Source organism: Streptomyces sp. NPDC055013, from assembly GCF_053608645.1.
Genome location: NZ_JBSGVW010000005.1, coordinates 165,726 through 221,585, shown reverse-complemented (window position 1 = coordinate 221,585; position 55,860 = coordinate 165,726). Strand labels below are relative to the sequence as shown.

Sequence of the window (55,860 nt, the reverse complement as noted above, 5' to 3'; positions counted from 1 at the left end):
AGACCACGAGTCGCACGTGCTCCGGGCCATGCAGCTCGGAAAGCGTCCTCATCACGTGCCAGACCGGGGCCCAGTGGGTTCCCTCCCCGGCGACGGCGCTTCGACTGAGCTTGCCGGAACGGTCGGTCTCGTCCCAGTCGGCGGCCGCCAACTCGGCCCAGCTGATCCACGTCGTTCCCTGCGCGTCCTGTGGTCCACCCCAGGAGTCGTACGCGGCCCGCAGTCCGTCCGAGGCGTCCTCCGGCAGGCCACGGTCCTCGGTCAGCGGCTGGAACCCGAAGGAGTTGCGGACGCCGAACAGGCACGCAAAGGCGTCATAGGCATTGCCGGTGTTGAGGAGGAAGAGGTCAATGGCGGCGTGCCAGACCGCGTCCTCGTCGTCCTCGTCGAAAATCCGGGCCAGAGGTCTGCACTCAATCGTTCCGCTCACGTCGGTGGACATGCCGGCAGTCTGCAGAGCGCGGAGCCCGCTCGTCGCCCGGATTTCGATGCATCAGGGCGTCGCCGAGGCCTCCAGGTCGGCGACCACCGCCGCATGGTCGGATGGCCAGATGCCGTCGACCGGACCGTCGCACGCGCGGTGTACGGAGCGGACGTGGCCGAGTCCGCCGGTGCCCGGCGGCCCGACGTGGATGTAGTCGATCCGCACGCTCGGCTCCCGGCTGTCGGCGACGTACGGGTTCGAGCGGTCCCAGGTGGCGGAGGGGGCGTCCGGGGCGGCGTACTGCCAGGCGTCGAAGAAGACCTGGCGGGGGACGACCGGCGTGGTCCGGTAGCCGCCGAAGAGGCGGATCTCGTCGGAGTCCGGCCAGGCGTTGAAGTCGCCGGTGACCACGGTCGGAAAGGGCGTGTCACCCCGGTTCTCGGCGACGAACTCGGCGAGCGCGGCGACCTGCCGGCAACGGACGGCCGAGGCGTGCAGGGCCGAGGTGAGGTGGGTGGTGCAGAAAGGGATGTCGTACGAGGGGGTGGCGAGGCGGGTGAAGAGGGCGAGGCGCCCGTCGTCGACGTCCGGGGGCGCCGGCAGCCGCAGACTCCGCCGGTCGACGACCGGCCAGCGGCTCAGCACGGCGTTCCCGATGTCGACCGTGGGATCGCCTATCCGCCGGCGCCAGCGCTCGGGGGCGGGGGACGGGGCCCAGGCCCAGTGCATGCCGAGTTCGGCGGCCAGCCACTCGGCCTGGTTCTCGCGGCCGTCCGCCCACACCTCCTGGAGGCCGACCACGTCGGGGCGCAGATCGCGCAGTTCGGCGAGAATCGCCTTCTGCCGGGCCTCCCAGGGCCCGAAGCGCCACCACAGGTTCCAGGTCACGACCCGCATCCGCAGCCACCCGCTCTCGTCACGCCGCGTCGGGGGACCATTGAAGCAACAGTTCGAGGATCGTGCCGTGACAACCGGCACGGCACCAGTACGAGACAGGAGACCCCAGGCATGTCCCGCCTCGCCGACCTCAGGTTCCGCGCCGCCACCACCTTCCAGCGCCGTGTCGGCAATCCGGTGCTGCGCCGCCTCCCCCTCCAGACGGTCCTGGAGACCACGGGCCGCGTCTCCGGTCTGCCCCGGCAGACGCCGGTGGGCGGACGGCGGGTGGGTGACTCCTTCTGGCTGGTCTCGGAGTTCGGGGAGAAGTCCCAGTACGTCCGTAACATCAAGGCCGATCCGCGGGTCCGGGTACGGATCAGGGGGCGCTGGCACACCGGCACCGCCCACCTGCTGCCGGACGACGACCCGGTGGCCCGCCTGCGCAGCCTGCCCCGCGTCAACAGCGTGGGCGTCAGGGCGCTGGGCACGAATCTGCTGACGGTCCGGGTGGACCTGGGGGACGGCGAGGCCCACCCCTGACGGCCGTTCGGGCGAGGCGGGCGCGTGGCATGCCCGGACCCCGGCGGCCGGAGTCGTACTTTCACGTCGTATGAAGGACGTTTCCGGAAACTGCGTACCCAAGCCCACCCGTCGCACCGCACTCGCCGGACTGGTCGGCGGAGCCGGCGCCGCCCTGACCGCCGGGTGCACCCGGACCGGCGCGAGCGCGCCCGTGGGCCGAGCGACCACCGCCTCGGCCTCCGCCTCCGCGGGCGGCCCCACTCCGGGCGTGATGACCCTGTTCAGCAACCCGGCGTTCAACTTCAACGGGCTGATGGCGCTCGGCGGGTCCGGGTTTGGCGCCGGTGAGGTCGGTGAGGTGCTCACCGCCGTCAACGCCATCAACAAGGCGGGCCTTTCCTCGCAGTCCTTCGTCGACACCTTCAAGAAGCTCGGCGACCAGCTGATGGCGGCGCCCACGGGCAGCAAACCCGACGACCAGACCACCCGGTGGCGTGCGCTGCGGGCCGCGCAGTACTACGGCCAGGCGCTGTTCTTCGTCCTCGGCTCGGACGAGCCGGGCAACGAGGAGCAGCTGTACAAGGCCGGACGCGGGGCCTGGGACAAGTTCTGCGGCCTGTGCGACCCGGCGCCGGTCACCGCGAACGTCCCCTACGGCAAGACCCCGCTGCCCGTGTGGTTCTTCCGGCCGGACACATCGACGCAGCGCCGCCCCACGGTGATCCTGACGAACGGCAGCGACGGGCAGAACGTCGACATGTGGACGTACGGCGTCCAGGCCGCCCTGGACCGCGGCTGGAACGCCCTCGTCTACGACGGACCCGGCCAGGGACAGCTGCTCTTCGTGGACCAGGTGGTCTTCACGCCGACCTGGGAGAAGGTCGTCAGCCCGCTCGTCGACTGGCTGACCGCCCGTTCCGACGTGGACCCGGACCGGATCGCCCTGACCGGGCTGAGCATGGCGGGCGACCTGGCGCCCAGGGCCGCGGCCTTCGAGAACCGGCTCGCCGCCGTGGTGGCGATGCCCGGCTGTCTGACGCCCTGGCTGGGCTTCCCCCCGGAGATCCGGGAGATCCTCACCCCTGACAAGACCGAGACCAACAACATCTGGAACAAGGAAGTCGTCCCCGAATTGCCCGCGGCCGACGCCGCGACGCTGAAGAAGCGCTTCGAGCCGTTCTCCGTGCAGGCGATGCTCGACGCCCGCCAGGGCAAGATGTTCACCGACTTCTACACGCCCGCCAAGGGCATCCAGGCGCTGGACATCACCAACGTCGTGGGCCGGATCAAGATGCCCACGCTGGTCCTGGACTACGAGGACGAGCAGTTCTACCCCGGCCAGGCCCGCCAGATGTACGACAAGCTGACCTCACCGAAGGACTACGTGAAGCTGACCGCGGCCACCGGAGCGCAGCTGCACTGCTCCCCGATGGCACCGCAGCAGCACTGCGAGGTCGTCTTCGACTGGCTGGACGAGACACTGCCGGGCAGCTGACCTCCCGGCGCCTCACCCCGGCCACACGATCGCCTGCACCTCGCTGTAGGCGTGGAGGGCGTACGAGCCGACGTCCCGCCCGACCCCGCTCCTCTTGAACCCGCCGAACGGCGCCTCCATGTTGCGCCCGACGGTGTTCACGCCCACTCCCCCGGCCCGCAGCCGCCGAGCGACCCGGAAGGCGCGGGCGATGTCACCGGACCAGACGTAGTCGATCAGGCCGTAGTCCGTGTCGTTGGCGAGGGCGATGCCCTCTTCCTCGTCGTCGAAGGGGATCACGCAGACGACCGGCCCGAAGATCTCCTCCCGGGCGACCCGCATGTCGTTGGTGCAGTCCGCGAGCAGGGTCGGCGCCACGTAGAAACCCCGCTCGTACGGCGGCCGTTCGCCTCCCGCCACCACAACGGCGCCTTCCTTCCGGCCCGTCTCGACGTACGACTCCACCCGGTCCCGGTGCTCCCCCGAGATCACCGGGCCGACGATCGTGGCAGCCTCGCGCGGGTCGCCGACCGTCAACCGGCGCGCGTATGCCGCCAGTTGCTCGACCAGCCGGTCGTACACGCCCCGCTGGGCCAGCACCCGCGTCGGCGCCGTGCAGATCTGCCCGCTGTAGAAGGAGAACGTCGTCCCGATCCCGGCCACGGCGGACCCCAGGTCGGCGTCGTCGAGGACGACCGCCGCGCCCTTCCCTCCCAGCTCCATCAACTGGCGTTTCATGTCCCGCCCGCACACCTCGGCGATGCGCTGCCCGACCGCCGTGGAGCCGGTGAAGCTCACCATGTCGACGTCCGGGGAGGAGACGGCCGCCTCGCCGACCTCCACGGACCGCCCGCAGACCACGTTCACCACACCCGCCGGCACCCCCGCCGCCTCCAGCGCCTCCGCCATCCGGTAGACGGACAGCGGATCCTGCGGGGCGGGCTTCACGACCACCGTGTTGCCCATGGCCAGCGCGGGCGCGATCTTGCCCGCCGGGTTGGCCCACGGGTTGTTGTACGAGGTGATGCAGGTGACGACTCCGACGGGCTGGCGGACGGCCAGCGCACCCATCACACCGGCCTTCCCCGCCCCCACTGCCTTAAGGGCGTGGGAGGTGCCCCCACCGGCCTCGTTGATCTGCGGCGGAATGGCCCACTCGCTCGGCTCCACGCGCGCGTAGCGCCGGAACCGGGCCGCCCCGACGCCCACCTGCATGCCCCGGGCCGTCCCGGTCGTCGCCCCGGTCTCGGCCTGGGCCAGTTCGGCGTACGGCACCAGGTGGCCGCGGATGATGTCCGCGGCCCGCCCCAGCACGGCCGCCCGCTCCTCCGGCGAGGTACGCGACCACGGCCCGAAGGCCTCGCGGGCCGCGGCACAGGCCGCCTGCACCTGGTCCCGCGAGGCCTCCGGAGCCCACCCGACGGTCTCCTCGCTCGCCGGATCGACGACGGCGTAGTACCCGCCGTCCGGCTCCACCCACGAACCCCCGACGAACAACCGCTGCCGGTCGACGGCCTTGAAGCTCACCGGGTGGCCACCGTCCTGGTGTCCCGTCCCGAGCGCAGCACGCGCCCCGGCACGGCCCCGGTCACCACGTCGTCGCGGATCGCCTCGACGCCATTGACCCAGACCGCCCGTACGCCGATCGCCTTGGAGTCCAGCCGCGGGCTGTCACCCGGCAGGTCGTGCACCAGGGTGGCCTTGCCGGCGTCGATCCGCTCCGGGTCGAAGAGGACCAGGTCCGCATGGAAGCCCTCCTGGACACGCCCCCGGTGACGGAGGCCGAACAGCCGGGCGGGGTCGTCGGTGAGCATCTTCACCGCCTGCTCGAGGCCGACCAGCTTCCGCCCGCGCAGACAGTCCCCGAGGAACCGGGTCGTGTACGGCGCCCCGCACATCCGGTCCAGATGCGCCCCGGCGTCCGAGCCGCCCAGCATGACGTCCTCGTGCCGCCAGGTCTCGGCGCGCAGCGCCCAGGAGTCGGGGTCGTTGTCGGTGGGCATCGGCCACAGGACCGTACGCAGATCGTCCGCCGCGCAGATCTCGACCAGGCACTCGAAGGGTTCCTGCCCGCGCTCGGCCGCGATGTCCTGCACGACCCGCCCGGTCAGCCCGCGGTTCGCCGCGCTGTAGGTGTCCCCGATGACGTACCGCCCGAAGTGGGTGAGCCGCCGGAAGACTCCCGCCTCCTTGGACCGGGCCCGCAGCAGCATCTCGGCCCGCACGTCCGGGTCACGGAGCCTGGCGATCCTCTCCTTGACGGGCAGCCCCAGGACCGGCCCCCACCCGGGGATCAGGTTCAGGGCGCAGAAGGTGCCCAGCGACATGTTCATCGGCGTGAGGATCGGCATGGTCAGCGCCACGATCCGGCCACCGGCCTTGCGCGCGCGTTCACTCGCCTCCAGCTGCCTGGGCACCCGCTCGGGAACCGCCGCGTCGATCGTGAGCACGTTCCAGTTCAGGGGACGGCCCGCGACGGCGGTCATCTCCACGAAGAGGTCGATCTCGTCGTCGCTGAACTGGTCCAGGCAGCCCGCCACGATGGCCTCGATCTGCGTGCCCTCGTGCTCCCCGACGGCCCGTGCCAGGGCCAGCAACTCGGCCGGCCCGGCGTGCCGGGAGGCCACCGGCTTCCCGTCGCCGTCGGAGTGCGAGCTCGACTGGGTGGTGGACAGCCCCCAGGCCCCCGCCTCCATCGCCTCCCGCAACAGCCGCACCATCGCGGCCAGCTGCTCCGAGGAGGGCTGCCCGCCCACCGCGTCCGGCCCCATGACGTACCGCCGCAGCGCGCAGTGCCCCACCATGAAGCCCGCGTTGACCGCGATCCGCCCCTCCAGCGCGTCCAGATACTCCCCGAAGCTGTGCCAGCTCCAGGGCGCCCCCTCCTCCAGCGCCACCAACGACATGCCCTCGACCTTGGACATCATCCGCCGCGTGTAGTCGGCGTCCTCGGGCCGCGCAGGATTGAGAGGCGCCAGGGTGAACCCGCAGTTCCCACCGGCGACCGTGGTCACCCCGTGATTCAGGGACGGGGTGGCGTACGGATCCCAGAACAGCTGGGCGTCGTAGTGGGTGTGGGGATCGACGAAGCCGGGGGCGAGGATCAGCCCGGCGGCGTCCTCGCTGGTGCGGGCTTCTTCGGTGATCGTGCCGATGGCGGCGATACGACCGTCGCGTATGCCGACGTCGGCGGTGTAGGCGGGTGCTCCCGTGCCGTCCACGACGGCCGCACCCTTGATGACGTGATCGAGCATGGGCTCACCTCCTGGTTCGCTGTGGGACTACCTACCTAGGGGCGCGGGGCTGTATCGATATGCGGCTCCGCCGCGTGGGCGCGACCAGCCACAACGCACTCGCAGTCGCGAACGGCCCGCAGCCCCACGGCGACTAGGCGCCCTGCCGGAAACGGGACGTCCGGTGCACGGGATCCGTGTCGATCTTCGGAATCACGTGTTCCCCGATCAACCGAATCGTCCGCAGCGTCTCCTCCTTCGGCACCCCCACCGGCAACCCGAAGCTCAACTGATCGGCCCCGGCCTGCTCCCACCGCTTGCACTGCGTGAGCACCTCGTCCGGGTCCCCGCAGATCAGCAACTCCTCCTCGATCAGCAGCTCCACGAACTCCGGCGTGTACGGGGGCAGCGTCTCCGGCCACACCGGGAACCCCTCGGGCCGGGGAAACGTGTCGTGGTACCGGAACACCAGCGACGGCAGATAGTGCAGCCCGCCGTTCACGGCGGTCTCGATCGCCTCGGCGTGGGTCGGCGCGCAGATGGCCGTGGTCGTCACCATCACGTTGTCGTTGACGAAGTCACCGATCGGCTCGGCGTTCACGACAGCCGTCTTGTACTGCTCCAGCACCCACTCCATGTCGGAGACCTTCTGCACGCTGAAGCCGAGCACCCCGAGCCCCTTCTTCGCGGCCATCGCATACGACGGCGGCGACCCGGCGGCGTACCACATCGCGGGGTGCGACTTCCCGTACGGCTTGGGCAGCACCTTCCGCGGCGGCAGCGACCAGTGCTTGCCCTGGAAGCCGGCGTACTCGTCCTGGAGCCACATCCTGGGGAACTCGGCGATGGTCTCTTCCCAGATCTCCTTCGTGTAGTTCATATCGGTCACGCCCGGTATGAACCCGAGGATCTCGTGCGAGCCGGCGCCGCGCCCGCTACCGAACTCGAAGCGGTTCTCGGTGAGGTGGTCGAGCATGGCGACCTTCTCGGCCACCTTGACCGGGTGGTTGACCTGGGCGAGCGGGTTGAAGATGCCGGACCCCAGATGGATCCGCTCGGTGGCGTGCGCCAGGTACCCCAGGTACACGTCGTTGGCGGAGAGGTGGGAGTACTCCTCCAGGAAGTGGTGCTCCGACGCCCAGGCGTACTTGAAGCCGGACTTGTCCGCCTGGATGACGTACTCGGTCTCCTCCATCAGCGCCTTGTGCTCGGCGAGCGGGTCGGTTTCGGCGCGCTTGCCCACGTATCCCTGTACAAAGAGCCCGAATTCCAAGGAGGTTCACCGTCCCCACATCGTTTCTGACGTTCCGTCAGATTCACTTTCCGCCGACTGTGGCACCGCTCACGTGCACCGTCAATAGCTGACTGGCCATCAGATGAGGCCCGTCCGTCAGATGACGCTCACCCCGGCCAGCCAGCCGCCGTCGATCACGAACGGCTGCCCGGTGATGTACGAGGAGTCGTCCGACATCAGGAACAGCGCGAGCCGGGCCACCTCCTCCGGCCGCCCGATCCGCCCGAGCGGCACGAGCTTGCGGTAGAGCCCGTCGAGGGCCTTCGAGGTCTCCTCGGGATCCGCGCCCGGGTCCAGATGGGCCGGGTTGGACATGGCGGTGTCGATCGCGCCCGGGCACATCGCGTTGACCCGGATGCCGCGCGGCGCCAGTTCCAGTGCGGCGACGCGGGTGAGGCCGAGGATGGCGTGCTTGGTGGCCGCGTACGTGCCGACGGCCGCCATGCCCGTCACGGCCGTGTAGGAGGCGGTGTTCACGATGGTGCCGCCGTCCTCCATCTCGGGCGCGACCGTCTTGACGCCGAGGAAGCAGCCCACCTGGTTGACCCGCACGACCTGCATGAACTCGTCGAGAGGGGTGTCGACGAGGGAGTTGAAGCGCAGGATGCCGGCATTGTTGACCAGCCCGTCGACCCGGCCGTACGCCCTCTTCGCGACGGCCACCGCGGCCCGCCAGTGCACCTCCTCCCCCACGTCGAGATGCGCGTACAGCGCGCCGATCTCCTTCGCGAGGGCCTCGCCCTGCTCGTCGAGCACATCGGCGACGACCACCTCGGCGCCCTCCTCCCGGAAGAGCCGCGCCTCCTGCTCACCCTGTCCGCGTGCCGCGCCGGTGACGATCACGACCCGGCCGTCCAGCTTGCCCATGGCTCACTCCAGTCACTGGTCGAGGTGCGGGGCGACATCGGCCCCGAAGGCGGTTATCTGGTCGACGAGTTCGTGCCGGCTCCGGCAGCGGAAGCGCACCTGGATCTGGTGCACGCCCATCGCGCGGTAGGCCCGCAGGGACTCGGCGAGCGCCTCCGGCGCACCGGTGATCGTCCGCCGCCCCACCTCCCAGCCGGGCCGGCCCACATACAGCGGCTCGGTGATGGCGCCCACGACGATCGGCTTGTCGATGCCGGCCTCCGCGCGCAGCCTCCGCAGCGTGGCGATCTGTTCCGGCAGCCGGTCGCGCGGGTCGCCCTGCGGCAGCCAGCCGTCGCCCTTGAGCGCGGCCCGGCGTACGGCGGGGGGCGAGGATCCGCCGACCCAGACGGGTACGCGCGGCTGGGCGGGCCGGGGCAGTTGGCCGAGCCCCTCGAAGTCGTAGAACTTCCCGTGGTGCTCGGGGAACTCCTCCGGCCCGAGCGCGGCGCGCAGGGCGTCGATCACCTCGTCGAGGACGGCACCGCGCTGCTTGAAGTCGTGCCCGAGCGCCTCGAACTCCTCGCGCACATGCCCCGCGCCGATGCCGAGGATCAGGCGGCCGCCCGACAGGTGGTCGAGCGTGGCGTACTGCTTGGCGGTGGCCAGCGGGTGGCGCAGGCCCACCACGGCGACATGGCTGAGCAGCCGGACGCGTTCGGTGACGGCGGCGAGGTGGGCCAGGGTGGCGACGGGGTCGTACCAGATCGTGCTCATCGCGGGCGCGAGACGGCGCGGGACGCCGACGTGGTCGCAGCTCGCGATGTAGTCGAAGCCGGCCCGGTCGGCGGCTACGGCGATCGCCCTCAGGTCGCCGGGACCGGCGGCCGCCTCCCAGGGCTCGGCGTAGATCGTGCTCTGGGACTGGATCGGGAGCTGTATCCCGAACAGCGTCCGCCCGTCCGGCGGGACTTGGATGGACACACACCCTCCTCGATCTGACGAGCCGTCATATCCGTTCCGGGCGTCATCGTCGGGGCTGGCGCCGCAACAGACAAGGGGTGGACGCGGAACTGCTACCGCCCGCGCGGGGCGCCCGCAGGGCCGGTGGAATGTCGCGATCTTCGTCCGATTGACCGCAATCCGTCGTGTTCGTGTCTCAGGCAGGTCACCGGGTGAGGGCGGGCGGCGAGGGGTTCGTACTCGGCGGTGGCTGCCCGGGAGGTCCGGGCACCGGAACAACGGGGAGACCGAGAATGATCCGCAACCGCATCGCCGCGATCGCCGCCACCACCGCCGCCGCGGCCCTGCTGCTGACCGCCTGCAACGGCACCGACGACGCCGCTTCCGCCGCCCGCGCGGGGGCCGCCGCCGCACCGGGGAGCCTGAGCTTCACCAGCGGTTCGGCCAAGCAGAACAACGCGGCCCCCGGCACCGGCGACTGGGCCACCAGCCCGGGGAAGCCGGCGAGCAGGCCGGTTGCCAAGAAGTGGGTGCAGCTGAGCGCGTCTCAGGCCGGGGACCTGAACCCGGTCGTCGTCAACGGCGCCGGCTTCACCCTCTACCGCTTCGACAAGGACACCGCGAACCCGTCCAGGTCGAACTGCGCCGGCGAGTGCGCCACCACCTGGCCGCCGGTCCTCGTCGCCCCCGGCGGCAAGATCTTCATCGACGGCGTGGACAAGTCCGACGTGGGCGTCGTCAAGCGCGCCGACGGCAACCTCCAGGTGACCGTCGGCGGCTGGCCGGTCTACCGCTTCAGCAAGGACCTCAAGCCCGGTGACACCAACGGACAGGGTGTGGGCGGAACCTGGTTCGGTGTGACGCCGGACGGCAAGAAGGCGGGAGCCGGGGCAGGGGACGGCGCCGGCGGCCAAGAGGGGGGCGCCGGTGACGGGCAGGACCCTGTGGCCCCGGCGACCAGCGTGACCCTGTCCGACGAACTGAACTTCGGCGACCCCTCCGAGGGGCTGGCCGGGGCCGGGTGCCAGAACGTCGGCCGCGACGACTCCGCCTCCTCCCTCCAGGCCTCCGGCACCCTGAAGATCTGGTCCGAGAAGGACTGCAAGGGCGACTCCAAGGTGGTTCAGGGCAACATCGCCGACCTGGCCTCGGTCGACTTCGACGACAGGATCTCGTCGGTGTTCCTCGGCTGACGCCACCGGCCTGCCGACGAGTTGCGGCCGCGGTCCCTTCCCGGGACCGCGGCCTGCTCATGCCCTCCCGGGCCACAGCCCGTCGTCCGTCAGGCCCAGCAGCTCGATCGCGTTGCGCCGTACGATCCGGTCGACCACGTCCGCGTCCAGGTGCCCCATCTGCGCCTCGCCGACCTCGCGCGACTTCGGCCAGGTGGAGTCGGAGTGGGGGTAGTCGGTCTCGTACAGGACGTTCCCGACGCCGATCGAGTCCAGGTTCCTGAGCCCGAAGGCGTCGTCGAAGAAGCAGCCGTAGACGTGGTCGGCGAACAGCTCGGACGGCGGCCGGTGCACCTTGTCGGCGACCCCGCCCCAGCCACGGTTCTCCTCCCACACCACATCGGCGCGCTCAAGGATGTACGGGATCCAGCCGATCTGCCCCTCGGCGTACATGACCTTGAGGTTCGGGAAGCGCTCGAACTTGCCGCTCATCAGCCAGTCGACCATCGAGAAGCAGCAGTTGGCGAAGGTGATGGTGGACCCGACGGCGGGCGGGGCGTCGGCCGAGGTGGAGGGCATCCGGCTGGACGAGCCGATGTGCATGGCGACGACCGTGCCGGTCTCGTCGCAGGCGGCGAGGAACGGGTCCCAGTACTCGGTGTGGACGGACGGGAGCCCGAGGTGCGGGGGTATCTCGGAGAAGGCGACGGCCCGCACGCCCCGCGCGGCGTTGCGGCGTACCTCCGCGGCCGCCAGCTCGGCGTCCCACAGGGGGATGAGGGTGAGCGGGATGAGTCGGCCCTGCGCGGCGGGGCCGCACCACTCCTCCACCATCCAGTCGTTGTACGCCTGGACGCCCAGCAGACCCAGCTCGTGGTCCTGCGCCTCGGTGAAGGTCTGGCCGCAGAAGCGGGGGAAGGTCGGGAAACAGACCGCTGACTGGACGTGGTTGACGTCCATGTCGGCGAGGCGGGCGGGGACGTCGTACGACCCCGGGCGCATCTGCTCGTAGGTGATGACCTCCAGCTTGATCTCGTCCCTGCTGTACCCGACGGCGGTGTCGAGGCGGGTCAGCGGCCGCTGCAGGTCCTCGTACACCCACCAGTCGCCGATGGGCCCGTCGTCGCCCGGCCGGCCCATGACGGGCTTGAACCGCCCGCCCAGGAAGGTCATTTCCTTCAGTGGCGCGCGGACTATGCGCGGCCCGGTGTCCTGGTACTTCTTCGGAAGCCGGTCCTGCCAGACCGTGGGCGGCTCGACCGTGTGGTCGTCGACGGAGATGATCAGGGGAAACGTGGTCTCGGTGTCCATGTCCGTCACGGTAGCGCCGATCTGACGGTCCGTCAGCTACGCGGGAGCGGCGAGCAGTGGCCAACGCCGCACGGAGAGCGTGTGAGGACCTTGTGATATCCCGCGCGCCCAGCTGTGATCACCCTCTCCCCAGCTGACGCATCTGCCATGAACAAGGCAAACTGGCGGAGATGTAAACGACGCCGAGATGATCCAAACGACAGGGCCCAGGGGGACTGCGATGGACGGGGTACCGCGAGTGCCGGAGCAGAGGCGTCCCGGCTCCTCGGCAGATACGGCGGAGCGGGCGGCGGCGCTGCGCTTCGGTGTGCTCGGACCGGTACGCGCCTGGCGGGGCGAGGAACAGCTCCCCACCGGCTCCCCCCAGCAACGCGCCCTGCTCGCGGCCCTCCTGCTGCGCGAGGGCCGTACGGCGACCGCCGCGGAGCTGATCGACGCCCTGTGGGGCGAGGAGCCGCCCTCGCAGGCGCTGGCGGCGGTCCGGACGTACGCCTCCCGGCTGCGCAAGGTGCTGGACCCCGGGGTCCTGGTGAGCGAGTCGGGCGGCTACGCGGTGCGGGGCCTGGCCGAGGGCGCGCTGGACCTCGCGGCGGCCCAGGAGCTGGCGGCGGAGGCGGAGAAGGCGCGCAGCGCCGGGGATCTGTGCCAGGCCCGGGAGGTGCTGGGCCGGGCGCTGGCGCTGTGGGACGGGGAGGTCCTGGCCGGCGTCCCCGGGGCGTACGCGGAGGCCCAGCGGGTCCGTCTGGAGGAGTGGCGGCTGCAGTTGCTGGAGTCCCGCCTCGACATGGACCTGGAGCAGGGCTGCCACGCCGAGGCGGTCTCGGAGCTGACGGCGCTGACGGCGGAGCACCCGCTGCGCGAGCGGCTGCGGGAACTGCTGATGCTCGCGCTGTACCGCAGCGGGCGGCAGGCGGAGGCGCTGGCGGTGTACGCGGACACCCGCCGGCTGCTGGCGGACGAACTCGGCGTGGACCCACGTCCGGACCTGAAGGAACTCCAGCAGCGGATCCTGCAGGCCGACCCCGGCCTCGCGGAACCGTCGGCCCCGGTGGCCGACCCGCCGGTGACGCCGGTACGGCCCGCCCAGCTCCCGGCGACCGTGCCCGACTTCACGGGCCGCTCCGCCTTCGTCACCGAGCTGAGCGACGTCCTCGCCTCCTCCGAGGGCCGGGTGATGGCGGTGTCGGCGCTGGCGGGCATCGGCGGGGTCGGCAAGACGACACTCGCCGTGCACGTGGCCCACCAGGCGCGCTCGGCCTTCCCCGACGGGCAGTTGTACGTCGACCTGCAGGGCGCGGGCCCGCGGGCGGCGGAGCCGGAGACGGTACTGGGGTCCTTCCTGAGAGCCCTGGGCACGGCGGACTCGGCCATTCCGGACTCGCTGGAGGAACGCGCGGCCCTGTACCGCTCGGTCCTGGACGGCCGCCGGGTCCTGGTGCTGCTGGACAACGCCAGGGACGCCGCCCAGGTACGGCCGCTGCTGCCGGGCACCGAGGGCTGCGCGGCGCTGGTGACCTCCCGGGTCCGCATGGTCGACCTCGCGGGCGCCCACCTGGTCGACCTGGACGTGATGTCCCCGGACGAGGCGCTGTCCCTCTTCACGAAGATCGTCGGCGAGGAGCGGGTGGCGTCCGAGCGGGAGGCCGCGCTGGACGTGGTCGCGGCGTGCGGCTTCCTGCCGTTGGCGATCCGCATCGCGGCGTCCCGCCTCGCGGCCCGCCGCACCTGGACCGTCTCGGTGCTCGCCGCCAAGCTCGCCGACGAACGCCGCCGGCTGGACGAGCTCCAGGCCGGCGATCTCGCGGTCAAGGCCACCTTCGAACTCGGCTACGGCGCCCTGGACCCCGCCCAGGCCCGCGCCTTCCGCCTCCTTGGCCTCGCGGACGGCCCGGACATCTCCCTGGCCGCGGCCGCGGCGGTACTGGACCTGCCGGCGGAGGACACGGAGGACCTCCTGGAGTCCCTCGTCGACACGTCGCTGCTGGAGTCGGCCGCGCCCGGGCGGTATCGGTACCACGATCTGGTGCGGCTCTACGCGCGTGCGTGCGCCGAGCGGGACGAGTGGTCGCCGAGCGAGCGGGATGCGGCACTGTCGCGGCTGTTGGACTTCTATCTGGCCACGGCGGCCGGGGTGTACGCGATCGAGCGTCCGGGGGATCGGCTGGTGGATCATCTGGAGCACGGGGAGTTCCCGGGCCTGCGCTTCAGCACGCGCCACGAGGCTCAGGACTGGTTGTACTCCGAGGCGAACTGCCTGCTGGCCTGCGTGAGTCAGTCCGTGCGCAGCGGCAACCTGCGCAGGGCCGTCGATCTCCTCTGGGCGGCGAAGGACCTGGCCGAGTCGGGCACCAACTCCCGTGACTACGAGGCAGCGGCGGCGGCCGCTCGCGATGCCGCTCAGGCGGCGGGCGACATCCAGGCGGAAGGGCGCGCCCGGACGACGTTGACGGACGCCCATCTGGCGGCAGGGCGATTCGCCCAGGCCGACGAGGAAGTGAGCCGGGCCGCGGCTCTGGCACGACAGATCAGCGATCCAGCCCTCAACAGCTGGGTGCCGAATCATCGCGGCGTCATCGCGGTCTACCGAAGTCGGCACGCCGAAGGGGCCGCCCATCTACAGGACGCCCTCACCAACTTCCGGGCGGACGGCAACCTGGCGGGTGAGGCCAACGCGCTGTGCAACCTCTCCCGTTCGCACCTTGCCATGGGACAGACGAAGAGCGCGATCGAGCTCGCGCGACAGGGCGTCAGTGTCTACGACCGCCTGGGCCACACCCTGCGGGGCGCCAACGGCCGCTACGCCCTGGGGCTGGCCCTTGCCCAGGCAGGAGAACCCACCCATGCCGTCGAGCAGTTGAGCGAGGCGCTCGAGGTCTTCCGAGACAGTCGCCAGCGTCTCTGGGAGGGCATGACGATCTTCCGGATCGCCGAGATACTGCTCACCGAGCGAAAGCCGGCCCAGGCCGCCACGCTCGCCGAGCAGTCACTCGCCGTACTCCGCGACATCGGCGGAGACTGGCGGCGAGGGAACGCGCTCACCGTCCTGGGGCGTGCCCTGTACGGCATCAGGCAGCTCGACCGTGCGCAGGCCTGCTGGCGTGAAGCCCTGTCCATCTACGAGGATCTGGGCTCCCCGGAAGCCGCGGAGGTGCGGGGTCTGCTCAGCCCCGTGGCCGCCGCGTAGCCGCCCGCGACCTGCGTTCATCGTTCGTTTATCGCCTCCCGGCACTCTGAATGCCGTTGATCCGTCGCGTCGGGGGGCAGACGGTTCGTCATGGAGGCCCACCGTTAAGGTGAACGGCCCTGACCGGCCCGTCCGGCGACCCTCGGGGGAGTCGCCGGACGGGCCTCGTCACCCAAGACACAGGAGTTGAACAGCATGGCCGAAGAGAAGAAGTCCAACGGCACCGTCAAGCCGCTCGACACCCACATCACCGACGCCGACGGCGGCACGGTCAAGCCGCTCGACACCCACATCACCGACGCCGACGGCGGCACGGTCAAGCCGCTCGACACCCACATCACCGATGCCGACGGCGGCACGGTCAAGCCGCTCGACACCCACATCACGAGCGAAGAGGCCTGACGGACCGGCACCCCACGGGGATCGGCCGCGGCGGCGCGGAGGGGAGGCCGCCGCGGCCGAGGCGTGTCAAGGCTCACGGACGGGGCCGAGCCCAAGCTCGGCCCCGTCGCCGTGTCGTCTCACGGGTGGAGGTCGCCGACCCGGAGATCAAGCGCTGACGCGGTGTGACTGGCAGGTCCGTGCCACGTGGGTGGCGTGATGGCCCGGGAATCGGCGGCTGTGATGGAACACAGCTGCCAATCTCCGGCCCAACTCCCTTTCCTCGAGACTTCGGCGCCGAGTTGTCCACAGGCTGGGTGGGAGTGGCCCTGCCTTCGGGACACTGGGGGCGTGGAACGCAAGGACTTGAGGGCGCTCGTCGAGGGTGGTGTGTTGCTGACCTCGCGGGCGCTGGAAGCAGGCTGGCCTCGGGCGTCCCTCTTCCGGCGGCTCCGCTCGGAGGGGTGGGCCCGCGTGCAGGGCGGGGCATGGGCAGAACCGGGGAGGGAAGTCGACCTTGTCGTACGGCTCAAGGCGACCCAGTTGGTCAGGCGGCAGCTCGTCGTGAGCCACGGCTCGGCTGCTCGCCTTTGGCAGATCGAGACACTGGACGGCGGGAGGCCCGCCGAGGATCCACGGCGTCCATGCCCTCTGGAATTCACCGACCCCGGGCTCAGCGCACGGCAGGGCTTCGCCGGGGTACGGGTCCACCGCATCCCCCTCCCGCAGGTCGAGGTCGTCGAGCGCTCCGGCCTACGCGTCACCGAGGTCCCTCGCACCCTCGCCGACCTCCTCCGAGCCGGCCCGAGGGACAACGCGCTCGTCGCGGTGGAGTCCGCACTCACCTACCGAAGGGTCGGGGGCGCACGCCGTGCCCCGCTCATCGCGCCGGCCTCCCTCGCCGTGGCCTTGGAGGCCCCGCTTCTCGGTGCCGGCAGGGCACAGGAGTGGCTGGTGTTGCTCGACCCCCGTTCCGGCTCACCCGCGGAGACGATCGCCCGCCTGCACATGCACGACGCCGGCCTCCGTCCCGAAACTCAGGTCGAAGTGTGTACTCCCGACGGCCGTCGCCGCTATCTCGACTTTCTCTTCCGGGCCGAGGGACTGGCGATCGAGATCGAGGGCTACGCCTATCACGGCACCCGTGACGCACATCGCCGTGACGTGGCCCGCTTCAACCAGCTCGCCCAGAGTCCGCAGGTACGGCGCCTATTGCGCTACACCGCCGAAGACGTCTTCCACCGGCCTCCACAGATGATCCGCGAGATCCGCGCCGCGCTGAATACCAGATCCGACCTCGCCGGGACGGGCCCCCGCACCCCGCCAGGGTTGATTGGCGGATCTGTGTCGGCGTGAGGCCCATTTGCCCGCTCTGGCGGGCTGTTCAGTGGGACTCTTCTGCCAATCGCCCCCTCACGGGGCCGGGGGGACCGCGTCCGCCAAGGCTCTGTGCTCCGTTCCCCCTCCCGACATCCCAGCGTCGCACCCGCCCGCCAGGCTCGGGTGCCATGGCATCCGACCAGAGCGTGCCGGCCGGTCCCGGGCGGCCGTCGGCGATTGTCAGGTTCGTTCAGTTCGTGCCGCTGGGCGCGGTCGCTGTCGTGCTGCTCGACTCGGGCACCGACTTCCTTCCCGACGACCCGGTCGAGTCGGTGATCGGGATCGTCACGCCTACGCGGCTCGCCCTCCTGGCCGGCCTGATCGCCCTCGTCGTCCCCGTACGGGGGCGGGCGCGGGCCCGGCTGCGGGACTTCAGGACGCGACTGGACGTGCCGATCGGCCTGTTGGTCGTGGCCGCGGGGGCGGCGACGTACCACGGCGGGCACGCCACGGCGCCCCTGCGCGGCCTGCTGACCGTCGTGTGCTGCTACTACCTGGTCGTCGGAGTGCGCCGTACGCAGACCGAGTCGTGGCGGGCGATCGGGATCCTCTCGCTGGCCGCCGTCGCGGCGGCCTCCACCACCGCCTTCTCCCAGGTGACCAACGAGACGCCGACCGGCTTCTGCCGGACGGGGCTGCTCACCGACGTCGCCTGTGACGCGGGCGGGGACGGCATCCTCATCCGGGCCACCGGGACCTTCTCCAACCCGAACCTGCTGGCCGCCTTCCTGGTGCTGCTCCTGCCGTTCGCGCTGCTCGCCGCCGTGTGCGTGGACGAGCGGACGGCCCGCACGGCGGTCGTGGTGCTGGTCGTCGTCGGCTACGGGGCCCTGCTGACCACCTTCTCGCGTGCCGGGTACGTCGCCGCTGGCGCCGGGCTTCTCGTGCTCGGCGGCGCCTATTGGCTCGCGCCCCGGCTCGCCGACCGGGCGCAGCGCCGGCTGGTCGCCGCCCTGGGTGCCGTGGCCCTGCTCGCGGCGGCCGGCGCCATCTGGGCGGTGTCCCGGGCCGGGAACTCACTGGGCGTGCGGGGACAGGCGTGGGAAGCCGCGCTGCAGGTCGCCGCCGACAACCCCCTCGGCGTCGGGCTCGGGCGATCCGGCGCGGTCATATCCGCCACCGCGCCGGGCGACCGCGTCTTCGTCCACGCACACAACCTCTGGCTCGACCAGCTGGTGGAGACGGGGCCTCTAGGGCTCCTCGCCATGACCGCCGTGGCCGTCGCCGCCCTGTCCTGCGCGGTTCGCGCCGCCCGCGCCAAGTCGGTCATCGGGACGGTCGGGCTGGCCTCGCTGACCGGGTTCTTCCTGGCGAGCATGATGGACCACCCGGCCAACCTGGACCGGATCGACGTGCTCCTGTGGTGCGTGCTCGCCGTCGTCATGGCCGAGGCGCCCACCGGGTGGCGCCGCGGCTCCGGTACGCCCACGACTGTGGTCCCGGCGCAGGTGAAGCGGCCCCGGCACGGGCCCCAGCGCGTCGGTGCGGCGACCTGAGGGGCGGCCGGCCCCGCGGTCCTACCCCGAGCGGCGGCGCGCCCCGCCCCGCAACTCCCCCTTCACCACCTTGCCGCTCGCGTTCCGCGGCAACTCCCCCAGGAACTCCACCGTCCGGGGCACCTTGTAGTTCGCCATCTCCCGCCGCGCCCAGGCGATCAGGTCGTCCCCGGTGAGCACCGCCCCGGGCCGCCGCACCACGTACGCCTTCCCGACCTCGCCCAGCCGTGCGTCGGGGACGCCGATCACCGCCACGTCCGCCACGTCGGGATGCAGGCCCAGGAGCTGTTCTATCTCCGCCGGGTAGGCGTTGAAGCCGCCGACGATGTACATGTCCTTGATGCGGTCGGTGATGTGCAGGTTGCCCGCCGCGTCCAGCACGCCCACATCGCCCGTGCGCAACCAGCCGTCCTCCGTCAGCACTTCGGCGGTGGCCGCCTCGTCCTCGTAGTAGCCGCGCATCACGTTGAAGCCGCGGACCAGGACCTCGCCGGGGGTGCCGGCGGGCGCCGGTTCTCCCGTCGGGCCGACCACCTGCACCTGAGTGCCCGGGATCGCGCGGCCCGACGTCGACGCGATGACCGACGGGTCGTCGCCGCGCCGGCACATGGTCACGATGCCGCTGGCCTCGGAGAGGCCGTATGCCGTGAGGACCGTCTCGACGCCGAGTTCCCCGCGCAGGCGCTCCACCAGTTGCAGGGGCACGACCGCCGCGCCCGTCACCACCAGCCGCAGCGCGGAGAGGTCGTGGGCGTCGCGGGCCGGGTGGTCCAGGAGGGACTGGTGCAGGGTGGGCGGGCCCGGCAGGACCGACACCCGTTCCGCCGCGATGTTCGCCAGGGCCGTGCCGACGTTGAAGACCGGCTGGGGGATCATCGTCGCGCCCCGCATCAGACAGGCGATCACCCCGGCCTTGTAGCCGAAGGTGTGGAAGAACGGGTTCACGATGAGGTAGCGGTCGCCCTGCCGCAGTCCCGCCAGGTCGCTCCACACCTCGTAGGCACGCAGACTCTGTGTGTGCGTGATGACCGCGCCCTTCGGGCGGCCCGTCGTGCCGGACGTGAAGACGATGTCCGAGGGGCAGGAGCCGTCCACGGCCCCGGCACGCGCGCGCACGTCCGCGGCGCTCACCCCGTCCCCGCTCGCCAGGAAGTCCTTCCAGGTACGGAAGTCCGCCGGGGCGTCGTCCGACAGCACGACCACCTGCTCCAGCTCCGGCAGTCCCGGCCCCTGAGCGACCGCCCTGCGCAGCGACGCCACATACGACGTCCCGAGGAACGTGCCCGTCACGAACAGCAGCCGCGCCCCGCTGCGCCGCAGCACATCGGCCGCCTCGGTGCCCTTGAAGCGGGTGTTCAGCGGCACCAGCACCGCCCCGGCCGACACCGCGCCCAGCGCCGACACGATCCAGTCGAGCGTGTTGGGTGCCCAGATGGCGACCCGGTCGCCCGGCACGACGCCGTTCGCCAGGCAGGCCGCCGCCGATCGCTCGACGCGGGCGCCCAGTTCGGCGTACGAGATCCGCGTACGGCCCTCGACCACGGCCTCGACATCCGCGTACCGCTCGGCCACGGACCGGACGAGTTCCGGGATGCTGGCCCACTCCAAGTCACCGCGCACCACAGCCTCCAGACCCAGTAGCTGACTGTCCGTCAGATTAGCTGTAGCCTGACGCTCTGTCAGCAGCCGCTTCAGCATGCGGAGGTGCTCGCAGCATGACCGGAGTCAACGGACTCAAGGACGCCACCGCGATCGTCGGCATCGGACAGACGCCCTTCGCCAAACAGCTGGGCGAGGACGAGAGAACCCTCGCCTGCCGGGCCGTCGTGGCCGCCCTGGACGACGCCGGAATAGCGCCGGGCGAGGTCGACGCGCTCGCCAGCTACACCATGGAGGAGACCGACGAGGTCGAGCTGGCGAAGGCCGTCGGCTTCGGTGACCTCACCTTCTTCAGCAAGGTGGGCTACGGGGGCGGCGGTTCGTGTGCCACCGTCGCGCATCTCGCCGCCGCCATCGCCGCAGGGCAGGCGACGGTCGGGGTCGCCTGGCGGTCCAGGAAGCGGGGCAGCGGCCCGAGGCCCTGGCGCAACACCACCGCCCAACTGCCCACGCCCGCCCAGTGGACCCGGCCGTACGGCCTTCTGCGCCCCGTCGACGAGATCGCCATGCTCGCCCGGCGCTACATGCACGAGTACGGCGCGACGCGGGATCACCTCTTCAACGTCGCCCTCGCCTGCCGCAACCGGGCCAACCAGAACCCGGCCGCGGTGATGTACGAACGGCCCCTGACCCGCGAGATGTACATGACCTCCCGGTGGATCAGCGAGCCCCTGTGCCTCTTCGACAACTGCCTGGAGACCGACGGCGCCCTGGCGTGCGTGATCGTCAGCCGGGAGCGCGCCCGGGACTGCCGGCACACCCCCGTCTACGTCCACTCCGCCGCCCAAGGACTGCCCGCCCAGCACCACGGCATGGTCAACTACTGGAACGACGACCCGCTCACGGGGCCCGCGTGGACCGCGGCCCGGCACCTGTGGAAGCACGCCGACTTCACTCCACAGGATGTGGACGTCGCCCAGATCTACGACGCGTTCACCGCTCTCATACCGCTCTCGCTGGAGGGGTACGGCTTCTGCGGGCGAGGCGAGGGCGGGGCGTTCACGGAAGGCGGCGCCCTGGAGATCGGCGGGCTGCTGCCCCTCAACACCGGTGGCGGCGGGCTCAGCGAGGCCTACGTCCACGGCTTCAACCTCATCAACGAAGGCGTCAAGCAGCTGCGCGGCACCAGCACCGCGCAGGTCCCCGACGCCACCACCTGTCTCGTCACCGCCGGCGAAGGCGTCCCCACCTCCGCGCTGCTCCTGAGGAGTTGATCGAAGGATGCTCTCCCCCGTCACCGACCCCGACGGCGCCCCCTTCTGGCAGTACGCCGCCCAGGGCGAGCTGCGCGTCCAGGCGTGCGCCGACTGCGGCGAACTCCGCTTCCCGCCCCGCCCCTGCTGCCCGCACTGCCAGTCCTTCGCGAGCGAGTGGCGGCAGGTCGGCGGGCACGGCCGGATCTGGTCGTACGTCGTCCCCCATCCGCCCCTGCTGCCGGACTACGCGGAGCAGGCGCCGTACAACGTCGTGGTCGTCGAACTCGCCGACGCGCCCCGCATCCGCCTGGTCGGCAACCTCGTCACGGAACCCGACGCCCCTCTCAACTCTTCGCCCCCGGACCGGATCCGCATCGGCGCCAGGGTCCAGGCCGTCTTCAGCGGGTCCGGCCTTGTGCGGTGGGTCCTGGAGCGGCCGTGAACCCCGCCGTCGGGACCGAGACCGACAAGGACACCGGCGTCGCCGTCGTCACCCTCGACCGGCCGGAGCGCCTCAACGCCATCGACCTCACCATGCGGGACGAACTGGTCGCGGTGTGGCGGGAGTTGCGGTTCGACGACACCGTCCGGGCCGTCGTGCTCACCGGGGCCGGGGAGCGGGCCTTCTGCACCGGCCTGGACCGGGAGGCCGTCGTCCCGCAGCCCAGTTCGCCGTACATGACCGACGATCCGCTGCTGCGGGTCGGGCCGAAGGCGAACGACCTGTGGAAGCCGGTCGTCGCCGCCGTGCGGGGCATGGCCTGCGGGGGCGCCTTCTACCTCCTGGGCGAGGCGGACTTCCTCGTCGCCGACCCGAGCGCCACCTTCTTCGACCCGCACACCACCTACGGCATGGTCAGCGCCTACGAGTCGATGCTGATGGCGCTGCGCATGCCGTACGCAGAGGCCGCGCGGATGGCGCTCATGGGCAGCGCGGAGCGGATGTCGGCGCGACGGGCGCACGAGATCGGGTTCGTGTCGGACGTCACCGAGCCCGGCGGGGCGCTGGCCGCCGCGGTCGACTGTGCCGTCGTCATCGCCGGGCACCCCCCGGAGGGTGTGCAGGGGACCGTACGGGCGCTGTGGGCGGCCAAGGAGGCCGCCCTGGCCCACGCCTTCGCGCAGGCACCGCACCTGATCGCCCTCGGCAACCTGCCGGGCGACCGGCAGACGGAGCTGTTCCGGGCGCGGCGCCGCGAGTTCAGGACCCGGTGACCTAGTAGTGGTCGGACATGCGCATCGCGTCGCCCAGTTCGCAACTGCCGCCCGCGACGCTCTGCCTGGCGACGACGTCGATGGTGTCGGTGGCGCCGGCGTCGACGGTCAGGATTCCGGAGGTGGCCGTGTCCACCGCGGTGCCGGCCGAGTCCTTGAAGGTGACGGTGAACGTGTAGGAGTACGTCGTGGTCGTACTGCTGTTGGTGGCGCGGACGCGCGCGACGAGCCCCTCGACCGCGTCGTACTCACACTTCTCGATCTTCACGTCCGTGGTGTCCTCCGCGGACGGCCCCTCGCTCTCCACGCCGCCACTGGATGACGAGCCCGTGTCGTAGTCGTCGTCATCGTCGTCGTAGTACGTGCTGCCGCCACTCGTGCCGCCCGAACTGCTCGACGAGCTGCCGGAGTTCGAGTTGCTGTCGCAGCCGCCGCCACTGGAGTGCCGGGCGCCCGTCAGGGCCACGACGACCCCCACGCAGACGGCCACAGCGCGGACATGGCGAAGCTTCACGTGGTCAACCCCCGTTGTCATGATCGTGAGCACGTCACGTTAGCAGCGGCCGCATGGCAGGAACCGCTTACCCGGCGCAACGTCTCGTGCAAGAGCGGTGAAGATGGCCGCCCTTCGCGGACGGCCGCCGTCCGGACCCTTCCGCGCGCCGGTACGACGGCCGGCGACCGGCGATGCCTACGCGGTGCGGGCCGTGCCCGTGCCCTTCTCGGCGTCCAGGGCGTACACACAGCGGTCCTTGCTGCACGCGTACACGACGCCGTCCTGCACCACGGGCGAGCCGGTGATCTCGCCACCGGTCGCCAGCTTCCAGCGCAGCCGGCCGTCGTCGGCCTTCAGGGTGTAGAGCAGGTGGTCGGTGGAGCCGAAGTGGATCCGGCCCTCCGCCACCGAAGGCGCGCCCACGATGTCGCCGCCCGCCTGGAAGCGCCACTTCGGCGTCCCGGTGACGGCGTCCAGGGTGTAGAGCCCCTTGCCGCTGCCGACGTGGACGTGGCCCCCGGCCACCAGCACCGGATCGATCGAGGCGCGGGCCTCGGTGGCGATCCGCCAGCGGTCGCGGCCGTCGGTGGCGTCCAGGGCGTAGACCGTGCCGAGGTAGTCCGCGAGGTACACGCCACCGCCGGTCACCGCCGGGCCCGGCACGAAGGCCGGCGGGCACAGGAAGACCGCCGGGGCCTCGAAGTGCCAGCGGACCTGGCCGCTCACCACGTCCAGCGCGAGCACCCGCGTCCCGGCGGACACGTACACATAACCGTCGTGCGCCTGCGCCACCCGCACCGGCACCCCGCCGCAAGAGGCGGCGTCACCGATGGGGTACGACCAGCGCTCGTCGCCCGTCCGGGCGTCCAGGGCCTTCAGCCGGGCGTCCTGCCAGACGTACACCGTGCCGTCGTACAGCGCCGGTCCGGCCTCCGGGGACTCGAAGTCGGTCTGCGCCCCGGTGATCTCCCACAGTTTCTGGCCGTTGGAGGCCTCCCAGGCCTGGACACCGCCGCCGCGCGTGCCGGTGACGACCGTGCCGCGCTCGGCCTTGAGGGAGTACACCCAGGCGTCCGTCTGCAGACGCCAGAGGTCGGCGCCCTCACGGCAGTCCAGGGCGAACAGGGTCGGGCCGTCGGAGGCGTGGATACGGCCGTCGGCGACCGCCATCGACCAGGCGACGTCCCGCGTCTTGAAGCGGCGGCGGCCGGTGGCCACGTCCAGGGCGTGCACCTCGAAGGAGGTGACGTAGACGAGGTCGTCGGCGACGGAAGGGGTGCCCCAGACGTCGTTCGACATCCGGAAACGCCAGGGCCGCCAGCCGGCCGCGGGTTCGGGGGCCACCGGCGGCGATGCCGGTACGGCGGGGCCGACGGCAGGGTCCGTGCCGTTGACGCCGGGGCGGGGCTTGGACCAGGAGGCGACGAGGCCTGCTTCCGGCGGGGGCGCCTGCATGGCGGCGGCGCGGGCGTCGGCGACGCGGGGGCCGGGGCCGATGGGGACCGCGCCGCCGGCCAGCCGCACCGGGCCGGTGTCGGGGGCGCCGACCGGTACGGGCGCCGGCTGCGGGCCCGGAACCGCCGGGTCGTGCGCGGGCGGCGGCGGAACCGGCGCGGGGGCGATACGGCCTCCGCTGCGGCCGGAGGACGGCGCGGGCTTCACCGCCGGACGGCCGCCGCGCCGCGCCTCGATCAGGCCCACGGCCCGCTCGGGCAGCCACGCGGACGCCGTACCGCTGTCGTCGGTGCCGGAGCCGAAGAGGTGGGGGGCGAGCTGGGCCTGGAGGTCGGCCGGGTTGGGGCGGGCCGTGGCCTCCATCTGCATACAGGACTCGATCAGCGGACGCAGCTCGTCCGGGAGGCCCTCGAGGTCGGGGCCCTCGCGCAGCAGCATGAAGACCGTCTCGACGGGGTTGGCGCCGTGGAAGGGCGGGTGTCCGGTGGCGGCGAACACCAGCATCGAGCCGAGCGAGAAGACGTCGCTCGCGCCGGTCACGCTGCGGGAGTCCTTCGCCTGCTCGGGCGACATGTAGGCGGGGGTGCCGACGGCGACGTTGGTCATGGTCAAACGTGTGTTCGACACGCCGGACGCGATTCCGAAGTCGATGACTCTGGGGCCGTCCTCGACCACGAGCACGTTGGACGGCTTGAGGTCGCGGTGGACGAGACCGGCGCCGTGGATCGACTGCAGGGCCTCCGCCACACCGGCCGCCAGCCAGCGCACCGCCTGGGCCGGGAGCGGCCCGCACTCGTTCACTATCTCCTCGAGGGAGGGCGCCGGGACGTACGCGGTGGCCAGCCACGGCACGGCCGCCCGCGGGTCGGCGTCGACGACCGCTGCCGTGTAGAAGCCGGAGACCGCCCGGGCCGCCTCCACCTCACGCGTGAAGCGGACGCGGAACAGCTGGTCCTCGGCGAGTTCGGTACGGACCGTCTTGATCGCCACGCGCCGCCCGGACGCCGAGCGCGCAAGATAGACCAGCCCCATGCCGCCGGCACCCAGCCGTCCGAGCACCTCGAACGGCCCGATCCTGCGCGGATCGTGCTGCGTCAGCTGATCCACCACTCTGCCTGCCACCTCCCCGTACGGGCCCCGTCACCCGCTTATGTACGCGACCCCGTGCAGCGTCTCACCACCGCACCGCCTTGGCGGCACGCACCCCGATTCTTCCTGTCCGGAGGCGTGGTGGCGAACCCGCGGGCGGAACGGGGTGTCTTGGGACAAAACCACAGCCCGCCGCCCCGCGGAAGCGCGGTATCGCATAGTGGGACGCCTGAGCCGCCTGTGACAGAAGTGCCGTCAGTCCTCGGTGGTCCGCTCCAGAACCGCGAAGGACGCCCCCTGATCGTCGGTCACCACGGCGGCCCTCCCGTACGACGTTTCGAAGGGCGGCACCTGGATCCGCCCGCCGAGCCGGTTCACCGTGCCGAGGATCTCCTCGCAGTCCGTGACCCGGAAGTGGACGAGGAAGTGGGGCGGCATCATCGCCGAGAAGCGTTCCGCGACCGCCGCCCGCCCGAAGTCCGGCTTCGCGTCCGGCCCGAACAGGGCGTCGGCGAAGAGCCCGCCGTAGAAGTCGTTGGCGACCTCGATGTCCCGCGCGTACAGCTCAACCCAGCCGAAGGTGCCGGCCTCGTGCCGCCGCCCGAAGCCCGGATGTTCGCCCTCCTGCCACAGCCCGAAGACGGCGCCCTCGGGGTCGGTGACCAGCGCGGCCGTCCCGAGACCCGCCCCGACCTCCACGGGCGCGGTGACCACCTGTCCTCCGGCACTGCGGATCCGCCCGGTCAGCGCCCGTGCGTCCGGGGTGGCGAAGTACACCGTCCACACGGTGGGCATCCGCCCGTCCGTCTTGCGGGAGAGGGCGGCCACCCGATCGCCGTCCAGCCGGGCCCATACGGTGGAGTCGTAGGCCTCCTCGAAGTCCCACCCGAAGAGCTCACCGTAGAAGCGCTTGCCCGCCTGCACATCGGCGAGCTGCGCCTCGACCCAGCACGGAACGCCCTCCGTGTATCCCGTTCCGTTCGCGGATGCCCTGTTTTCGGCCATGCGGCAAAAGTAACGGCGTCCCACGCACCTCGCAGACCAGGCACACCAGCCTCGCGATCCCCGTGCACCCCATTTGCAGTCGGCCGAATCGCGCCCCGATCACGCCTCGGTAAGCTGACGACATGACAGGACAAGTGCGTACCGTCGACGGCCGCGTGGCCGGCCGGCGTGGGCAGGCGACCCGGCAGAAGCTGCTCGACTGCCTCAGCGAGATGCTCAGCTCCTCCCCGTACCGCGACGTCAAAGTCATAGATGTCGCGCGGAAGGCGGGCACTTCGCCCGCCACCTTCTACCAGTACTTCCCGGACGTCGAGGGTGCCGTCCTGGAGATCGCGGACCAAATGGCCACCGAGGGCGCCGGGTTGACCGAGCTCGTGGAGGGCCGCAGCTGGGTCGGCAAGGCCGGCTGGCAGACGGCTCAGGAACTCGTCGACGGATTCCTGGAGTTCTGGCGGCGGAACGACGCGATCCTGCGGGTCGTCGACCTCGGTGCGTCCGAGGGGGACAAACGCTTCTACAAGATCCGTATGAAGATCCTGAACTCGGTCAACAACTCCCTGGCCGAGTCGGTCACTCAGTTGCAGGCCAAGGGCAAGGTCGACAAGGACGTCAACCCGGCCGCGGTCGCGGGTTCGATCGTCGCGATGCTCGCGGCGGTGGCCTCGCACCAGAGGGGCTTCCAGACCTGGGGCGTCAAGCAGGCCGAACTCAAGCCGAACCTCGCCCTGTTGGTGCATCTGGGTGTGACCGGCAAGAAGCCGACGAAGTAGCTCCCTGATTCGAGCAAGTCCTGTCTGGCAGGCGGCGGCTCACCCGACGTGGGCCGCCGCCTGCCGTCCTATTCGGGCAGCGGACGATCCCGTACGACGTGCTTCATCACCAGCGTCGACGTGAGCCGTTGCACCCCCGGCAGGGCCGCCAGCCGCTCGTCGTACAGCCGCTGGAAGGCGGCGAGGTCGGCGGTGGCCACCCGCAGCAGGTAGTCGGGTTCCCCGAACAGCCGTTGTGCGTCCAGGACATGGGGGATGTCCGCGATCGCCCGCTCGAATTCGGCGACCGTGTCCCGGTCCTCCTGCCGCATGGACACGAAGACCAGCGCCTCGAAGGTCAGCCCCACCGCCGCCGGCTCCACCACGGCCCGGTAGCCGCTGATCGCGCCCGAGCGCTCCAGTTCCCGCAGCCGCCGGTGGCACGGCGAGACGCTCAGCCGCACCCGCCCGGCCAGCTCGGTCACGGTCAGCCGCCCATCCTGCTGCAGCTCGGCAAGAATCTTCCGGTCCACGTCATCCATGAAGAAGATATTTGCTCACAACTCGCGATCATGAGCAAACTTCGACAACACTTTCGGGCCATTCCCGCCTAATGTCCCCAGTATGGACTCCGGACTGCTCCTTTCCTTCCTCGCCATCGACCTGCTGCTCGTCTGCGTACCGGGCGCCGACTGGGCGTACGCGATCTCCGCCGGGCTGCGCGAGCGCTCACCGGTGATGGCGGTGACGGGTCTGGTCACCGGGTACGCGCTGCACACGGTCCTCGCGGTGGCCGGCCTCGCGGTGCTGGTGGCGAGCGAGCCGGGTCTGCTGACCGCGCTGACGGCGGCCGGTGCCGCGTACCTGGTGTGGCTGGGCTGGAGCGTGCTGCGCCGCCCGGGCACGCCGGGGACCTCCGAGGAGGCCGTGGCCCCGAGCAGCCCGGCCCGCGTCTTCCTGCGCGGCGCCACGATCAGCGGCCTCAACCCCAAGGGCCTGCTGCTCTACCTCTCGGTCCTGCCCCAGTTCCTGGTGACCAAGGGCGACCACCTGCCGGTCCCCGCCCAGACCGCCGTACTCGGCCTGCTCCACATGGCGTGCTGCGCCGCCGTCTACCTGACCGTGGGCCTCGCCGCCCGCGCCGTCCTCGGCGCCCGCCCGGCCGCGGCACGGGCGGTCACCCGCACGTCCGGGGCGGCGATGCTCGGAATCGGCGCCTTCCTGCTGGTGCAGCGCCTGGCGACGCTGTAACGGTCACGGCCGCCCGGGCTCCTCGTCCCTGCGGACGATCCTGAAGAGCCGGATCTCCCGCTCCACCCGGGCCTGATACGTGGCGTACGGCGGCCAGAACCCGAGCACCGTCTTCCAGGTGGCCGCCCGCTCCTCGCCCTCCAGCAGCCGGGCCGTGACGGGGATGTCGGCGCCCTTCCAGCTGACCTCGGCGTCCGGGTGGGCCAGCAGGTTGGCGGTCCAGGCCGGGTGGCCGGGGCGGCCGAAGTTGGAGCCGATGAGGATCCAGGTGCGGCCGCCCTCCTCGGGCATGCACGCGAGCGGCGTGCGGCGCGGCAGCCCGCTGCGGGCGCCCGTCGAGGTCAGGATCACGCCGGGCAGCATCTGGGCACTGAGCAGCACTTTCCCGCGGGTGAGCCGGTGCACGGCACGGTCGAGCGCGGGGATCAGATGGGGGGCGACCTTGGCGAAGCCCCGGGTCGAGGACACCTTCTGGACGAGCCGCACGCCGATCACACCGCCACCTCCCGCACCCCGGATGTCGCGAAGAGCCTGGCCTCGGCGGCGGCGTGCGCCCGCAGCCGGTGCACCGGCCCGAAGAGCAGCTCGTCGCCGGCGGCCCGCTTGAAGTACAGATGCGCCTCGTGCTCCCAGGTGAAACCGATGCCGCCGTGCAGCTGGATCCCCTCGGCCGACGCGATCCGCAGCGCTTCCAGGGCCTGCGCGAGGGCGAGGCGCTCCGCGGGTGGGGCCGCGCCGGGTCGTTCGTCGTCTGCGGGTCCGTTGTGGCCTCTTGGGGGCGTTGCGGCCCACGCTGCGTAATAGGCCGCCGAGCGTGCCGCCTGCACCGCCACGTACACATCGGCCAACCGGTGCTTCACCGCCTGGAAGGACCCGATCGCCCGCCCGAACTGCTCCCGCTGTCCCACGTACTCCACGGTCCGCTCCAGCGCCCGGTCCGCGGCGCCCACGGCCTCACAGGCGAGGACGGCGGCGGCCGCATCCCCCGCGCCGGCCAGGGCACTGAGCACGTCGGCACCGTCCTCCTCTCCCAGCAACTCGGCCGCCACGTCCCGCAGTTGCACCCGCCCCTGCGGCCGGGTGGCGTCCAGGGCGGTCTGCCGTACCCGGACGACGCCCGCCGCGTCCCCCGGCACCAGGAACAGCAGCGTCCGCGACCGGGCGAACCCCCCGGCGTGCGCGGCGACCAGCAGCAGCCCCGCGCTGTGCCCGTCCAGCACCTGGTCGACCTGCCCGTACAGCCGCCAGCCGCCCTCCACGCGCCGCGCCTGCACGCCGCCGGCACGTCCGCCGCCGGCCCAGTCACCCCCGTTGTCGCCGGTCAGGGCGAGCGCGGCGGCCAGCGCGGTGCCCGGGACGGCGAGGGTGGCGGTGAGCGTGCCGGAGGCGAGGCGGGGCAGCAGGGCGGCGCGCTGGGTCTCGGTGCCGAGGGCGGCGATCAGGGGTGCGGCGAGAACGGCGGTGGCGAGCAGCGGGGAGGGTGCCAGCGCACGGCCCGTCTCCTCGCAGGCGAGGGCGAGTTCGGTCGTCGTGCAGCCGACACCGCCGTACGCCTCGGGAAGGGCGAGCCCGGGCAGGCCGAGCTGTTCGGCGAGGGCGGTCCACAGGGCCGGGTCGTGGCCGGCGGGGGTGTCGACGGCGGCGCGCAGTTCGCGGGGGCCGCAGCGGCTGTGGAGCAGCTCGCGGAGGGTGCGGCGGATCTCGTCCTGCTCGGGGGTGAAGCTGGCGTCCATGGCTCTTCCCTCCGCATCTGACGGGCCGTCATATTAGGAGGGTCGCAACGATATGCACAGAGGTTGACCGCAGAGAGGTTGGAGGCCTCGCATGACTCCCGGGAGCCGGAAAGTCGCCGTGGTCGGGGTGTCCCTCTCCGACTGCGGCCGGGTGGACGACGCGACCCCGTACGCCCTGCACGCCCAGGCGGCCCGCCGCGCCCTGGCCGACGCGGGGCTCGGCCGGGAAGTGGTGGACGGCTTCGCGTCCGCCGGGCTCGGCACCCTCGCCCCCGTCGAGGTGGCCGAGTATCTGGGGCTGCGCCCCACCTGGGTCGACTCCACCTCCGTCGGCGGCTCCACCTGGGAGGTGATGGCCGCCCACGCGGCGGACGCGATAGCGAGGGGGCACGCGAACGCCGTCCTCCTCGTCTACGGCTCCACGGCCCGCGCCGACATCAGGGCGGGCCGGCGGACGGGGAACCTGTCCTTCGGCTCCCGGGGCCCCCTGCAGTTCGAGGTGCCGTACGGTCACACGCTCATCGCCAAGTACGCCATGGCCGCCCGCCGCCACATGATCGAACACGGCACGACCATCGAGCAGTTGGCGGAGGTCGCCGTCCAGGCGAGGGCCAACGCGGCCCTGAACCCGGACGCGATGTTCCGCGACCCGATCACCGTCGACGACGTCCTGGACGGGCCGGTGATCGCGGACCCCTTCACCAAGCTGCACTGCTGCATCCGCTCCGACGGCGGCGCGGCGGTGCTGCTGGCGGCCGAGGAGTTCGTACGGGACTGCCGTACGGCTCCGGTGTGGGTGCTCGGCACCGGGGAGCACGTCTCGCACGCGGCGATGTCCGAGTGGCCCGACTTCACGGTGGGGCCCGCGGCGGTGAGCGGACGGCTCGCCTTCGAGCGGGCCGGGGTGCGCCCGGAGGAGATCGACTTCGCCGAGATCTACGACGCGTTCACCTACATGACCCTCGTGACGCTGGAGGACCTCGGCTTCTGCGGCAAGGGCGAGGGCGGGGCGTTCGTGGAGAAGGGGCGGCTGCTGGTGCGGGGCGGGGACCTGCCGGTCAACACGGACGGGGGCGGCCTTTCGGCCCAGCATCCCGGGATGCGGGGGCTGTTCCTGCTGGTGGAGGCGGTGCGGCAGCTACGGGGCGAGGGCGGGGAGCGTCAGGTGCGCGGGCGGGGCGGGGCGTTGCCCCGTCTGGGTGTCGCTTCGGCGACCGGGGGATGGTTCTGCTCGTCGGGGACGTTGGTACTGGGGAGGGATTGAGCCGATCGAGAGGACTGCAGGCATGGCCCTGACCCGAGAAGAACGCGAACAGTTCCTTGCCGAGCCCCATGTCGCCGCGCTGTCCGTCGACGCGGGCGCGGGGCGCGCTCCACTGACCGTGCCGGTCTGGTACCAGTACGAGCCCGGCGGCGACGTATGGGTCCTGACCGGGCTGGATTCCCGTAAGAACCAGCTGATCCAGGCGTCCGGCCGGTTCACCCTGATGGTCGACCGCGTCGAACCCACCGTCCGGTACGCGTCGGTCGAGGGCCCGGTCATCGAGACCACCCCCGCCACCCTGGAACAGCTCCGGGAGGTCTCGGCCCGCTATCTCCCGGCCGACAAGGTCGACGGCTATGTCGACTTCGCCTGGAAGAACCACGGCGAGCAGATCGTCATCCACATGCGGCCCGAACGCTGGGTGTCGTCCGACCTCGGTCAGCTGTGAGCCGGTACGGCCGCCGCGGCACGTGACAATCGATGCATGGGAGATGACCTTCTTCATGAGCTGCTGAGGTCGCTGCGGGTGTGGGACCCGGCGGTCACCGAGCTGCCTGCCTTCGACCCGGCCACCGCACCCGCCGACCCGCTCGCCCTGTTCACGGCCTGGTTCGCCGAGGCGGTGGCGGCGGGGCAGGTGGAACCGCACACCATGTCCCTCGCCACGGCCGGCGAGGACGGCCTGCCGGACGTACGGACGGTGATGCTGCACGGCGCGGACGCCTCCGGCTGGTCCTTCGCGACCCACGTCGACAGCCGCAAGGGCCGCCAGCTGACGGCCCGCCCGTACGCGGCACTCGGCTTCTACTGGCCCGCCCAGGGCCGCCAGGTGCGGGTGCGGGGCCCCGTGTCGGCCGCCCCCGCCCAGGACGGCCAGGCCGACCTGCACGCCCGCTCGACCGGCGCGCTGGCGGCGGCACTGACCGGCCGCCAGAGCCAGGTCCTGGGGTCGCTGGAGGAGTTGGCGCGGGCCTCCGAGTCGGCCTGGGAACGGGCCGGACGCGAGCCCGGCACTCCCGTGCCGACGTGGACGCTGTACCACCTGCGCCCCGACGAGGTGGAGTTCTTCCAGGGCGACGCGAGGCGTCGGCATGTGCGGCTCGACTACCGGCGCGGGGAGGACGGCTGGGTGAGGGAGCTGCTCTGGCCCTAGGTCGGCGTCAGTCGGGGAGCCGGATCCCGTTGACGGCGGTGTCGAACACCGGGCGGTACTCGTCCCACTGCGCGTCCGGTGCGGAGAGGTAGATGGCGTACTGGGTGTTGTCGGCACCGTTGACGGCCAGCTCGACCCCCCGGAAACCGCGCACCCTGCCCTGGAAGGTGAACTCCCAGTACCCGGCGGTCCGGCCACGGAAGGTCGTGCGGCTCATCCTGACCCGCTCGTAGCCCGCGTTGTCGCGCCGCGTCTGGGCCTCTTCGGTGTCGCGCCAGTGCTGGAGCGGATCGGCCCCCGCGAACTCGACCTCCTCGACCCTCAGGCCGACCAGCCCGGTCGGGTCGATGTAGGCGACCTCACCGGTTTTGGGCACCTTCTGGGCCTTCCAGCCGTCCGGCACGGGCACGGAGAAGTCCTGGCCGGCCTTCACGAGGTGGTACCCGGCGGGAACCGGAGACGGGGAGGCGCCCGGCTCCGGAGAGGTGCCGGACGCGGGCTGCGAAGGGGACCGCGGGGCGTCGTCGTCCGACGAAGCGAGACCGCCCCCCGGCCGCAGCAGCACAGCACCCGTCACGGTGGCGGCGATCACCAGTGCCGAAGCGATCCACAGGGCCGTGCGGCGCCCTCGCTTCCGCCCCGGCGCGGCGTCGGGGGTGGTGGGGGTGGCCGTGGGGGTGGCGGGCATCCGCTCCGGCCTCGTGGGCGGATCGAGCGGGGCGGTCGCCTCGCCGGCCACCCGGCTCAGGAGGTGCTCGGCCTCCTGGGCGTCCATGCGCCGGTGAGGCTCCTTCACCAGCAGCCCCTCGATCACCGGGGCCAGATCCTCGGCGTTGCGCGGGGGGTCGTAGGTGTCGGCGGCGATGGCGTACGCCGTCTCGATCGCCGTGTCCCGGCCGAACGGGGGCCGCCCCTCGACCGCCTCGTACAGCGTCGCCCCGAGCGACCACAGATCGGAGGCGGGGCCGGGCTCGGCGATCCCGCTGCGCAGCCGCTCCGGCGCGAGGTACCGGATCGAACCGACCAGTTCGCCGGTCCTGGTCAGGGAGGGCGATCCGGACTCCACGGCGATCCCGAAGTCCGTGAGGACGATGCGCCCGTCGTTCCCGAGCAGCACGTTGGCGGGCTTGACGTCCCGGTGCAGCACGCCGACGTCGTGCGCGGCGCGCAGCGCGGCGGCCATGCTGCGGCCGATCCGTGCGGCCTCGCCCGGTGGCAGCGTGCCCTGCTGCTTCAGGACGTCGCCCAGCGTGAGCGAGGGGATGTACTCCATGACGATGCACGGCAGGCCCTCGTCGTCGACGACGTCGTGCACGACGATCACATGGGGGTGGGTGATCCGGGCGGCACTGCGGGCCTCACGGCGAGTGCGCTCGTAGAGCCGCTGGATCTCGTCGTCGTGCAGGTGCGGCGGGACGTGCAGTTTCTTGAGGGCGACGTGCCGGTTGAGCAGTTCGTCCTCGGCCCGCCACACGGTGCCCATGCCGCCGCGTCCGACACGCTCCACCAACCGGTAGCGGTTGGCAATGAGCCGCCCCAGATCGGACACCCTCCCCAGATCGGACACCGTGAGACCTACTTCTCCCCGTACACCTGCGCACTTTTCGAACAGATTGCAGATGCACCATAGCGCGCGGGGACTCGACGGCCGGGGATGCCTAGAAGCCCCGGGTCCCCCGGAAGTCGTACGCCGCGAAGTCGGCCACCGCCCGGTACCCGATGCGCTGGTAGAGGCTGTTGCTCGTCTGGTTGGCGAGGTCCGTGAAGAGCAGTACCTCGCGCACCCCGGAGGCGAGCACGGCCCGGCTGACCTGGGCCGTGGCCGCGCCCGCGTAGCCGCGTCCGCGCAGGTGGGCCGGGGTGTAGACGGGGGCGACCCGGACCTGTCCGGCGACCACCGGAGTCACGCCGGCCATGGCGAGGGGAGTGCCGTCCGCGTCCTCCCAGAAGGTGATGCCTCCGTAGGAGATGCGTGAGTCGGCCCATGCGGCGGCGTCACGGGCGGCGTGCTCGCCGACGGACTCGATGAACTCGCCGTACCAGCGCGTCAGTTGCTCCCGGTCCTCCTTGCCCGCGACCCGTGCGCGGCCCGCCGGGAGGGGCTGCGGCAGGGTCAGGTTGCCGAGTCGGTACAGGCGTTGGCTCTGGCTGACCGAGGCCCGGCCGCCCGCGTGCCGACGCCAGGCGGTGACGAAGGCCTCGGCGGTCTCGCGGGCCGCGATGACGCCGGGGACCGAGTGGCCGAGGGCGACCAGGTGGGCGGCGAGGGAGTCGGCCTCGTCGGGGGTGAGCGGGGTGACGTTCAACCGGTAGGGCGGGGTGCGGAAGTAGGCGGCCCGTACCTGCCCGCCCACCTCCAGCACCCCGAAGACCGGCGCCTCGTCGCCGTACGCACGCAACCCGCTGGTGCGCAGCGTCTCGGTCACCGTCAAGACGACGGTGTGCAGATCGGGGCGTGAGCGCAGAAAGCCACCGGCGTGGGCGAGGAAGCCGGTGAGATCCTGGGTGCAGTACCAGTCGTCCGGGCGCATACCTCATGATCCCGCGACGCGGCACCGAGTGTGCACCCTTTTCGGCTGTGGACACCAAGCCGACACAAGACCCCACCCCCAGGCGGGGGTTGAGAGGCTCGGGGTTCACGGGTCTACGAGTCCACAGGTTGACGTCCGAGTCGGGATCGGGGGTCCGGATCCGGGTTTGGGTGCGGGTGCGGGTGCGGGAGCGGGAGCAGGGTTCGAGTCCGGGTACGGGTGCCGGGCCGAGCCCGCTGAGTCCGGGACCGGGTGCGGGGCCAAGGCCTGGTTCGGGTACGGGGCCGGGCGCGGGAGCGGGTGCGGGGCCAAGGCCTAGCCCCGACGCGGGGCCCGGTTCGGGAGCCGGGCCGGAACCGAGTCCGGACCCGGGTGCGGGTGCGGGGCCAAGGCCTAGTTCGGATGCAGGGCCGGGCGCGGGTGCGGGGCGGCACGGGGCCAAGGCCTAGCCCCGACGCGGGGCCCGGTTCGGGAACCGGGCCGGAACCGAGTCCGGACCCGGGCACGGGTGCGGGGCCAAGGCCTAGTTCGGGTGCGGGGCCCGGTCCGGGTCCGTGGCCAGACGGGCGTGCAGGTGTACGTCGCGGTATGCGTCCTGCCGTCCCGCCTCCCACATCGCTCCCCGCAGGGTCCCCTCGTACCGGTACCCGCAGCGCTCGGCGATACGGCAGGAGGAGTCGTGCCCGAGGGCATGGCCGAGTTCGAGCCGGTACAGGCCCAGGCCCGGCTCTGCGAGGGCCCACCGGGTGACGAGGGAGAGCGCGTGGGTGGCGACACGGCGGCCGCGAGTCTCGGGGAGAACCCAGTAGCCGACGCGGGCGGAGCGCATGACCCAATCGATGACGTTGACGCCGATGTGCCCGAAGGGGGTACCGGTCGACGCGTCGGTGACGCAGTACGACACGGAGGTGCCCTCACGCGTGCTCCGTGCCGAGTCGCGGAGGGATTCCAGGGCGCTGTCGGGGTCGGTCCCGATGCTCAACGGGGTGTTCCAGCGCCGGAACTCCGGGTCGCTGCGGCCCCGGAACCAGGTCGCGGCGTCGGCCTCGGACTCCGGGTCCCAGGGGCGCAGGCGCAGGCCGTGGCCGTGCAGGTCGGGGTGGGGGTGCGGGTGGCTGGTGGGGCGTATGTCGGCGTGAGGCATGCGGCCATTGAACCCCGCGCCGGTCAGCCGGCAGCGCGGAACACCGGCACCCCGTCCCGGAAGGCGACCGACAGCTCCATCCCGGCCCGCAGCCGTCCGACGTCCCCGTACTCCACGACCTCGGTCATCATCCGCGGCCCCTCGGCGAGATCGACGACGGCGGCGACGTACGGCGTCCGATCCCCGAAGGGCGGCAGGTCGTTGCGGTGCACGACGGACCAGGTGTAGAGCGTGGCCCGACCGCCGGCTGCCTCCCACGTCACGTCCTCGCTCCAGCAGTGGGGGCAGAACTCGCGGGGGTAGTGGTGGGCGCGTGCGCAGGCGCGGCACCTCCGGATGAGCAACTGCCCCTGCGCTGCGGCGTCCCAGTAGGTGCGGGTGAAGGCGTCGGCCTCGGGAATGTCGTATCGCTGCCCGCTCATCGCAGCTCCCTCATCAGAACAACCCCAGCGCGCCGTCCACCGACCACGACTGCCACGACATCCCCAACAGCGCGACCACCGAGATCAGCGCCATCATCGAGTTCTGCCCCTGCTCACCCCAGTCGTGGATCATGAGGGTGAAGTAGAGGACGTTGAGCAGCAGCCCGCCGACGAGGGCGATCGGGGTCAGGAACCCGAGGATGAGCCCGAGCCCGAGGGCGAGCTCCGCGTACAGCACCACGTACGCCATCGTCCGCGGCCGGGGTGTCACGACGGCCCCGAAGCCGGACCGTACGGCGTTCCAGCGGTGCTTGGCCGCCACCTCCGCCGCCCAGGAGATCCCCGCCCCCTCGAACCAGCTCTTCTTGTCCTTGTGCCGCCAGCTCTCCAGCCACCACAGCCCGAGACCTATTCGGAGCACGGCCAGCCATTCCGCACCTGTGAGCCAGATCGCGTCCATGAATCTGACGGTACGTCAGATAAGAGGAGCCTGACAATCGCCTGTGCATCCCGAATGAGTCCCGCAGATTGTTGGCAATCTTGTCCACAGTCCGGCTAGGTTCGCAGACGCAAGCCGAGGACACCGAGTGAGCCGAGGGAGCCGGACGTGAGGCACAGGGCAGTCAAGCGCAGGAGCGTGGTCATGGGGATCGGGGCGACCGCCGGGGTCGCGGCGGTCGGGGGCGTCACCCTGACCGCGCAGGCGTCGAGCGCGTCGAGTGACACGAGCGGCACGAGCGCGTCAGGGTCCTCGGGGTCGTCCTCGTCCGACGCCCTGGTCTTCGACAAGGACGCCTACTCGACCCTGACGACGACCATCACGGACGCCGACGGGGCCGAGCACGAGGTGGAGTACCGCTTCCACAAGGCGATCACCTACGTCGCGAAGCCGGTCGACGAGACGTACCAGAGCCTGAACGTGAGCGTCCCCGTGAAGATCGACGGTACGGCCGTCGACGCCACGCGCGCCCCGATCCTGTTCGCCAACTCGGTCGGCGGTTACATGCCGTCGTCGGTCGCGGACGCGACGGGCGTGGGCGGAGGCGGCATGACCGGCATGCCGGGCGGCGGCGCGCCGAGCGCCTCGTCGTCGGCTTCGGGCGAGGTCGCATCGGGCGGCGACGGCATGGTGAACGCCCAGGGCGGGATGGTCAGCCTCCCGAAGCTGGCGCTCGCGGCCGGCTACGTCGTCGTCGAGCCCGGCGCCCGCGGCCGCACGCTCAAGAACTCCGCCGGCGAGTACTACGGCGTCGCCCCCGCGGCCATCGTGGACCTCAAGGCCGCCGTCCGGTACGTGCGGTTCAACAAGGGCCGCATACCCGGCGACGTCGACCGCATCGTCTCCTCCGGCACCAGCGCGGGCGGCGCCCTGTCCTCCCTGCTCGGCGCGTCCGGCGACAGCCCGCTCTACGACAAGTACCTCAAGGAGATCGGCGCGGCCGACGCGAGCGACGCCATCTTCGCGACCGGCGCCTGGTGCCCGATCACCGACCTGGAGCACGCCGACGGCGCCTACGAGTGGAACTGGGGCTCCAACGCCACGAGTTCCGGCTCCAAGGTCGACCGGACGGTGTCGAAGGAACTGCGGTCGCAGTTCGCCGAGTACCAGGCGTCCCTGAAGCTGCGGGGCCTCGGCGGCTTCGGCACGCTCACGGCCCGCAACTACGACGAGTACCTGGTGAAGCAGTACCTGGAGCCGTCGGCGACCACATATCTGGCGGCCCTGTCGGACGCGGACCGCGAGTCGTACCTCTCCTCCAACCCCTTCATCACCTGGTCCGGCGGCAAGGCGGCCTTCTCCTGGGCCGACTTCCTCACCCACGTCGGCGCCCGCAAGAAGACCACGCCGGCCTTCGACGCCTTCGACCTGTCGACGGGCGAGAACAACCTGTTCGGCCTCGGCACCACCCAGGCCCGCCACTTCACGGCCTACGGCGCCAGGAACGACACCACCGGCCTGAGCAGCAAGCGGGTGGCGAGCGACATCCCCGCCGCGTTGCGTCTGATGAACCCGATGCCCTTCCTGGTCTCGAAGCCCAACCCGCACCGCACCAAGCACTGGTGGATCCGCCTCGGCACCAACGACTCCGACACCTCCCACACCGTCTCCGCCAACCTCGCCGCCGCCGCACACGCCCTCGGCGACGACGTGAGCCACCTCTACTACTGGGACGAGGGCCACGGCGCCAACGCGGATCCCGGCGACTTCATCAAGTGGATCGCCAGGATCAGCGGCCACAAGCCCTAGCGGGCCGCCGGGTAGTCCCCCGGGGCAACTCTGCCGAGGCCGAGCAGCCGGCCCCTCAGAACGCGGTACCGGTTTCCCGTCATGACTCCGGCCACCGCCCCAGGACGCCGAGTTCCCGCCCACCTGCGGGGCTCGGCGTCCTGGCATTCCACCCCCACCCCCACAACCACCTCACCCCCACAACCAGGAGACCTACGCCACAGATCCCACCCACCCCTCCTACAGCCGTGATCGATCCGCAACCAATTCCGGGCTTGACCGAGACCCATCAACCGGCTGCGTGATTACGCTCCCGAACATGGCCGACTCCATAGCGTCCCCGACCCCCACGGACCGCCCCGTCTACGTCATCGGCGGCGGCCCCGGCGGACTCTCCGTCGCGCACGCGCTGCGCGCCCGGGGACTGCGTGCGGTGGTGCTGGAGAAGTCGGACCAGGTCGGCGCCTCCTGGCGGCGCCACTACGACCGCCTCCATCTGCACACCACCCGACGGCTGTCAGCCCTGCCCGGGCTGCCGATACCGCGTCGGTTCGGGCGCTGGGTGTCCCGGGACGACGTGTCGCGCTACCTGGAGAAGTACGCGGAGTTCCACGACCTGGAGATCGTCACCGGCGTCGAGGTCTCCCGCGTCGAGCCCGCCGCCGACGGCTCCGGCTGGCTGCTGCACGCCACCGGCGGCCGTGAGCTGACCGGCGCCGCCGTCGTCGTGGCCACCGGCCACAACCACACCCCGCGCATCCCGGACTGGCCAGGCATGGACACCTACAGCGGTGAGTTCCGGCACGCCGGCGAGTACCGCAACCCGGCGCCCTACGCCGACCGCGACGTCCTGGTCGTCGGCATCGGCAACACCGGTGCCGAGATCGCCGTGGACCTGGTGGAGGGCGGCGCCTCGCGGGTGCGGCTGGCCGTGCGGACGGTCCCTCACATCGTGCGCCGCTCCACCGCCGGGTGGCCCGCCCAGCGCACCAGCATCCTCGTACGGCGGCTGCCGGTCGGGCTCGTCGACCGGCTCGCCAAGCCCGTGGCGAAGCTGAGCGTGCCGGACCTGTCGGCCCAGGGGCTGCCGCGCCCCGACACCGGGCTCTACAGCCGGGTCAAGGAAGGCGCGATCCCGGTCCTCGACGTCGGCCTCATCGACGCCGTGCGCAAGGGCCGCATCGAGATCGTGGCCGCCGTCGACGGCTTCGAGGACGGGAAGGTCCTCCTCGCCGACGGCACCCGCGTCTCGCCGGACGCCGTCATCGCGGCCACCGGCTACGTGCGCGCCCTGGAGGGCCTCGTGGGCCACCTCGACGTCCTCGACGCCCGCGGCAGGCCGGTCGTCCAGGGCGCCCGCACCCCCGCCGGCGCCCCCGGCCTGTACTTCAGCGGCTACACCAACCCCATCAGCGGCAACCTCCGCGAGATGGCGATCGACGCGCAGAAGATCGCGAAGGCCGTAGCCCGCGGCGCTGACGGTGACAGGGACGGCGGCCGACGGGTCTCCCGACTGCCGGTCTGACGCTGGACCCTCCGGCCTCTTCCTCCCTCGAACACCTCAACTCCCTTACATGGATCCCGCGTTACTTGAGAGCCAGAAGTGACGCAAGGGCTGTACCGCGCCACCGCACGGAGCCAGAATGTGAGCCCTGTTCACCTTTCCGGCTCCGCTCCCTCTCGCAACGACGGAGGACGCACGTGGCAAGCGAAAGACAACTCCCCCGGGTTTCCGGGGCTTCTCCCGCCCCCAAGACCCCCAAGCTCTCCCGCCGCTCCCTCCTCGGCAGCGCCGCCGCCGCGGCCGGTGCCGCGACTCTCACCGCGACCGGCGCCGGTACCGCCTCAGCGGCCACCCGCGACGTGGATGTCGCGATCGTCGGCGCGGGCCTGGCCGGGCTCACCGCGGCCCGCGATCTGGTGGCGGCCGGCAAGTCGGTCGTCGTCCTGGAGGCCCGCGACCGCGTGGGCGGCCGGGTGATGGGCCTCGACCTGGCGGGCGGCGGCGTCACCGAGGGCGGGGGTGAGTTCATCGGCCCCACCCAGGACCGCATCAAGGCCCTCGCCGACTCCCTCGGCGTGGCGACCTTCACCACCTACAACACCGGCAACAACCTCCTCTACAAGGACGGCAGGAAGACCCCCTACGCCACCGACGGCATCCTCGGCGCGGTCCCGCCCATCGACGCGGCCGGCCTCGCCAACGCCGCGATCGTGCAGGCCACGCTCAACGACCTGGCCAAGAAGATCCCGGTCGACGCGCCCTGGACGGCGGCGAAGGCCGACGAGTGGGACCGGCAGACCTTCGAGACCTGGCTGCGCGCCAACGCGGTCATCCCGTCGGCCAAGTTCCTCTTCGACGTGGCCTGCACGTCGATCTTCTCGGCCGAGCCCCGTGAACTCTCCTTCCTGTTCGTCCTCTTCTACATCGCCGCCGCCGGCAACGCGTCGACCCCCGGCACCCTGGAGCGCCTCACCGAAACCGCTAACGGCGCCCAGGAACTGCGCTTCGTCGGCGGCTCGCAACTGGTACCGGTCAAACTCGCCGCCACGCTCGGCGACCGCGTGGTGCTGAGCGCCCCGGTGCGCACGATCGCCCGGTCCGGCGGCAGTTACGTCGTCACGGCCGACGGCGTCACCGTCACCGCCAGGAAGGTCGTCGTCGCCGTACCCCCGCCCCTCGCCGCCCGCATCACCTACGCCCCCCTCCTCCCCGCCGCCCGTGACCAGCTCACCCAGCGCCTGCCGATGGCCTCGGTCGGCAAGGCGATCGCGATCTACGACACCCCCTTCTGGCGCGCCGACGGCTTCAACGGCCAGGTCGTCAGCGACACCGGCGTCATCAGCTCCACCTTCGACAACTCCCCGCCCGACGCCTCCTACGGCGCCCTGATGGGCTTCATCGAGGCCGACGAGGCCCGCAAGCTGGACGCGGCGAGCGAGGCGGAGGTCCGGGCGGCCGTACTGAAGGACTACGCGACGTACTTCGGCGAAAAAGCGGCCTCCCCCACCTCCTTCGTGCTGCAACGCTGGAACAACGAGGCCTACACCCGCGGCGGCCCCGTCTCCATCGCCGCCCCCGGCGTCCTGACCCAGTACGGCCCCGCCCTGCGCGCGCCCGTCGGTGGCATCCACTGGGCCGGGACGGAGACCTCCACGCACTGGATGGGCTTCATGGACGGGGCGGTGCGGTCGGGAGAGCGGGTGGCGAAGGAGGTGCTGGCGGTGCTGTGAGCGGGGCCCGCACACCGGTGCCTCCGACATCGCCGCCCAACTTTGTGTGCACAGCCGTTCCTGACACGGTGTCAGTTCCTTTAATCTGACACTGCGTCAGTTAATCGCTGTCACACAGGAGCGGGCGGACCGATGCTTGGATCAACCCACGGCACCCTCACCACCGACTCCCGCCGGGCCCGGGTCATCGCCTGTGGCGAGCAGCCCGGGCCCGCCGTCCACGGCCGGCCGGCCGAGGTCGACGATCTCGACGTCAGCGGCCGACCGCTGTACTCCGATGTGCCCGATCTGGGCCGCTTCTTCCAGCCGGAATCGGTCGCCGTGATCGGCGCCTCGGACGCCGAGGGCCGGCCGAACACCGGTGTCACCCGCCAGCTGATCGCCTGGTCCGAGCGGGTCGGCGCCCGGCTCCATCCGGTGCATCCGAGCCGCGCTTCCGTCTTCGGCATCCCCTGCTTCCCTTCCGTCGCCGATCTGCCCGAGCAGATCGATCTCGCCGTGCTGCTGGTCGCCGACCCCCTTCCGGTGGTCGAGGAACTGGCCGAGGCCAAGGTGAAGTTCGCTGTCGTCTTCGCCTCCGGGTTCGCGGAGACCGGCGAGGAGGGCGCCGCCGCCCAGGACCGGCTCACCGCCGCCGTCGAACGGTCCGGCATGCGCCTCCTTGGCCCCAACACCAACCTCAACGCCTTTGAGCGGTTCCGGGACGACCTGGAGGGTCCCGCGATCGCCCTGATCACGCAGTCCGGCCACCAGGGCCGCCCCGTCTTCGCCCTCCAGGAGCTCGGCATCCGCCTGACCCACTGGGCGCCCACCGGCAACGAGGCCGACCTGGAGACCGCCGACTTCATCTCCTACTTCGCCGAGCAGCCCGACGTGGGGGCCATCGCCTGTTACGTCGAGGGCCTCAAGGACGGCCGCTCCTTCCTCCTCGCCGCCGATCGCGCCGCCCGCCGCAAGGTGCCCGTCGTCGCCGTGAAGGTGGGCCGCACCGAGACGGGCGCCCGCACGGCCGCCTCACACACCGGCAAGCTGACCGGCGCGGACGCGGTGGTGGACGCGGCGATGCGGCAGTACGGGGTGATCCGGGTCGACGGCCTGGACGAACTCCAGGACACCGCCGGCCTGTTGGCCCGCGCGCGTCCGCCCCGGGCCGACGGCGTCGTCGTCTATTCGATCTCGGGCGGCACGGGCGCGCACTTCGCCGACCTGGCGACCGAGGCGGGGCTGCCGCTGCCCGTGCTTTCGGAGGCCAAGCAGACCGAGCTGCACCAGTGGATACCCGAGTACCTGAACGTGGCCAACCCGGTCGACAACGGCGGCCATCCGGTCGGGGACTGGCGTGGCCGGAAGATCATCGACGCGATCCTCGACGACCCGCAGGTCGGCGTCCTGATCTGCCCGGTCACCGGGCCCTTCCCGCCCCTCAGCGACCGGCTCGTCCAGGACCTGGTGGACGCCGCCGAGCGGACGGACAAGCTGGTGTGCGTGGTGTGGGGGTCGCCGGTCGGCACCGAGCCGGCGTACCGCGATGTCCTGCTCGGCTCCTCGCGTGTGGCCACCTTCCGGACGGTGGCGAACTGCATCACCGCCGTCCGCGCCTACCTCGACCACCACCGCTTCGTCACCTGCTACCGCTCCCCCTTCGACGAGGCCCCGCGCATGCCCTCGCCGTCCTTCCGCAAGGCGCAGGCACTGATACGTCCGGGCGAGCAGCTGAGCGAGCACTCGGCGAAGCAGCTGCTGCGGGCGTACGGGATCCGCGTCCCGCGCGAGCAGTTGGTGACCAGCGCGGCGGCGGCCGTACGGGCCGCGGGGCTGGTGGGCTACCCGGTGGTGATGAAGGCGTCCGGCGCACGGATCGCCCACAAGACCGAGCTCGGCCTGGTCAAGATCGGGCTGACCTCCGCCAGCCAGGTCCGGGACGCCTACCGCGAGTTGACGGACATCGCCCGCTACGAGGACGTCTCGCTGGACGGTGTTCTGGTCTGCCAGATGGTCGAGCGGGGCGTCGAGATGGTCGTGGGCGCCACGCACGACGAGCTGTTCGGACCGACCGTGACGGTCGGGCTCGGCGGGGTGCTGGTAGAGGTGCTGGGCGACACCGCGGTACGTGTGCCGCCCTTCGGGGAGGAGCAGGCCCGCGACATGTGCGCCGAACTGCGCGGGCGGGCCCTCCTCGACGGGGTCAGGGGGCGGCCCCCGGCGGATCTCGACGCGCTCGTGGAGGTCGTCCTGCGTGTGCAGCGCATGGCGCTGGAACTCGGGGACGACCTCGCGGAGCTCGACATCAACCCGCTGGTGGTGCTGCCCAGGGGGCAGGGCGCGGTGGCGCTGGACGCGCTGGTGGTGTGCCGCTGACATGGATGCCGCTCCCGTGAATCCCGGCCGCATGAATACCGGCCCCACGAATCCCGACCGCATCAACGCCGACGATGAGATGAACATGCCCGATTCCCCCCGTGTGCCCGGAAATTCCGTCGATTCATTGGTACAGCACGCCACTGACAACCAGGTCTGCCGCATCACCCTCAACCGCCCCGAGATCCTCAACGCCATCACCCCTGAGCAGCGAGAACGCATCATCGAGCTGCTCGCGGACGCCTCCGCGGACCCCGGCGTACGGGCCGTCGTACTGACCGGAACGGGCCGAGGCTTCTGCGCCGGCGCGGATCTGCGGGGCGGGTCCGTGGCCGACGAGCGGGTCCCCGGCGACGTCGCCCGCACGATCCGCCTCGGCGCCCAGCGGCTGATCTCGGCCGTACTCGACTGCGAGAAGCCGGTGATCGCCGCGGTGAACGGCACCGCGGCGGGCCTCGGCGCGCACCTCGCGTTCGCCTGCGACCTCGTACTGGCCGCCGAATCCGCCAAGTTCATCGAGGTGTTCGTACGCCGCGGCCTCGTCCCCGACGGCGGCGGCGCCTATCTCCTCCCCCGCCTCGTCGGCCCCCGGCGGGCGAAGGAACTGATGTTCTTCGGCGACGCGCTCACCGCCCCCGACGCGGAGCGGCTCGGCCTCGTCAACCGGGTGGTGCCCGACACGGAGTTGGACAAGACGGCCAGGGACTGGGCGGCCCGCCTCGCCGCCGGCCCGACCCGCGCCCTCGCCCTCACCAAGCAGCTCGTCAACGCCTCCCTCGACTCCGACCGCACCACCGCGTTCGCGGCGGAGGCGGCCGCGCAGGAGATCAACATGACGACGGAGGACGCCCGGGAGGGAGTGGCGAGCTTCGTGGCGCGCAGGAGCGCCGAGTTCAGGGGGCGGTAAGGCGCGAGGGTGCGGCCGTTCGCCCTCGCACGCCCCTTCCAATCTGACGAACCGTCAGTTTCAATGAATGTCGTGATGGGACACGCAGGAATGGCCGCCGCCGCCGTCCGCTACCTCAGGTCGGCCGACGCACCGCCCGTGCAGGCGCTGCCGCGCCCGGCGCTGCGCTGTGTCGGCGAGGACGAGCGGGCGCCCGTCCCGCAGGCAGAGTTCCGGCGGGTGCTCGGGAACTTCGCGTCGGGGGTGGCCGTTGTCACGGCACCTGCCACCCCCACGGATCCGCAAGTCACCGCCGACGCCTCTCAGGGCGCCGCCCCCGCCGGTTTCGCCTGCCAGTCCTTCTCCTCCCTCTCCCTCGACCCGCCCCTCGTCGCCTTCATGGTCGGCCGTACGTCGACGACATGGCCGCGCATCGCCCGCGCGGGCGTCTTCTGCGTGAACGTCCTGAGCGCCGGCCAGGGCGAGTTGTGCCGTGCCTTCGCGATGAGCGGCACGGACAAGTTCGCGGGGGTCATGTACGACGCGGCCCCCGTGTCCGGCTCGCCCCGCCTCGCGGGCACGCTCGCGTGGATCGACTGCACGATCCACGCGGTGCACACGGGCGGCGACCACCTCATCGTCGTGGGACGGGTGGACGCCCTGGGGGCGAGCGACGGCGACGAGGCACCGCTGCTGTTCCACAAGGGGCGGTTCCTCTAGGCCGGTCGTCACGCCACCCCCGCCGAAGCCGGCCGCCGCCGGATCACCAGCGCCATCAGCGCCGCCGCGCGCGTGAGCGCCATCGCCAAGCCCGGGGAGTCTCCCGAGCCCTCTGTACCGCCACCTTGTCGAGAGCGCCTGAGGCAGACGCACAGCCGCACGGTCAGGCCGCCAAGGCGCGGACAAGCATCGTGCCCACGGCCCTGCCCTCAGGCGGGTCGATCACAGAGGCAAAAGCGTCCGAGAAGCCGTACCCCGTCAGGATGGTCGGCCACTCATCCGGGGTGCGGTCGTGTCGCAGTCCGGCTTTGGCAGGCTTCGGCCCCTGGCTGCCTGGAGGCAGATGCGAGAAGGCCAGGATGCCGCCTGGTGCCATGCGCGAGCGGATCAGCGGTAGCAGGGTGTCCGGATCGACGAACCACACAGCACCGAAGATCGAGAGCACGACATCGAATGTCTCTCCCGTCTCGTTCAGGAACGCCGTCGCCTCCGCCGTCTGAAACTCAAGGCCCGGCAGATCGCTCCAGCGCTCCCGCGCGACCGTTTCGCGGGCGGGGGCTACGTCCACCCCTAGACCTGTCGCACCGAGCGTGGCCAGGTGCGCGAGATTACTGCCGCTCCCTGATCCGAGTTCCAGCACCTTGCGTCCGGCCATGGGACCCAGAACGGCCTCGTTCGGTCCGTGATCGGCGTACTGCGTCCAGTTCAACCAGGTCGTATCGCCCTTGGCGTTCACGGTCCTGCGCGGCTTACTCCCGACCGCGTACCTGTCCCAGGACTCAGCCAGCGACATGCGGTGATCCTTTCCAGCAGAGGGACCCACGCCCAACGTACGGGAGTGAGCCCCAACTCTCGCGCTATCGCAAGCTACTTGGGCGAGTCGTGGCACCCGGCGTGGCACTGGTTGCAGTCGGCTGTGTCCTCCATGCCCCACAGGTCCGCGTCGATCTCGAACCCGGCCGTCTTGATGGCCCTGATCGTCCGCTCCAGGACGAGCGGGCCGCCGGTCCTGGGCTCGTGCCCGTCCCGTGTCACCTCGTCGTCGGTGAGGCACAGGACGCCGACCGCCACCCCCGCAAGCTCCGGGACGTGGTGGATGTACCGGCCGAAGTGCCGGCTGGTGAAGTGGTGGTACGGGATCGAGTCGAGCATGAACGAGTGCCATGCCTCGTCCACCTGCTCAGACGGGCCCATGAGAAGGTCCGGGTTCTCGCCGCACGTGACCAGGTACGCGATGGCCTGCCCGAACTTGGCCTCCGCCAGTTCGCGTGTGTTCTCCGGGTTGCGGAGGAGGAGGGCTACCTCCCGTTCCCACACGTCCGGGGTGACGTAGGCCTTCGGGTCGCGGATCACTACTGCCGTGCTCATGCTGGCTTGCCTCCAGGTAGTCGAGGGTCCGTGGTGCTCCGGTCATGTCGCCCACCCCTGCACTTTGGGCACAGGCACGCCGGCATCACGCCAGTAGCAAGGGGTTCCCCGCTCTCACCCTCGTACAGGGTTCGTGGCTCGGTCCGAGTGCCGTCGGCTCTCACCGTGTAAGCGCTGATACGGATGGACATGACGACCATGTTCCGGATCGATCACGACCATTGCGGCGACGTTCAGGGCGTCCCTCTGACGTCCCGTCGGTGTCACCCCTAGGGCGTCAAACCGGTGTCATTGGAGGCCCGACGTGGCTACCCTCGGATCATGACGACTACGGCCGAGCGTGACCGAATCCCCAACGACGTGCTGGCCTCCGTACGCAAGTCGATGAACCTCAGCCAAGATGAGTTCGCCCGGGGCTTACGTGGCGCAGGTGAGGAGCTGGGGGAACCGAACGACGCCTCCAAACGACTCGTGCAACGCTGGGAGTCCGGGGAGACCAGGACATGCCGCCCGCTGTATGCGCGGGCACTGCAGCGGTTCACCGGCCGTGCCCCTGAGTCGCTGGGGTTCGCAATCCCGATGGCACGCGTCCACTCGGACGGGGCAGGAGGCCACGACATGGAGGCTGGGGAAGTCGACACGGCTGACGCTGTCACAAACCCGGAGCCGGAGCCGCAGAGCGAGTACGCGGGCATCTGGCTGTCTCAGTACGAGTTCTACTCTTCCAGCCGTGACGAGACGTTCGCCTGCAAGCATCACGTCGTGATCGTCCAGCACGGTAACCGGCTGACGGGCCAGAGCCTGCCCGGAGCATCGACCAACCCGGACAGCCCGTTGTCTCTGGATCTCACCGTTGAACGGAACGTCGTCACCGGTACGTGGACCGAACAGACGGCGGCTGCCGGGTACTACCAAGGCGCCCGGTACCACGGCGCTGTTCAGCTGCTCATCGAGCCGACAGGCCGACGAATGGCGGGCAAGTGGGTCGGCTTCGGCAAGGACTTCGACGTGAACACCGGCCCGTGGGAGCTGCGCCTACTCGACCGGTCGACAGGCCGCGCGAGCATCGAACGGTACTCGGCTGCACCGTAGCGGGGGATCGAGGCGCGCCCCTACAAGGAAACAGCCGCCCCGTGCGGGCGCCTGGCCACCGAGTCCGCCCCTGCTGGTCCGAGCTGGACAGCATTCGTTACACGCGGGTGCACACGGGCGGCGACCACCTCATCGTCGTGGGACGGGTGGACGCCCTGGGGGCGAGCGACGGCGACGAGGCACCGCTGCTGTTCCACAAGGGGCGGTTCCTCTAGGCGGCCGCCCGCCCGCCGCCCGCAACACCGCCGCTCGGCCCAGCCGTCGGGCGATGACCGCCCCCGGCGAGGCCGTCACGCCACCGCCACCACCGGCGTAGCCGGTTGCCGCCGGATCACCAGCGCCATCAGCGCCGCCGCCGCGCACAGCGCGCCCGAGGCGTACCAGACCATGTCGTACGTCCCGAAGACGTCCCGTGCGACCCCGCCGAGGAAGGCCACCAGCGCGGCGCCGACCTGGTGGGAGGCGAGGACCCAGCCGAAGACGATGGCGCTGTCCTCGCCGTAGTGCTCCCGGCACAGGGCGACGGTGGGCGGGACGGTGGCGACCCAGTCGAGGCCGTAGAAGACGATGAAGAAGAGCATCGACGGATGGACCGTGGCGGAAAGCAGCATCGGCAGGAACAGCAGCGAGACGCCGCGCAGGGCGTAGTAGACCGCGAGCAGCCGGCGGGAGTCGAAGCGGTCGGTGAGCCAGCCGGAGGCGATCGTGCCGACCACGTCGAACACGCCGATGACCGCGAGCAGCGAGGCGGCGGCCGGGACGGGCATGCCGTGGTCGTGGGCTGCGGGCACGAAGTGGGTCTGGATGAGGCCGTTGGTGGAGGCGCCGCAGATCGCGAAGGTGCCGGCGAGCAGCCAGAAGGGTCCGGTGCGGGCCGCCGAGAAGAGCACCGTCACCGCCCGGCGCGCGGCGCCCCGGGCGGGGGGCGGCTTGGGCACGAACTCCTTCGCGCCGTACGGCGCCACGCCCACGTCGGCCGGGTGGTCGCGCAGCAGCAGCCAGACGAACGGGACCACCACGAGGGCCGCGAGGGCGACCGTGACGGCGGCCGGGCGCCAGTTGCCCGCATCGACCATCAGGGCCAGCACGGGCAGGAAGATCAGCTGGCCGGAGGCCGAGGCGGCGGTGAGGATGCCGGTGACCAGACCGCGCCGCTCGGTGAACCAGCGGTTGGTGACCGTCGCGGCGAACGCGAGCGCCATCGAACCGGTGCCGAGGCCCACCAGCAGGCCCCAGCACAGCAGCAGTTGCCAGGCGGCCGTCATCCAGACCGTGAGGCCCGAGCCGATCGCGATCATGGTGAGCGCGACCGCGACCACGCGCCGCATGCCGAAGCGGTCCATCAGGGCGGCGGCGAAGGGGGCGGTCAGGCCGTACAGGGCCAGGTTGATGGAGACGGCGGCCCCGATCGTGCCGCGCGACCAGCCGAACTCCTCGTGCAGCGGGTCGATGAGCAGCCCCGGCACGGAGCGGAAGGCGGCGGCCCCGATGATCGTCACGAAGGCGACGGCGGCGACGAACCAGGCACGGTGGATACGGTTACGACCGGGCCTCGGCGGGGTCCGGTCGACGGCGGCGGCTTCGGTTGTCTGCGTCACGACAACGAGCTTCGGGCCTGCGCCGCCGCGGATCCATTGGCCCGAAGGACAGCATTCGCTAGGATCGGGCCATGAGCCCTGAGCCGGAGTTCCGACCGCACCGCGTGGCCGTCCTCGCCCTCGACGGGCTGCTCCCCTTCGAGCTGGGCATCCCGCACCGCATCTTCGGCCGCCCCAAGGACGCCGAGGGACGGCATCTGTACGAGGTCGTCACCTGCTCGATCCGGCCGCCCGGCCCCGTCAGGACGGACGCCGACTTCGACATCCAGGTGGCCTGCGGCCCGGAGACGCTGGCCACCGCCGACACCGTGATCATCCCGGCGTCGTACGAGCTCGGCCCGGTCTTCGAGGAGGGCGTCCTGACCGACGAGCTGGCCGCCGCGCTGGCCCACATCCGTCCCGGCACCCGGCTCGCCTCCATCTGCACCGGCGTCTACGTCCTCGCCGCCGCCGGCCTGCTCGACGGCCGCCCGGCCACCACGCACTGGGCGGACGCCGAGCGCTTCCAGCGGCTGTTCCCGAGGATCAAGGTCGACGCGGACGTCCTGTTCATCGACGAGGGCGACGTGCTGACCTCGGCCGGCGTCGCGGCCGGGATCGACCTGTGCCTGCACATGGTCCGCCGCGACCACGGCACGGCGATCGCCAACGAGGTGGCCCGCCGCACGGTCGTACCGCCCCATCGGGACGGCGGCCAGGCCCAGTACATCCACCGCCCTGTCCCCGACCCGCAGCAGGCGTCCACGACCAGCGCCCGCGCCTGGGCGCTGGGCCGCCTCCAGGAGCCGCTCCAGCTGCGCGACATGGCGGAGCAGGAGTCCATGTCGGTACGGACCTTCACGCGACGCTTCCGCGAGGAGGTCGGCGTCAGCCCCGGCCAGTGGCTCACCCAGCAGCGCGTCGAACGCGCCCGGCACCTCCTGGAGTCCACCGACCTCTCGGTCGACCAGGTGGCCGCCGACGCCGGCTTCGGCACGGCCCAGTCGATGCGCCAGCACCTACAGGCGGCGCTCGGCGTCACACCCACCAACTATCGCCGCACCTTCCGCACCGGCAGCCAGGCCGACGTCCAGGTCACCGGCGGCACTTGAGCCGTCCCGCCGCGCCTCGCCCCACCAGCCGAGCGCCGTCAGGAGCAGGGTCAGCGCCACGCCGGACACGATCGCCGTGGACGGCGTCACCACCTGGAGCAGGCCGCCCGCGAGGGAACCCGTCGCCGCGTAACCCGCACCGGCGGCCGCGTACATCACGGAGTAGCCCGCGGCCAGAGCGCCCGGCGGCAGGGCCTCGCGCAGGGACAGGTTGCGGGTGATCAGCGCGCCCGCCTGGACCGTGCCCGCGAGGACGAGGGCCATCGCGATCCCCGCGGCGCCCGGTATCAGCGCCGCGAGGGTCACGAAGACCGACATGACGCACATCAGCACCACACTGCGCGTGGGCAGCCGCCCCGGCCACGATCTGAGTCCGTACAGGAACGCACCGACCCCCGCTCCCACCGCCATGCCCGCCAGCATCGGGCCGGACCAGCCGACGCCGATGCCGCGCTGTTCGAGCAGGGCGGGCAGGGTGAGTTCGGCGAGGCCGAGCAGGGTGAGGCTGGCCGCGCCCGTGACGTACACCGGCCAGGCGCGGATCAGCACGCGGGGCTTCGGCCGGCCCGTGTCCCCGTCCTCTCCCGCCTTGGCCCAGCCCGCGGGCAGCAGCCAGTGGCCGGCGATCGAGACCGCCATCAGCACGGCCCCGAGGAGCAGCGGCACCCGTGGCGCCACCCCCAGGGCGAGGCCCGCGACCGCGACCGGGGAGACGGCCCACACGCCGGACATCAGCATCGACTCGGTGGACAGCGCCTGCGCCACGGCACGCTCCGGGACCAGCGTGGTCAGCAGCGCCCGCTGACCGCCCGCGACCGCGGCCGGCGCCGCACCGGCCAGGAACGCGAACGCCGCCAGCACGACGGGGTGCGCCCCGGCCAGCACCCCGAGCCCCACGAACCCCACCGCCCCGCCCGCGAGCCCGACGGCCAGGTGACGCCGACCGCGCGCCGGATCGAACCGCAGCCCGAGGACCGGGGCGGCGATGATCTCGCCGATCACATAGGCCGCCGCGAGCGCCGCACCCAGCGTGTAGCCGCCGGGCCGCTCCCGCACCAGGAACACCAGGGCCAACGGCGTCATGGCGACCGGCATACGGGAGGCGACCGCGGTGCAGGCCCAGACCAGAACCTGCTTGGAGGCGACGTCTCGATAGGTCATGGGACGACGGTAGGTGCCGCCACCGACAACGCGGCAGCCGATTTCCGGGCCTGTGGAAAACGTCGTTCAGCCGTCCCCGCGCGAGCGAACCGCCCCGCACGGACCGGAGCTCAGAAGGTGAGCACCCCGCGCGCCACCTTCCCCGCCTCCGCATCCGCCGCCGCCCTCTCGAACTCCTCGACCGGGTACGTCTGCGTCACCAGCTCGTCCAGCAGCAGCCGCCCGTCCCGGTACAGCTCGGCGTACAGCGCGATGTCCCGCTGCGGCCTGGACGACCCGTACCGGCAGCCCAGGATGGACTTGTCGAGATACATGGAGGACACGAGGAAGGAGGCCTCGGCGCCGGCCGGCGGAACGCCCAGCAGAACGGCCTGCCCGTGCCGGTCGAGCAGGTCGACGGCCTGCCGGATGAGCTCCACCCGCCCCACGCACTCGAAGGCGTGGTCCGCCCCCGTCGGCAGCAGTTCCCGCACACCCTCCGTCGAGGTCAGAAAGTCCGTCGCCCCGAACTGCCGCGCCACCGCCTCCTTCGCCGGATTCGCGTCCACGGCGACGATCCGCAGCGCACCCGCGAGCCGCGCGCCCTGAAGGACGTTGAGGCCGATACCGCCGGTACCGATCACGAGCACGCTGTCCCCGCGGTCCACCTTCGCCCGGTTGAGCACGGCGCCCACGCCCGTCAGCACCCCGCACCCGATGAGCGCGGCCGCGGGCATGGGAATGTCCTTCGGGATGCGGACCACCTGTACGGCCTTCACCACGGTCCGTTCCGCGAAGGCGGAGTTGGACGCGAACTGGAACACCGCCTGCTCACCCCGCCGAAACGGCCGCCCCGGCCGCCCGATCGCCTGCCGGCACATCGTCGGCCGCCCCCGGTCGCACTCCGCGCACGTACCGCAGTTGGCGAGCGTGGACAGAGCCACATGATCCCCGGGCTCGACATGGGTGACTCCCCCACCCACCGCTTCCACGACTCCCGCGCCCTCATGTCCCAGCACCACAGGAACCGGGAAGGGGATGGTCCCGTCCACCACGGACAGATCGCTGTGGCACAGCCCGGCCGCCGAGATCGCGACCAGCACCTCGCCGGGCCCCGGTTCCCGCACCTCCAGATCGTCCACGACCTGCACCTGCTTGCCGTCGAACAGCACACCGCGCATCAAACGACCCCCTTGGGCTCCCTGGGCAGACCGAGCACGCGCTCGGCGATGATCGTGCGCTGAACCTGATCGGACCCGCCGTAGATGGTGTCGGCCCGGGAGAAGAGGAACAGCTGCTGCGCCTCGTCGATTTCGTACGGTGCCGAGGGCGACCACTGCGCGGGCCCGACCCCGGCAGCAGCGCCCCGCACCAGCACCGCCAGCTCCCCGAGCCGCTGGTGCCAGCCACCCCACAGCAGCTTGGCGACGCTGGGCGCCCCCGCGTCCCCGGACCGCCCCAGGGTGCGCAAGGCGTTCCACCGCATCACCCGCAGCTCGGCCCACTGCCGCTCGAGCCGCTCACGCACCACGGGATCCTCGACCGCCCCGGACTCCACGGCCGCCCGCACCACCCGTTCCAACTCCGCGGCAAAGCCCACCTGCTGGGCCAGTGTCGACACCCCCCGCTCGAATCCGAGCAGACTCATCGCGACCCGCCAGCCACCGCCCTCGCCCCCCACGACGTGCTCCACGCGGGCGTGCGCCCCGTCGAAGAACACCTCGTTGAAGTCGCTGGTCCCCGTCATCTGCCGAATGGGCCGCACCTCTATCCGCCCCGGCTGGTCCATGGGCACCAGAAGAAAGGTCAGCCCGTGATGCCGACTCGACTCGGGATCCGTACGGGCAAGCACAAAACACCAGTCGGCCTCATGGGCGAGAGACGTCCAGATCTTCTGCCCGGTGACCCGGTACACCCCGTCCGGCCCGAGCTCGGCCTTGGTCCGGACCCCCGCGAGATCCGACCCGGCGCCGGGTTCGCTGTACCCCTGACACCACAACTCGTCCCCCGCCGCGACCGCCGGGAGAAACCGCGCCTTCTGCTCCTCGGTCCCGTGCGCGACGAGCGTGGGTGCCAGAAGCTTCTCCCCGATGTGCCCGGACCGCGCCGGCGCCCGCGACCGCGCGTACTCCTCGGCCCAGACGACCTGCTGGGTGAGGGTGGCGCTCCGGTTGCCGTACCCGTGCTCGGTCCAACCGAGCCCTATCCACCCGCCTTTGCCCAGTACCTTTTCCCAACTGCGGCGATCCTGAGCGTCCTTGGCGTTCTCATCGAGCCACGCCCGCGCTTCCGCACGAAACGCCTCGTCCTCCGCCGCGAACCCGAAGTCCATAGGGTCTCCTTGTAGTTTCCGGCCAGGAACAACGCCCTTCCTTCGGGGGCGCGGGGCTGTATCGACATGCGGCTCCGCCACGTGGGCGCGACAACCACGAACCACCCGCGGCCGCCATACAACTTTCGTCCTCGAGCGCTCAGGCGTTGGGCCGCGACCCCTCCGCCGCCGCCCGCCTCATCTCCAGGACCCGCTCCAACAACGGCATCGGGTCCACGCCCACCGATCCCGGCAGAACTTCCGCGATCCGCTCCGGCGTCCAACCCTCCACCGCATAGGCCGAGCGCAGCTCCCGCGGCTGCGCCCACACCGCGATCTTCGGCCCGGCGACCGTGTAGACCTGCCCGGTCACGCCTTGCTCCCGAGCCGCATCCGACAGCAGGTAGACCACCAGGGCCGCCACATCCTCCGGCTCCCCGATCTCCGCCAGCTCCATGGGAACCCCGGCCGACATCCGCGTACGAGCCACCGGAGCCACCGCATTGGCGGTCACCCCGTACCGGTGCAGGCCCAGCGCAGCGCTCCGCACCAGCGAGATGATCCCGCCCTTCGCCGCGCTGTAGTTGGCCTGCGACACCGACCCCTGATGGTTGCCGCTGGTGAACCCGATCAGCGTCCCGGCCCGCTGCTTGCGCATGACCGCCGAAGCGGCCCGGAACACGGTGAACGTGCCCTTCAGATGAGTGGCGATCACCGGATCCCACTCCTCCTCGGTCATGTTGAACAGCATCCGTTCACGCAGGATCCCGGCGACACAGACGACCCCGTCGAGGCGTCCGTACGACGACAGCGCGACGTCGACCAGCCGCTGGCCGCCCGCCATCGTGGAGATGTCGTCGGCGACGGCGACCGCCTCCCCGCCGGCCGACTCGATCTCCTTGACCACGGCCTCG

Annotated in this window: 50 protein-coding genes and 1 pseudogene (2 of these 51 running past the window's edge); 24 read left to right on the top strand and 27 right to left on the bottom strand. The window is 71.5% G+C overall.

The window, feature by feature from the left end:
• Both ACWGDB_RS09095 and ACWGDB_RS09090 read right to left on the bottom strand, forming a co-directional pair.
• Positions 1-442: the 5' portion of a hypothetical protein gene (locus tag ACWGDB_RS09095; RefSeq protein WP_453821831.1), read on the bottom strand. Its footprint begins 11 nt before the window's first position; the window shows 442 of its 453 coding nt (coding positions 1-442); the start codon lies at positions 440-442; its stop codon lies off the left edge, out of view.
• Between the two features lie 51 nt (positions 443-493).
• Positions 494-1,321 (bottom strand): endonuclease/exonuclease/phosphatase family protein, encoded by an 828-nt coding sequence (locus ACWGDB_RS09090; protein WP_453821830.1) that lies wholly within the window; start codon positions 1,319-1,321, stop codon positions 494-496.
• Between the two features lie 111 nt (positions 1,322-1,432).
• On the opposite strand from ACWGDB_RS09090, the gene ACWGDB_RS09085 reads away from it, so the two are divergent.
• Together ACWGDB_RS09085 and ACWGDB_RS09080 are read left to right on the top strand one after the other, a co-directional pair.
• Positions 1,433-1,843, top strand: a complete 411-nt coding sequence (locus ACWGDB_RS09085; protein WP_453821829.1) for a nitroreductase/quinone reductase family protein — start codon at positions 1,433-1,435, stop codon at positions 1,841-1,843.
• A gap of 70 nt (positions 1,844-1,913) precedes the next feature.
• Positions 1,914-3,320, top strand: a complete 1,407-nt coding sequence (locus ACWGDB_RS09080) for an alpha/beta hydrolase family protein (protein ID WP_453821828.1) — start codon at positions 1,914-1,916, stop codon at positions 3,318-3,320.
• Positions 3,321-3,332: 12 nt separating this feature from the next.
• Here the strand turns inward: ACWGDB_RS09080 and ACWGDB_RS09075 are convergent, their stop codons facing one another.
• The 5 genes from ACWGDB_RS09075 to ACWGDB_RS09055 form a co-directional block, all read right to left on the bottom strand.
• Positions 3,333-4,826: an aldehyde dehydrogenase family protein gene (locus tag ACWGDB_RS09075; RefSeq protein ID WP_453821827.1), complete on the bottom strand. Its 1,494-nt coding sequence runs from the start codon at positions 4,824-4,826 to the stop codon at positions 3,333-3,335.
• Positions 4,823-6,553: an N-acyl-D-amino-acid deacylase family protein gene (locus ACWGDB_RS09070; RefSeq protein ID WP_453821826.1), complete on the bottom strand. Its 1,731-nt coding sequence runs from the start codon at positions 6,551-6,553 to the stop codon at positions 4,823-4,825. The genes ACWGDB_RS09075 and ACWGDB_RS09070 overlap by 4 nt, the downstream gene beginning before the upstream one ends.
• 133 nt (positions 6,554-6,686) lie before the next feature.
• Positions 6,687-7,805 carry an LLM class flavin-dependent oxidoreductase gene (locus ACWGDB_RS09065; protein ID WP_453821825.1) on the bottom strand — a complete coding sequence of 373 codons (1,119 nt, stop codon included), beginning with the start codon at positions 7,803-7,805 and terminating at the stop codon, positions 6,687-6,689.
• Positions 7,806-7,922: 117 nt separating this feature from the next.
• Positions 7,923-8,693, bottom strand: coding sequence for an SDR family NAD(P)-dependent oxidoreductase (locus ACWGDB_RS09060; RefSeq protein WP_453821824.1), 771 nt, complete (start codon positions 8,691-8,693; stop codon positions 7,923-7,925).
• Between the two features lie 12 nt (positions 8,694-8,705).
• Positions 8,706-9,650 carry an LLM class F420-dependent oxidoreductase gene (locus ACWGDB_RS09055; protein WP_453821953.1) on the bottom strand — a complete coding sequence of 315 codons (945 nt, stop codon included), beginning with the start codon at positions 9,648-9,650 and terminating at the stop codon, positions 8,706-8,708.
• Between the two features lie 278 nt (positions 9,651-9,928).
• Between ACWGDB_RS09055 and ACWGDB_RS09050 the strand changes: the two genes are divergently transcribed.
• Complete coding sequence (locus ACWGDB_RS09050; RefSeq protein WP_453821823.1) at positions 9,929-10,828, top strand: hypothetical protein; 900 nt, start codon at positions 9,929-9,931, stop codon at positions 10,826-10,828.
• A 57-nt stretch (positions 10,829-10,885) separates the two neighbouring features.
• On the opposite strand, the gene ACWGDB_RS09045 is transcribed toward ACWGDB_RS09050, so the two are convergent.
• Entirely contained in the window at positions 10,886-12,118 is a 1,233-nt protein-coding gene (locus tag ACWGDB_RS09045) for an amidohydrolase family protein (RefSeq protein WP_453821822.1), read from the bottom strand.
• 220 nt (positions 12,119-12,338) lie between these two features.
• Between ACWGDB_RS09045 and ACWGDB_RS09040 the strand changes: the two genes are divergently transcribed.
• From ACWGDB_RS09040 to ACWGDB_RS09025, 4 genes are all read left to right on the top strand, one after another.
• Entirely contained in the window at positions 12,339-15,302 is a 2,964-nt protein-coding gene (locus tag ACWGDB_RS09040) for a BTAD domain-containing putative transcriptional regulator (protein ID WP_453821821.1), read from the top strand.
• A 195-nt stretch (positions 15,303-15,497) separates the two neighbouring features.
• Positions 15,498-15,704, top strand: coding sequence for a hypothetical protein (locus ACWGDB_RS09035; RefSeq protein ID WP_453821820.1), 207 nt, complete (start codon positions 15,498-15,500; stop codon positions 15,702-15,704).
• Between the two features lie 330 nt (positions 15,705-16,034).
• Positions 16,035-17,039, top strand: a complete 1,005-nt coding sequence (locus ACWGDB_RS09030) for a hypothetical protein (RefSeq protein ID WP_453821819.1) — start codon at positions 16,035-16,037, stop codon at positions 17,037-17,039.
• A gap of 152 nt (positions 17,040-17,191) precedes the next feature.
• Entirely contained in the window at positions 17,192-18,559 is a 1,368-nt protein-coding gene (locus ACWGDB_RS09025; RefSeq protein ID WP_453821818.1) for an O-antigen ligase family protein, read from the top strand.
• A 21-nt stretch (positions 18,560-18,580) separates the two neighbouring features.
• Here the strand turns inward: ACWGDB_RS09025 and ACWGDB_RS09020 are convergent, their stop codons facing one another.
• On the bottom strand, positions 18,581-20,179 hold the full coding sequence (locus ACWGDB_RS09020) for a FadD3 family acyl-CoA ligase (RefSeq protein WP_453821817.1): 1,599 nt from the start codon (positions 20,177-20,179) through the stop codon (positions 18,581-18,583).
• Positions 20,180-20,274: 95 nt separating this feature from the next.
• Here ACWGDB_RS09020 and ACWGDB_RS09015 point away from each other — a divergent pair, with 95 nt between their 5' ends.
• The 3 genes from ACWGDB_RS09015 to ACWGDB_RS09005 are packed head-to-tail and all read left to right on the top strand — an operon-like array spanning position 20,275 to position 22,629.
• Positions 20,275-21,432 carry a lipid-transfer protein gene (locus ACWGDB_RS09015; RefSeq protein WP_453821816.1) on the top strand — a complete coding sequence of 386 codons (1,158 nt, stop codon included), beginning with the start codon at positions 20,275-20,277 and terminating at the stop codon, positions 21,430-21,432.
• Positions 21,433-21,439: 7 nt separating this feature from the next.
• Positions 21,440-21,856 carry a Zn-ribbon domain-containing OB-fold protein gene (locus tag ACWGDB_RS09010; protein WP_453821815.1) on the top strand — a complete coding sequence of 139 codons (417 nt, stop codon included), beginning with the start codon at positions 21,440-21,442 and terminating at the stop codon, positions 21,854-21,856.
• Positions 21,853-22,629, top strand: a complete 777-nt coding sequence (locus ACWGDB_RS09005) for an enoyl-CoA hydratase/isomerase family protein (RefSeq protein ID WP_453821814.1) — start codon at positions 21,853-21,855, stop codon at positions 22,627-22,629. Before ACWGDB_RS09010 ends, ACWGDB_RS09005 begins: the two co-directional genes overlap by 4 nt.
• 1 nt (position 22,630) lies before the next feature.
• Here the strand turns inward: ACWGDB_RS09005 and ACWGDB_RS09000 are convergent, their stop codons facing one another.
• From ACWGDB_RS09000 to ACWGDB_RS08990, 3 genes are all read right to left on the bottom strand, one after another.
• Complete coding sequence (locus ACWGDB_RS09000) at positions 22,631-23,143, bottom strand: hypothetical protein (RefSeq protein ID WP_453821813.1); 513 nt, start codon at positions 23,141-23,143, stop codon at positions 22,631-22,633.
• A 177-nt stretch (positions 23,144-23,320) separates the two neighbouring features.
• Complete coding sequence (locus ACWGDB_RS08995) at positions 23,321-25,690, bottom strand: outer membrane protein assembly factor BamB family protein (protein ID WP_453821812.1); 2,370 nt, start codon at positions 25,688-25,690, stop codon at positions 23,321-23,323.
• Positions 25,691-25,924: 234 nt separating this feature from the next.
• A complete protein-coding gene (locus ACWGDB_RS08990; RefSeq protein ID WP_453821811.1) occupies positions 25,925-26,674 on the bottom strand; it encodes a VOC family protein in 750 nt (249 codons plus the stop codon).
• A 122-nt stretch (positions 26,675-26,796) separates the two neighbouring features.
• Between ACWGDB_RS08990 and ACWGDB_RS08985 the strand changes: the two genes are divergently transcribed.
• The gene (locus tag ACWGDB_RS08985; RefSeq protein ID WP_453821810.1) at positions 26,797-27,444 is read left to right on the top strand and encodes a TetR family transcriptional regulator; all 648 of its coding nucleotides are present in this window, start codon (positions 26,797-26,799) and stop codon (positions 27,442-27,444) included.
• 68 nt (positions 27,445-27,512) lie between these two features.
• Here the strand turns inward: ACWGDB_RS08985 and ACWGDB_RS08980 are convergent, their stop codons facing one another.
• Positions 27,513-27,965 carry an Lrp/AsnC family transcriptional regulator gene (locus ACWGDB_RS08980; RefSeq protein WP_453821809.1) on the bottom strand — a complete coding sequence of 151 codons (453 nt, stop codon included), beginning with the start codon at positions 27,963-27,965 and terminating at the stop codon, positions 27,513-27,515.
• Between the two features lie 82 nt (positions 27,966-28,047).
• Here ACWGDB_RS08980 and ACWGDB_RS08975 point away from each other — a divergent pair, with 82 nt between their 5' ends.
• A complete protein-coding gene (locus ACWGDB_RS08975; protein WP_453821808.1) occupies positions 28,048-28,674 on the top strand; it encodes a LysE family translocator in 627 nt (208 codons plus the stop codon).
• Positions 28,675-28,677: 3 nt separating this feature from the next.
• Here ACWGDB_RS08975 and ACWGDB_RS08970 read toward each other — a convergent pair whose 3' ends face one another.
• On the bottom strand, positions 28,678-29,169 hold the full coding sequence (locus tag ACWGDB_RS08970) for a nitroreductase/quinone reductase family protein (protein ID WP_453821807.1): 492 nt from the start codon (positions 29,167-29,169) through the stop codon (positions 28,678-28,680).
• Positions 29,166-30,407 carry an acyl-CoA dehydrogenase family protein gene (locus ACWGDB_RS08965; RefSeq protein WP_453821806.1) on the bottom strand — a complete coding sequence of 414 codons (1,242 nt, stop codon included), beginning with the start codon at positions 30,405-30,407 and terminating at the stop codon, positions 29,166-29,168. Before ACWGDB_RS08965 ends, ACWGDB_RS08970 begins: the two co-directional genes overlap by 4 nt.
• Positions 30,408-30,498: 91 nt before the next feature.
• On the opposite strand from ACWGDB_RS08965, the gene ACWGDB_RS08960 reads away from it, so the two are divergent.
• From ACWGDB_RS08960 to ACWGDB_RS08950, 3 genes are read left to right on the top strand one after another with little or no spacing between them, the layout of a single operon-like run.
• Complete coding sequence (locus ACWGDB_RS08960; protein WP_453821805.1) at positions 30,499-31,671, top strand: thiolase C-terminal domain-containing protein; 1,173 nt, start codon at positions 30,499-30,501, stop codon at positions 31,669-31,671.
• A gap of 22 nt (positions 31,672-31,693) precedes the next feature.
• The gene (locus ACWGDB_RS08955) at positions 31,694-32,119 is read left to right on the top strand and encodes a pyridoxamine 5'-phosphate oxidase family protein (protein WP_453821804.1); all 426 of its coding nucleotides are present in this window, start codon (positions 31,694-31,696) and stop codon (positions 32,117-32,119) included.
• Positions 32,120-32,155: 36 nt separating this feature from the next.
• Entirely contained in the window at positions 32,156-32,824 is a 669-nt protein-coding gene (locus ACWGDB_RS08950; RefSeq protein ID WP_453821803.1) for a pyridoxine/pyridoxamine 5'-phosphate oxidase, read from the top strand.
• Positions 32,825-32,831: 7 nt separating this feature from the next.
• Here ACWGDB_RS08950 and ACWGDB_RS08945 read toward each other — a convergent pair whose 3' ends face one another.
• The 5 genes from ACWGDB_RS08945 to ACWGDB_RS08925 all read right to left on the bottom strand — a co-directional run bounded on the left by ACWGDB_RS08945 (position 32,832) and on the right by ACWGDB_RS08925 (position 37,381).
• Positions 32,832-34,373: a protein kinase domain-containing protein gene (locus tag ACWGDB_RS08945; protein ID WP_453821952.1), complete on the bottom strand. Its 1,542-nt coding sequence runs from the start codon at positions 34,371-34,373 to the stop codon at positions 32,832-32,834.
• Positions 34,374-34,482: 109 nt separating this feature from the next.
• Positions 34,483-35,355: a GNAT family N-acetyltransferase gene (locus ACWGDB_RS08940; protein WP_453821802.1), complete on the bottom strand. Its 873-nt coding sequence runs from the start codon at positions 35,353-35,355 to the stop codon at positions 34,483-34,485.
• A 523-nt stretch (positions 35,356-35,878) separates the two neighbouring features.
• Positions 35,879-36,499: a GNAT family N-acetyltransferase gene (locus ACWGDB_RS08935; RefSeq protein ID WP_453821801.1), complete on the bottom strand. Its 621-nt coding sequence runs from the start codon at positions 36,497-36,499 to the stop codon at positions 35,879-35,881.
• A 23-nt stretch (positions 36,500-36,522) separates the two neighbouring features.
• Positions 36,523-36,921 (bottom strand): Zn-ribbon domain-containing OB-fold protein, encoded by a 399-nt coding sequence (locus ACWGDB_RS08930; RefSeq protein ID WP_453821800.1) that lies wholly within the window; start codon positions 36,919-36,921, stop codon positions 36,523-36,525.
• Positions 36,922-36,934: 13 nt separating this feature from the next.
• Positions 36,935-37,381, bottom strand: a complete 447-nt coding sequence (locus tag ACWGDB_RS08925) for a DoxX family protein (protein WP_453821799.1) — start codon at positions 37,379-37,381, stop codon at positions 36,935-36,937.
• A 183-nt stretch (positions 37,382-37,564) separates the two neighbouring features.
• Between ACWGDB_RS08925 and ACWGDB_RS08920 the strand changes: the two genes are divergently transcribed.
• From ACWGDB_RS08920 to ACWGDB_RS08895, 6 genes are all read left to right on the top strand, one after another.
• The gene (locus tag ACWGDB_RS08920) at positions 37,565-39,169 is read left to right on the top strand and encodes a subtype B tannase (RefSeq protein WP_453821951.1); all 1,605 of its coding nucleotides are present in this window, start codon (positions 37,565-37,567) and stop codon (positions 39,167-39,169) included.
• Positions 39,170-39,467: 298 nt separating this feature from the next.
• Positions 39,468-40,673, top strand: a complete 1,206-nt coding sequence (locus tag ACWGDB_RS08915; RefSeq protein WP_453821798.1) for a flavin-containing monooxygenase — start codon at positions 39,468-39,470, stop codon at positions 40,671-40,673.
• Between the two features lie 176 nt (positions 40,674-40,849).
• On the top strand, positions 40,850-42,382 hold the full coding sequence (locus ACWGDB_RS08910; RefSeq protein WP_453821797.1) for a flavin monoamine oxidase family protein: 1,533 nt from the start codon (positions 40,850-40,852) through the stop codon (positions 42,380-42,382).
• Positions 42,383-42,514: 132 nt separating this feature from the next.
• Positions 42,515-44,740: an acetate--CoA ligase family protein gene (locus ACWGDB_RS08905; protein ID WP_453821796.1), complete on the top strand. Its 2,226-nt coding sequence runs from the start codon at positions 42,515-42,517 to the stop codon at positions 44,738-44,740.
• An 85-nt stretch (positions 44,741-44,825) separates the two neighbouring features.
• Positions 44,826-45,647 carry an enoyl-CoA hydratase/isomerase family protein gene (locus ACWGDB_RS08900; RefSeq protein WP_453821795.1) on the top strand — a complete coding sequence of 274 codons (822 nt, stop codon included), beginning with the start codon at positions 44,826-44,828 and terminating at the stop codon, positions 45,645-45,647.
• Positions 45,648-45,722: 75 nt separating this feature from the next.
• Positions 45,723-46,346: a flavin reductase family protein gene (locus ACWGDB_RS08895; RefSeq protein WP_453821794.1), complete on the top strand. Its 624-nt coding sequence runs from the start codon at positions 45,723-45,725 to the stop codon at positions 46,344-46,346.
• 163 nt (positions 46,347-46,509) lie between these two features.
• Here the strand turns inward: ACWGDB_RS08895 and ACWGDB_RS08890 are convergent, their stop codons facing one another.
• Both ACWGDB_RS08890 and ACWGDB_RS08885 read right to left on the bottom strand, forming a co-directional pair.
• Positions 46,510-47,139, bottom strand: a complete 630-nt coding sequence (locus ACWGDB_RS08890; RefSeq protein WP_453821793.1) for a class I SAM-dependent methyltransferase — start codon at positions 47,137-47,139, stop codon at positions 46,510-46,512.
• A gap of 74 nt (positions 47,140-47,213) precedes the next feature.
• Complete coding sequence (locus tag ACWGDB_RS08885; protein WP_453821792.1) at positions 47,214-47,714, bottom strand: glycine-rich domain-containing protein; 501 nt, start codon at positions 47,712-47,714, stop codon at positions 47,214-47,216.
• Between the two features lie 321 nt (positions 47,715-48,035).
• On the opposite strand from ACWGDB_RS08885, the gene ACWGDB_RS08880 reads away from it, so the two are divergent.
• Together ACWGDB_RS08880 and ACWGDB_RS08875 are read left to right on the top strand one after the other, a co-directional pair.
• Positions 48,036-48,806 (top strand): helix-turn-helix domain-containing protein, encoded by a 771-nt coding sequence (locus tag ACWGDB_RS08880; protein ID WP_453821791.1) that lies wholly within the window; start codon positions 48,036-48,038, stop codon positions 48,804-48,806.
• Positions 48,807-48,913: 107 nt separating this feature from the next.
• Positions 48,914-49,021, top strand: a pseudogene (locus tag ACWGDB_RS08875) (flavin reductase family protein); the annotation flags it as partial.
• A 75-nt stretch (positions 49,022-49,096) separates the two neighbouring features.
• On the opposite strand, the gene ACWGDB_RS08870 reads toward ACWGDB_RS08875, so the two are convergent.
• Positions 49,097-50,404 (bottom strand): MFS transporter, encoded by a 1,308-nt coding sequence (locus ACWGDB_RS08870; protein ID WP_453821790.1) that lies wholly within the window; start codon positions 50,402-50,404, stop codon positions 49,097-49,099.
• A gap of 71 nt (positions 50,405-50,475) precedes the next feature.
• Between ACWGDB_RS08870 and ACWGDB_RS08865 the strand changes: the two genes are divergently transcribed.
• Positions 50,476-51,495: a GlxA family transcriptional regulator gene (locus ACWGDB_RS08865; RefSeq protein ID WP_453821789.1), complete on the top strand. Its 1,020-nt coding sequence runs from the start codon at positions 50,476-50,478 to the stop codon at positions 51,493-51,495.
• Here ACWGDB_RS08865 and ACWGDB_RS08860 read toward each other — a convergent pair.
• The 4 genes from ACWGDB_RS08860 to ACWGDB_RS08845 form a co-directional block, all read right to left on the bottom strand.
• Positions 51,403-52,656, bottom strand: coding sequence for an MFS transporter (locus tag ACWGDB_RS08860; protein WP_453821788.1), 1,254 nt, complete (start codon positions 52,654-52,656; stop codon positions 51,403-51,405). The genes ACWGDB_RS08865 and ACWGDB_RS08860 overlap by 93 nt on opposite strands.
• Positions 52,657-52,766: 110 nt before the next feature.
• Entirely contained in the window at positions 52,767-53,816 is a 1,050-nt protein-coding gene (locus ACWGDB_RS08855; RefSeq protein ID WP_453821787.1) for a Zn-dependent alcohol dehydrogenase, read from the bottom strand.
• Positions 53,816-54,967 carry an acyl-CoA dehydrogenase family protein gene (locus ACWGDB_RS08850; RefSeq protein ID WP_453821786.1) on the bottom strand — a complete coding sequence of 384 codons (1,152 nt, stop codon included), beginning with the start codon at positions 54,965-54,967 and terminating at the stop codon, positions 53,816-53,818. The genes ACWGDB_RS08855 and ACWGDB_RS08850 overlap by 1 nt, the downstream gene beginning before the upstream one ends.
• A gap of 139 nt (positions 54,968-55,106) precedes the next feature.
• Positions 55,107-55,860, bottom strand: the 3' portion of a protein-coding gene (locus ACWGDB_RS08845) for an SDR family NAD(P)-dependent oxidoreductase (RefSeq protein ID WP_453821785.1). It continues 158 nt past the right edge of the window; the window shows 754 of its 912 coding nt (coding positions 159-912); the start codon falls outside the window, past its right edge; the stop codon is at positions 55,107-55,109.

Excerpts from the sequence above, each read along its gene's own strand:
- ACWGDB_RS09090 (WP_453821830.1), bottom strand. The coding sequence starts at position 1,321 with ATGCGGGTCGTGACCTGGAACCTGTGGTGGCGCTTCGGGCCCTGGGAG.
- ACWGDB_RS09085 (WP_453821829.1), top strand. The coding sequence starts at position 1,433 with ATGTCCCGCCTCGCCGACCTCAGGTTCCGCGCCGCCACCACCTTCCAG.
- ACWGDB_RS09080 (WP_453821828.1), top strand. The coding sequence starts at position 1,914 with ATGAAGGACGTTTCCGGAAACTGCGTACCCAAGCCCACCCGTCGCACC.
- ACWGDB_RS09070 (WP_453821826.1), bottom strand. The coding sequence starts at position 6,553 with ATGCTCGATCACGTCATCAAGGGTGCGGCCGTCGTGGACGGCACGGGA.
- ACWGDB_RS09060 (WP_453821824.1), bottom strand. The coding sequence starts at position 8,693 with ATGGGCAAGCTGGACGGCCGGGTCGTGATCGTCACCGGCGCGGCACGC.
- ACWGDB_RS09050 (WP_453821823.1), top strand. The coding sequence starts at position 9,929 with ATGATCCGCAACCGCATCGCCGCGATCGCCGCCACCACCGCCGCCGCG.
- ACWGDB_RS09045 (WP_453821822.1), bottom strand. The coding sequence starts at position 12,118 with ATGGACACCGAGACCACGTTTCCCCTGATCATCTCCGTCGACGACCAC.
- ACWGDB_RS09040 (WP_453821821.1), top strand. The coding sequence starts at position 12,339 with ATGGACGGGGTACCGCGAGTGCCGGAGCAGAGGCGTCCCGGCTCCTCG.
- ACWGDB_RS09035 (WP_453821820.1), top strand. The coding sequence starts at position 15,498 with ATGGCCGAAGAGAAGAAGTCCAACGGCACCGTCAAGCCGCTCGACACC.
- ACWGDB_RS09025 (WP_453821818.1), top strand. The coding sequence starts at position 17,192 with ATGGCATCCGACCAGAGCGTGCCGGCCGGTCCCGGGCGGCCGTCGGCG.
- ACWGDB_RS09015 (WP_453821816.1), top strand. The coding sequence starts at position 20,275 with ATGACCGGAGTCAACGGACTCAAGGACGCCACCGCGATCGTCGGCATC.
- ACWGDB_RS09010 (WP_453821815.1), top strand. The coding sequence starts at position 21,440 with ATGCTCTCCCCCGTCACCGACCCCGACGGCGCCCCCTTCTGGCAGTAC.
- ACWGDB_RS08990 (WP_453821811.1), bottom strand. The coding sequence starts at position 26,674 with ATGGCCGAAAACAGGGCATCCGCGAACGGAACGGGATACACGGAGGGC.
- ACWGDB_RS08985 (WP_453821810.1), top strand. The coding sequence starts at position 26,797 with ATGACAGGACAAGTGCGTACCGTCGACGGCCGCGTGGCCGGCCGGCGT.
- ACWGDB_RS08980 (WP_453821809.1), bottom strand. The coding sequence starts at position 27,965 with ATGGATGACGTGGACCGGAAGATTCTTGCCGAGCTGCAGCAGGATGGG.
- ACWGDB_RS08975 (WP_453821808.1), top strand. The coding sequence starts at position 28,048 with ATGGACTCCGGACTGCTCCTTTCCTTCCTCGCCATCGACCTGCTGCTC.
- ACWGDB_RS08965 (WP_453821806.1), bottom strand. The coding sequence starts at position 30,407 with ATGGACGCCAGCTTCACCCCCGAGCAGGACGAGATCCGCCGCACCCTC.
- ACWGDB_RS08960 (WP_453821805.1), top strand. The coding sequence starts at position 30,499 with ATGACTCCCGGGAGCCGGAAAGTCGCCGTGGTCGGGGTGTCCCTCTCC.
- ACWGDB_RS08955 (WP_453821804.1), top strand. The coding sequence starts at position 31,694 with ATGGCCCTGACCCGAGAAGAACGCGAACAGTTCCTTGCCGAGCCCCAT.
- ACWGDB_RS08950 (WP_453821803.1), top strand. The coding sequence starts at position 32,156 with ATGGGAGATGACCTTCTTCATGAGCTGCTGAGGTCGCTGCGGGTGTGG.
- ACWGDB_RS08940 (WP_453821802.1), bottom strand. The coding sequence starts at position 35,355 with ATGCGCCCGGACGACTGGTACTGCACCCAGGATCTCACCGGCTTCCTC.
- ACWGDB_RS08935 (WP_453821801.1), bottom strand. The coding sequence starts at position 36,499 with ATGCCTCACGCCGACATACGCCCCACCAGCCACCCGCACCCCCACCCC.
- ACWGDB_RS08930 (WP_453821800.1), bottom strand. The coding sequence starts at position 36,921 with ATGAGCGGGCAGCGATACGACATTCCCGAGGCCGACGCCTTCACCCGC.
- ACWGDB_RS08925 (WP_453821799.1), bottom strand. The coding sequence starts at position 37,381 with ATGGACGCGATCTGGCTCACAGGTGCGGAATGGCTGGCCGTGCTCCGA.
- ACWGDB_RS08920 (WP_453821951.1), top strand. The coding sequence starts at position 37,565 with ATGGGGATCGGGGCGACCGCCGGGGTCGCGGCGGTCGGGGGCGTCACC.
- ACWGDB_RS08915 (WP_453821798.1), top strand. The coding sequence starts at position 39,468 with ATGGCCGACTCCATAGCGTCCCCGACCCCCACGGACCGCCCCGTCTAC.
- ACWGDB_RS08905 (WP_453821796.1), top strand. The coding sequence starts at position 42,515 with ATGCTTGGATCAACCCACGGCACCCTCACCACCGACTCCCGCCGGGCC.
- ACWGDB_RS08900 (WP_453821795.1), top strand. The coding sequence starts at position 44,826 with ATGCCCGATTCCCCCCGTGTGCCCGGAAATTCCGTCGATTCATTGGTA.
- ACWGDB_RS08895 (WP_453821794.1), top strand. The coding sequence starts at position 45,723 with ATGGGACACGCAGGAATGGCCGCCGCCGCCGTCCGCTACCTCAGGTCG.
- ACWGDB_RS08890 (WP_453821793.1), bottom strand. The coding sequence starts at position 47,139 with ATGTCGCTGGCTGAGTCCTGGGACAGGTACGCGGTCGGGAGTAAGCCG.
- ACWGDB_RS08885 (WP_453821792.1), bottom strand. The coding sequence starts at position 47,714 with ATGAGCACGGCAGTAGTGATCCGCGACCCGAAGGCCTACGTCACCCCG.
- ACWGDB_RS08880 (WP_453821791.1), top strand. The coding sequence starts at position 48,036 with ATGACGACTACGGCCGAGCGTGACCGAATCCCCAACGACGTGCTGGCC.
- ACWGDB_RS08865 (WP_453821789.1), top strand. The coding sequence starts at position 50,476 with ATGAGCCCTGAGCCGGAGTTCCGACCGCACCGCGTGGCCGTCCTCGCC.
- ACWGDB_RS08860 (WP_453821788.1), bottom strand. The coding sequence starts at position 52,656 with ATGACCTATCGAGACGTCGCCTCCAAGCAGGTTCTGGTCTGGGCCTGC.
- ACWGDB_RS08855 (WP_453821787.1), bottom strand. The coding sequence starts at position 53,816 with ATGCGCGGTGTGCTGTTCGACGGCAAGCAGGTGCAGGTCGTGGACGAT.
- ACWGDB_RS08850 (WP_453821786.1), bottom strand. The coding sequence starts at position 54,967 with ATGGACTTCGGGTTCGCGGCGGAGGACGAGGCGTTTCGTGCGGAAGCG.